At 60.8% G+C, this 57,671-nt stretch carries 43 protein-coding genes and 1 pseudogene (2 of these 44 only partly in view); 20 read left to right on the top strand and 24 right to left on the bottom strand.

What is annotated here, in order from left to right; all coding sequences use genetic code 11:
- From KBP52_RS00605 to KBP52_RS00550, 12 genes and pseudogenes are all read right to left on the bottom strand, one after another.
- On the bottom strand, positions 1–1,048 hold the 5' portion of the coding sequence (locus KBP52_RS00605; protein WP_077572466.1) for an NAD-dependent succinate-semialdehyde dehydrogenase. The gene continues 410 nt to the left of window position 1, outside the view; only the first 1,048 of its 1,458 coding nucleotides appear in the window; the start codon lies at positions 1,046–1,048; its stop codon lies off the left edge, out of view.
- A 162-nt stretch (positions 1,049–1,210) separates the two neighbouring features.
- Complete coding sequence (gene argE, locus KBP52_RS00600; RefSeq protein ID WP_212621733.1) at positions 1,211–2,368, bottom strand: acetylornithine deacetylase; 1,158 nt, start codon at positions 2,366–2,368, stop codon at positions 1,211–1,213.
- Complete coding sequence (locus KBP52_RS00595) at positions 2,365–3,519, bottom strand: FAD-binding oxidoreductase (protein ID WP_116029663.1); 1,155 nt, start codon at positions 3,517–3,519, stop codon at positions 2,365–2,367. The genes argE and KBP52_RS00595 overlap by 4 nt, the downstream gene beginning before the upstream one ends.
- A complete protein-coding gene (locus KBP52_RS00590) occupies positions 3,516–4,892 on the bottom strand; it encodes an FAD-dependent oxidoreductase (RefSeq protein WP_212621732.1) in 1,377 nt (458 codons plus the stop codon). Before KBP52_RS00590 ends, KBP52_RS00595 begins: the two co-directional genes overlap by 4 nt.
- A complete protein-coding gene (locus KBP52_RS00585) occupies positions 4,874–5,182 on the bottom strand; it encodes a (2Fe-2S)-binding protein (RefSeq protein ID WP_016987774.1) in 309 nt (102 codons plus the stop codon). The genes KBP52_RS00590 and KBP52_RS00585 overlap by 19 nt, the downstream gene beginning before the upstream one ends.
- Entirely contained in the window at positions 5,179–7,020 is a 1,842-nt protein-coding gene (locus KBP52_RS00580; protein WP_212621731.1) for an ABC transporter ATP-binding protein, read from the bottom strand. The genes KBP52_RS00585 and KBP52_RS00580 overlap by 4 nt, the downstream gene beginning before the upstream one ends.
- Before the next feature lies 1 nt (position 7,021).
- Positions 7,022–7,897: an ABC transporter permease gene (locus KBP52_RS00575; RefSeq protein ID WP_016987772.1), complete on the bottom strand. Its 876-nt coding sequence runs from the start codon at positions 7,895–7,897 to the stop codon at positions 7,022–7,024.
- Entirely contained in the window at positions 7,894–8,850 is a 957-nt protein-coding gene (locus KBP52_RS00570; RefSeq protein ID WP_077572462.1) for an ABC transporter permease, read from the bottom strand. The genes KBP52_RS00575 and KBP52_RS00570 overlap by 4 nt, the downstream gene beginning before the upstream one ends.
- Before the next feature lie 45 nt (positions 8,851–8,895).
- A complete protein-coding gene (locus KBP52_RS00565) occupies positions 8,896–10,533 on the bottom strand; it encodes an ABC transporter substrate-binding protein (RefSeq protein ID WP_212621730.1) in 1,638 nt (545 codons plus the stop codon).
- 93 nt (positions 10,534–10,626) lie between these two features.
- Entirely contained in the window at positions 10,627–11,901 is a 1,275-nt protein-coding gene (locus tag KBP52_RS00560) for an FAD-binding oxidoreductase (RefSeq protein ID WP_212621729.1), read from the bottom strand.
- 44 nt (positions 11,902–11,945) lie between these two features.
- Positions 11,946–12,614, bottom strand: coding sequence for a haloacid dehalogenase type II (locus tag KBP52_RS00555; protein WP_016987768.1), 669 nt, complete (start codon positions 12,612–12,614; stop codon positions 11,946–11,948).
- Positions 12,615–13,088: 474 nt separating this feature from the next.
- Positions 13,089–14,562, bottom strand: a pseudogene (locus KBP52_RS00550) (aldehyde dehydrogenase family protein).
- Between the two features lie 242 nt (positions 14,563–14,804).
- Here KBP52_RS00550 and KBP52_RS00545 point away from each other — a divergent pair.
- Both KBP52_RS00545 and KBP52_RS00540 read left to right on the top strand, forming a co-directional pair.
- The gene (locus KBP52_RS00545; RefSeq protein WP_212621728.1) at positions 14,805–15,662 is read left to right on the top strand and encodes a GNAT family N-acetyltransferase; all 858 of its coding nucleotides are present in this window, start codon (positions 14,805–14,807) and stop codon (positions 15,660–15,662) included.
- A 47-nt stretch (positions 15,663–15,709) separates the two neighbouring features.
- Positions 15,710–16,417, top strand: a complete 708-nt coding sequence (locus KBP52_RS00540; RefSeq protein ID WP_212621727.1) for a cupin domain-containing protein — start codon at positions 15,710–15,712, stop codon at positions 16,415–16,417.
- A gap of 122 nt (positions 16,418–16,539) precedes the next feature.
- On the opposite strand, the gene KBP52_RS00535 is transcribed toward KBP52_RS00540, so the two are convergent.
- A complete protein-coding gene (locus KBP52_RS00535; protein WP_212621726.1) occupies positions 16,540–17,550 on the bottom strand; it encodes a LacI family DNA-binding transcriptional regulator in 1,011 nt (336 codons plus the stop codon).
- A 177-nt stretch (positions 17,551–17,727) separates the two neighbouring features.
- Between KBP52_RS00535 and KBP52_RS00530 the strand changes: the two genes are divergently transcribed.
- Genes KBP52_RS00530 through KBP52_RS00520 form a run of 3 tightly spaced genes read left to right on the top strand, consistent with a single transcriptional unit; the run spans position 17,728 to position 21,271 of the window.
- Positions 17,728–18,918: a Gfo/Idh/MocA family oxidoreductase gene (locus KBP52_RS00530; protein WP_212621725.1), complete on the top strand. Its 1,191-nt coding sequence runs from the start codon at positions 17,728–17,730 to the stop codon at positions 18,916–18,918.
- The gene (locus KBP52_RS00525) at positions 18,908–19,990 is read left to right on the top strand and encodes a sugar phosphate isomerase/epimerase family protein (RefSeq protein ID WP_212621724.1); all 1,083 of its coding nucleotides are present in this window, start codon (positions 18,908–18,910) and stop codon (positions 19,988–19,990) included. Before KBP52_RS00530 ends, KBP52_RS00525 begins: the two co-directional genes overlap by 11 nt.
- Positions 19,991–20,032: 42 nt before the next feature.
- Positions 20,033–21,271, top strand: coding sequence for a nucleoside permease (locus tag KBP52_RS00520; protein ID WP_212621723.1), 1,239 nt, complete (start codon positions 20,033–20,035; stop codon positions 21,269–21,271).
- 84 nt (positions 21,272–21,355) lie between these two features.
- Here KBP52_RS00520 and ycaC (KBP52_RS00515) read toward each other — a convergent pair whose 3' ends face one another.
- Together ycaC (KBP52_RS00515) and KBP52_RS00510 are read right to left on the bottom strand one after the other, a co-directional pair.
- Complete coding sequence (gene ycaC, locus KBP52_RS00515; RefSeq protein WP_212621722.1) at positions 21,356–21,988, bottom strand: isochorismate family cysteine hydrolase YcaC; 633 nt, start codon at positions 21,986–21,988, stop codon at positions 21,356–21,358.
- A gap of 128 nt (positions 21,989–22,116) precedes the next feature.
- Positions 22,117–22,713 (bottom strand): TetR family transcriptional regulator, encoded by a 597-nt coding sequence (locus tag KBP52_RS00510; RefSeq protein ID WP_212621721.1) that lies wholly within the window; start codon positions 22,711–22,713, stop codon positions 22,117–22,119.
- A 141-nt stretch (positions 22,714–22,854) separates the two neighbouring features.
- Between KBP52_RS00510 and KBP52_RS00505 the strand changes: the two genes are divergently transcribed.
- Genes KBP52_RS00505 through KBP52_RS00490 form a run of 4 tightly spaced genes read left to right on the top strand, consistent with a single transcriptional unit; the run spans position 22,855 to position 26,697 of the window.
- Positions 22,855–23,955 carry an alkene reductase gene (locus KBP52_RS00505; protein ID WP_212621720.1) on the top strand — a complete coding sequence of 367 codons (1,101 nt, stop codon included), beginning with the start codon at positions 22,855–22,857 and terminating at the stop codon, positions 23,953–23,955.
- 60 nt (positions 23,956–24,015) lie between these two features.
- Complete coding sequence (locus KBP52_RS00500; protein WP_212621719.1) at positions 24,016–24,798, top strand: SDR family oxidoreductase; 783 nt, start codon at positions 24,016–24,018, stop codon at positions 24,796–24,798.
- A gap of 5 nt (positions 24,799–24,803) precedes the next feature.
- Entirely contained in the window at positions 24,804–25,643 is an 840-nt protein-coding gene (locus KBP52_RS00495) for an alpha/beta hydrolase (protein WP_212621718.1), read from the top strand.
- Between the two features lie 55 nt (positions 25,644–25,698).
- Positions 25,699–26,697 carry an NADP-dependent oxidoreductase gene (locus KBP52_RS00490; RefSeq protein ID WP_212621717.1) on the top strand — a complete coding sequence of 333 codons (999 nt, stop codon included), beginning with the start codon at positions 25,699–25,701 and terminating at the stop codon, positions 26,695–26,697.
- 799 nt (positions 26,698–27,496) lie between these two features.
- On the opposite strand, the gene KBP52_RS00485 is transcribed toward KBP52_RS00490, so the two are convergent.
- On the bottom strand, positions 27,497–29,623 hold the full coding sequence (locus tag KBP52_RS00485) for a TonB-dependent siderophore receptor (protein WP_212621716.1): 2,127 nt from the start codon (positions 29,621–29,623) through the stop codon (positions 27,497–27,499).
- A gap of 267 nt (positions 29,624–29,890) precedes the next feature.
- Here KBP52_RS00485 and paoC point away from each other — a divergent pair, with 267 nt between their 5' ends.
- Complete coding sequence (paoC, locus tag KBP52_RS00480; RefSeq protein ID WP_212621715.1) at positions 29,891–32,101, top strand: aldehyde oxidoreductase molybdenum-binding subunit PaoC; 2,211 nt, start codon at positions 29,891–29,893, stop codon at positions 32,099–32,101.
- Positions 32,102–32,113: 12 nt separating this feature from the next.
- Here paoC and KBP52_RS00475 read toward each other — a convergent pair whose 3' ends face one another.
- The gene (locus KBP52_RS00475; RefSeq protein WP_249122226.1) at positions 32,114–32,824 is read right to left on the bottom strand and encodes a carboxymuconolactone decarboxylase family protein; all 711 of its coding nucleotides are present in this window, start codon (positions 32,822–32,824) and stop codon (positions 32,114–32,116) included.
- A 306-nt stretch (positions 32,825–33,130) separates the two neighbouring features.
- Between KBP52_RS00475 and KBP52_RS00470 the strand changes: the two genes are divergently transcribed.
- Positions 33,131–34,078 (top strand): NAD(P)-dependent alcohol dehydrogenase, encoded by a 948-nt coding sequence (locus KBP52_RS00470; protein ID WP_212621714.1) that lies wholly within the window; start codon positions 33,131–33,133, stop codon positions 34,076–34,078.
- Positions 34,078–34,782 carry a YafY family protein gene (locus KBP52_RS00465; RefSeq protein WP_212621713.1) on the top strand — a complete coding sequence of 235 codons (705 nt, stop codon included), beginning with the start codon at positions 34,078–34,080 and terminating at the stop codon, positions 34,780–34,782. Before KBP52_RS00470 ends, KBP52_RS00465 begins: the two co-directional genes overlap by 1 nt.
- Before the next feature lie 33 nt (positions 34,783–34,815).
- On the opposite strand, the gene KBP52_RS00460 is transcribed toward KBP52_RS00465, so the two are convergent.
- On the bottom strand, positions 34,816–35,400 hold the full coding sequence (locus KBP52_RS00460; RefSeq protein WP_077572446.1) for a TetR/AcrR family transcriptional regulator: 585 nt from the start codon (positions 35,398–35,400) through the stop codon (positions 34,816–34,818).
- Positions 35,401–35,612: 212 nt separating this feature from the next.
- Here KBP52_RS00460 and KBP52_RS00455 point away from each other — a divergent pair, with 212 nt between their 5' ends.
- From KBP52_RS00455 to KBP52_RS00440, 4 genes are all read left to right on the top strand, one after another.
- On the top strand, positions 35,613–36,290 hold the full coding sequence (locus KBP52_RS00455) for a type 1 glutamine amidotransferase domain-containing protein (RefSeq protein ID WP_212621712.1): 678 nt from the start codon (positions 35,613–35,615) through the stop codon (positions 36,288–36,290).
- 103 nt (positions 36,291–36,393) lie between these two features.
- Complete coding sequence (locus KBP52_RS00450) at positions 36,394–37,518, top strand: alkene reductase (protein WP_212621711.1); 1,125 nt, start codon at positions 36,394–36,396, stop codon at positions 37,516–37,518.
- Between the two features lie 281 nt (positions 37,519–37,799).
- On the top strand, positions 37,800–39,338 hold the full coding sequence (locus KBP52_RS00445) for a cryptochrome/photolyase family protein (RefSeq protein ID WP_212621710.1): 1,539 nt from the start codon (positions 37,800–37,802) through the stop codon (positions 39,336–39,338).
- A 128-nt stretch (positions 39,339–39,466) separates the two neighbouring features.
- Positions 39,467–41,929 (top strand): PAS domain-containing protein, encoded by a 2,463-nt coding sequence (locus KBP52_RS00440; protein WP_212621709.1) that lies wholly within the window; start codon positions 39,467–39,469, stop codon positions 41,927–41,929.
- Here the strand turns inward: KBP52_RS00440 and KBP52_RS00435 are convergent.
- Positions 41,891–43,438 (bottom strand): sensor domain-containing diguanylate cyclase, encoded by a 1,548-nt coding sequence (locus tag KBP52_RS00435; protein WP_212621708.1) that lies wholly within the window; start codon positions 43,436–43,438, stop codon positions 41,891–41,893. The two genes, KBP52_RS00440 and KBP52_RS00435, sit on opposite strands and share 39 nt — an antisense overlap.
- Positions 43,439–43,703: 265 nt before the next feature.
- Here KBP52_RS00435 and KBP52_RS00430 point away from each other — a divergent pair, with 265 nt between their 5' ends.
- Together KBP52_RS00430 and KBP52_RS00425 are read left to right on the top strand one after the other, a co-directional pair.
- Positions 43,704–44,960 (top strand): MFS transporter, encoded by a 1,257-nt coding sequence (locus tag KBP52_RS00430; protein WP_212621707.1) that lies wholly within the window; start codon positions 43,704–43,706, stop codon positions 44,958–44,960.
- Positions 44,961–45,140: 180 nt separating this feature from the next.
- A complete protein-coding gene (locus tag KBP52_RS00425) occupies positions 45,141–46,163 on the top strand; it encodes an alpha/beta hydrolase (protein ID WP_077572434.1) in 1,023 nt (340 codons plus the stop codon).
- Positions 46,164–46,249: 86 nt separating this feature from the next.
- Here KBP52_RS00425 and ycaC (KBP52_RS00420) read toward each other — a convergent pair whose 3' ends face one another.
- The gene (ycaC, locus tag KBP52_RS00420; protein ID WP_007915995.1) at positions 46,250–46,882 is read right to left on the bottom strand and encodes an isochorismate family cysteine hydrolase YcaC; all 633 of its coding nucleotides are present in this window, start codon (positions 46,880–46,882) and stop codon (positions 46,250–46,252) included.
- A gap of 211 nt (positions 46,883–47,093) precedes the next feature.
- Here ycaC (KBP52_RS00420) and KBP52_RS00415 point away from each other — a divergent pair, with 211 nt between their 5' ends.
- A complete protein-coding gene (locus tag KBP52_RS00415) occupies positions 47,094–48,680 on the top strand; it encodes a sensor domain-containing diguanylate cyclase (RefSeq protein WP_212621706.1) in 1,587 nt (528 codons plus the stop codon).
- 135 nt (positions 48,681–48,815) lie between these two features.
- Positions 48,816–49,562 carry a helix-turn-helix transcriptional regulator gene (locus KBP52_RS00410; RefSeq protein ID WP_077572430.1) on the top strand — a complete coding sequence of 249 codons (747 nt, stop codon included), beginning with the start codon at positions 48,816–48,818 and terminating at the stop codon, positions 49,560–49,562.
- 330 nt (positions 49,563–49,892) lie between these two features.
- Here KBP52_RS00410 and KBP52_RS00405 read toward each other — a convergent pair whose 3' ends face one another.
- From KBP52_RS00405 to KBP52_RS00390, 4 genes are all read right to left on the bottom strand, one after another.
- Entirely contained in the window at positions 49,893–50,258 is a 366-nt protein-coding gene (locus KBP52_RS00405) for a DUF6124 family protein (RefSeq protein ID WP_123594341.1), read from the bottom strand.
- Positions 50,259–50,849: 591 nt separating this feature from the next.
- Positions 50,850–52,808, bottom strand: a complete 1,959-nt coding sequence (locus tag KBP52_RS00400; protein ID WP_127928524.1) for a MacB family efflux pump subunit — start codon at positions 52,806–52,808, stop codon at positions 50,850–50,852.
- 2 nt (positions 52,809–52,810) lie between these two features.
- Complete coding sequence (macA, locus tag KBP52_RS00395; protein WP_077572426.1) at positions 52,811–53,959, bottom strand: macrolide transporter subunit MacA; 1,149 nt, start codon at positions 53,957–53,959, stop codon at positions 52,811–52,813.
- Positions 53,960–54,025: 66 nt separating this feature from the next.
- Positions 54,026–57,671: the final stretch of a non-ribosomal peptide synthase/polyketide synthase gene (locus KBP52_RS00390; RefSeq protein WP_212621705.1), read on the bottom strand. The gene runs 14,183 nt beyond the window's last position; only the last 3,646 of its 17,829 coding nucleotides appear in the window; its start codon lies beyond the right edge, outside the window; its stop codon occupies positions 54,026–54,028.

Raw genomic sequence — 57,671 nt, 5'->3', positions numbered from 1 at the left:
CATCGTCGATGTGCCGCGCGACTTTGTTTACTGCGGCCGGGTTGATCAGCGGGCCAATCGTGACGTCAGCCTCCAGGCCATTACCGACCTTGAGCTTGCCGACCTCTTCCACCAGTCGCTGAGCGAAGCGTTCATAGATGCCGTTTTGCACAAGAATGCGGTTGGCACACACGCAAGTCTGGCCGGCATTGCGAAATTTGCTGAGCATGACCCCGGCCACGGCCTGCTCCAGATCGGCGTCATCGAAGACAATGAAGGGCGCGTTACCGCCCAACTCCAGACTCAAGCGCTTGATATGCTCGGCGCTCTGGCGCATCAGCAAACGCCCTACAGGGGTCGAGCCGGTAAAGGAAATCTTGCGAACTGTCGGGTTGCCGGTCAGCTCTTCGCCAATGCCGGCGGGCATTCCGGTCACCACATTGAACACACCGGCCGGAATACCGACACGCTCTGCCAATACCGCCAGCGCCAGCGCCGACAACGGTGTGAGATCCGACGGTTTGACAATGATCGGGCAACCCGCCGCCAGCGCCGGCGCGCATTTTCGGGTGATCATCGCATTGGGGAAGTTCCACGGCGTGATCGCCGCGCAGACGCCGACCGGTTGTTTCAAGGTCAGCAGCCGACGGTCGCCGCCAGGTGCCGGCATGGTTTCGCCGTAGACCCGGCGGGCCTCTTCAGCGAACCACTTGACGAACCCGGCACCGTAGCGGATTTCGCCTTTGGCCTCGCTCAGCGGCTTGCCCTGTTCGCAGGTCATGATCAGTGCCAGATCATCGAGGTTGTCGACCATGGCCTGATACCAACGCTCGAGCAAAGTGGCGCGCTCGGCGGCCGGGCGCGCACGCCAGGCTGGCCAGGCCTTGTCGGCGGCCTCGATGGCGCGGCGGGTCTCCGCGCCTTGCATGGCCGGCACCCGGGCAAGCAACTGACCGCTGGCCGGATCAATAACGTCAATGGTCGCGGCGTCATCGGCGCCGATCCACTGCCCGTCTACATAAGCGAGTTCTGCCAAAAGGCTGGAGTCTTTCAAACGATTCTTGAGCATGGTCGAGTCCTGATTCGAGACAGGCTCCAGTCTAGGGAGGTACTGCGGGGGAGGATGCTGAAAGCGCTTTGAGGACGGCGTCGGATGCTGAAATTTTCGCCGCAACAGCAGATCAACACAAAATCCTGTAGGCGCGAGCCGCGCTCGCACCTACAGACACCGTCATTGTTTCAGCGACCCCAGCAAACCCTGAAGAAAGCGTTCCCCGGCCTCCATCTGACTGACCTCGATAAACTCATCGGGCTTGTGCGCCTGCTCGATCGAACCCGGCCCGCACACCACCACCGGCACATCCAGACGCTGCTTGAACAAACCGCCTTCCGTGCCGAAAGACACCTTGGACACACCGGTATCCGGCGCGGCGAAGTTTTTCAGAAAGCGCACGGCTTCGACGCTCGGATGCGTGTCGAGCCCAGGATAGACGTTCAGCGTTTCGATCTCGATGGCGGCGACGCTCGACAGTAAACGCGCCTCGCGCACGATCAGCTCGGCGCGCTCCTGCATCTGCGCGAGAAACTGGTCCAGATCATCGGCCGGCAAGTTGCGCACCTCGAAGTCCAGAGTGCACAGATTGGGCACGATATTCAGGGCCCGCCCGCCACCAATCTGACCGACATGCACCGTGGTGTAAGGCACGTCGTAATCCGTATCCTGTGCGCCCTGCTCCTGCAATTGGCGCTGACTGTCGCGCAGTGCGGCGATAAAGTCGCAAGCCACGTGAATCGCATTGACCGAGCGAGGCGCCAGTGAGGAATGCGCTTCCAGGCCACGACAGTAGGTGCGATAGGAGCCCTTGCCCTTGTGCCCGAGTACGAACTGCATGTTGGTCGGCTCGCCAATCAGGCACAGAAACGGGCGCACCGGAGCCAGATGCAAAACGTCGAGCAAGCGCCGCACACCGACGCAGCCGGTTTCTTCGTCGTGGGACAATGCCAGTTGCAAAGGCCGGTTCAGCGAATGGTCGGCAGCGTCGAGCATCGCGTCGATGGCCAAGGCAATGAAACCCTTCATGTCGCAACTGCCGCGCCCGTAAATTCGCCCGTCCTGCAGCGTCGCCTGAAACGGCTCAAGCGTCCACGCCTGCCCTGCCGCCGGCACGACGTCGGTGTGCCCGGACAGCAGGATACCCGGCAAGGTTTGCGGGCCGGTGCTGGCGAACAGGTTGGCTTTCTTGCCGGTTTCGTCTTTGACGATCAGCGACTCGATGCCCTTGCTCAGCAGCAATTCGCGGACGTAGTCAATCAGGGCCATGTTCGACTGCGAAGAGACTGTGTCGAACGCCAACAAACGCTTGAGAATCTCCAGTACGCGCGGCTTCATGAGGCTTTGCTCCGTTGCTCGGTCAGGGTGGCGAACCGGCGGATGGAGAACGGTTCAATCGAAGTGCTGGTGCTGCCGGTGCTGATCAGTTCGGCCATGACGTCACCCACGCCAGGGCCAAGCTGGAAGCCGTGACCGCAGAACCCGAAGGCATAGAACAAACCGTCAACCGTGCCGCTCGGTCCCATGATCGGCAAGGAGTCCGGCAGATAACCTTCAATGCCACTCCAGACGCGGATGATGTTCAGATTGCCGACACCTGGCAGCAGGCGCCGCATCTGTGCCATCTGATTGAGCAGGCTGCGCGGCTCGAAATAGGCGCGGCGATTGAGCATGTCCGGCTTGCTGCGGTAGCCGCCACCGATGACGATGTTGCCGCGCGGAATCTGTCGAAAATAGATCACTTCCTCGGCAATTTTAGTGTAAACGCCAATCACCGTCGGCAACGCGTACGGCACCGGCTCGGTCACGGCCATTTGCGGGCCGTGGGTGTCCAGCGGCACCGGTTCGCCGAATTGTTGCGACAGCTTCTGCCCCCACGCACCGGCAGTAATCAACAACTGTGCCGCGCTGAACTGGCGGCCATCGGTGGTGCTGACGCGAAAATCGCCAGCAACCTTTTGCACTTCGGCCACTTCAGTCTGTTCCTCGATCCGCGCCCCCAGACGCCGTGCTGCCCGGGCAAATGCAGGTGCCGCCAGGCGTGGATTGGCGTGACCATCGTGCGGAGCGTAAGAGCCACCCTTGACGTCTGGGCCAAGGAAGGGAAAGCGCTCATGCAACGCTTGGCCACGGTAGATTTGCAGATCCAGTTGCGCCGCTTCCGGCGCGTTGGCATACGCCTCGAGTTCGGCAATTTCGTCGTCGCGATAACACACGCGCATGTGCCCGCTGGCGATGAACTCCAGATCGTCATCGATCAGTTCCGGCAAGCGCTTCCACAATGCCCATGAACGGTTGGCCAGTTCCAGTTGCCCCAGATAGCGGCCCTGACGACGGACATTGCCGAAGTTGACACCGCTGGCGTACTGGCCGATCTGGTCACGCTCAAGCAGGATCACCGAGTGCCCGCGACGACGCAGGAAAAACGCTGCCGCCGAGCCCATCAAGCCACCGCCGACAATCACCACATCAGCTTTTTCAACAGTCATGGCGACACCTCCTCGGTGAACATCGAAAGCGGTTTGACCGGCGCCTGGCCGCGTTGTCGACCGACCTGCTGCACGCTGACACCCGCCGCTGCCGCGATCACCTCGGCCCCGGCCTGGGAACAATAACGGCCCTGACAGCGGCCCATGCCGACCCGGCTGAACGCTTTGGCACGGTTGACCTCACAGGCGCCCTTCTCGCTGACAGTGCGGCGCAGCTCACCGGCGCTGATCATTTCGCACCGACAGACAATGGCAGCGTCCGGCAACGCCGCGGCTTGCTGCGCAGGCCAGGGAAAGGCTTGCGCCAGGCCAAGACGAAACTGTTCCATCACCACCAGCGCCTGCCGTTGTTGGTCACGCAGACCGGCGTTTACCGGTTGGTTCAAATCTTCCAGCAAGGCCATGGCCACCAGTCGCCCGGCGTGCTCAGCCGCATCGGCACCGCGAACCTTCGCGCCGTCGCCGGCAGCGTAGACACCGCTGACCGACGTGCGCCCCGCGTCGTCGACCGCCACCCACCACTGGCCGGACGCCTGGTCAAACGCCATCCGGCATCCCGCCAGATCCGCCAACTGAGTTTCCGGACGCAAGTGATAACCCAGCGCCACGGCGTCGCAATCCAGACTCAGCGTTTCACCTTTACCGGTGCGTATCCGCACGCCGCTGACGCCGCTGGCTGAATCACCCAGTACCTGCAACGGCTCGACGCCGAGATGCACCGGTATCTTTGCCCGATACAACTGCGCCAACAATTTCATCCCGGTCAACAGCACGCCCGGGCGCGCGAGCAATTTCGGCAGTGCGCCGATACGCTTGTGCAGCGGCGAGGTGTCCAGCACCGCGGCCACCGTCGCCCCGGCTTTCACATACTGACTGGCAACCAGATACAGCAACGGCCCGCTGCCCATGAACACAACGCTGCGACCAATCGACACCGCTTGCGACTTGAGCGCAATCTGCGCCCCGCCAAGGCTGTAAGTGCCCGCCAGTTGCCAGCCTTCAATCGGCATCAGCCGGTCAGTGGCCCCCGTGCAGAGCAGCAACGCGTCGTAATCCAGCGTCGAGTGCCGGCCCTGACTGACGCAGCACAATTGTCCCGGCGTGAGGTTCCACACCAGGGTGTCCGGGCGATAGTCGATCCGCTCGCGCAGGCGATCAAAGCTCTGATGCAGGTCTTGCGCCTTATGCGCTTCGCTGCCGTACAGCGTGGCGTAATTGCGGGTGAATCCCTCGGGCTGGCGACGATAGATTTGTCCGCCATCGCGGCGATTTTCATCGATCAGCGTCGGTTTGAAACCGGCCGCCACCAGCGTTTCGGCGCAACGAATGCCCGCCGGCCCGGCGCCGACAATGACTATGCGTGCAATGGCCATTTTGCCTCCGGTTGCGTGGTGACAATGTCCAGGCCTTCACGCACTTCATTGGAACAGGCGCGCAAACGCTCGCCGCTGCGCGTCCAGACCCAGCAATCCTGGCAGGCGCCCATCAGGCAGAACCCGGCGCGTCGACCTGAATCAAACTCCGATTGACGCAAGGCATTGCCGTGAGTCAGTACGGCAACCATCAACGTGTCACCCTGCAACGCTTGCACCTGCGCACCGTCCACCGTCAGGTTGACACTAGGTCGCCCCTGTTCGGCCAGCCTTACAAAACGCCCGCTCATGCATAGGCTCCCTGACTCAGATTGATGACATCGCGCTGGGTTTTCAGCAGTTCGACGCTGTCGTGGTGACAGAGAATTTCACTGCCGCCGTCAATGCTGTGACGCGGCGGCGCGCTGCGATTGCACAGTCCATCGACCCGCACCGGACAGCGGTCGAGAAACGTACACAGTTCTGGTTCGTCGGATCTGGCCCCCACCGGCGGCAGTTCCCCACACGTCGTGCCGCAATTCTCCAGCCAGCCCTGGCGCAGTTCCGGGACAGAATGAATCAGCATGTCGGTGTAGGGGTGAAACGGCGGCTGGGCAAATGCCTGACGCGTCCCGGCCTGAACTTTGTGGCCGCTGTACATCACCACAATGTCATCGCACAGCGCGCGAACGGTGGAGATGTCGTGACTGATAAACAGGTACGAAACGCCCAGCTCCTGACGCAGATCGCGCAACAGTTCGAGAATCGCCGCACCCACCACCGTGTCCAGTGCCGAGGTCACTTCATCGCACAGGATCAAATCCGGTTTTGCCGCCAGCGCACGCGCCAGGTTGACCCGTTGTTTTTGCCCGCCGGACAGTTCATTCGGGCGACGTTCGGCCAGGGTTCGGGGCAAACGCACCAGATCGAGCAGTTCGCCGATTCGTTCGTGCAACGCCGCGCCCTTGAGGCCGAAATACATTTTCAGCGGCCGACCGAGGATGGTGCTGACACTGTGCATCGGGTTAAGCGCGGTATCGGCGTTTTGAAAGACCATCTGTATCCGTCGGAACTGCTCGTCGGTGCGCTCGGACAGGCAGCCGCCAAGTGGCTGACCATCGAAGGTCAACCCGCCCAGCGCCGGACACAGCAACCCCGCCACCACCCGCGCCAGCGTCGACTTGCCGGAACCGGACTCACCGATCACGCCAATGGCCTGCCCGCGACGCACGGTCAGATCAATGTCTTCCAGTACGCGGATCGCCGGCATGCCGTGCGTGTTCTTGTTGCCGTAGCCTGCGGTCAGGCCTTTGATGGTCAGCAGCGGTTGCTCTTCGGCAATGCCGCAGGGTGGCCGGATCGAGGTGTCCGGGCGCGCGGCGGCCAACAGGCTGCGGGTGTATTCATGGGCCGGCCCCTTCAACAACGGCGCGGTAGCGCTCTGTTCGAATATCCGGCCGCCATTGAGCACCACAATCTGGTCAGCCATTTGCGCCACCACCGCCAGATCGTGGGACACGTAGACAGCGGTCGCACCCCGTTCACGAACCACCCGCTTGAAGGCACGCAACACGTCGATCTGGGTGGTCACATCGAGAGCGGTGGTCGGTTCATCGAGGACCACCAGCAGCGGATCGCTGATCAGCGCCATCGCCGCCATCACCCGTTGCAATTGCCCGCCCGACACCTGATGCGGATAACGTTGGCCAATGCGCTCAGGGTTCGGTAATGCGAGGTCGCGAAACAACGCGATGGCTTTGGCCTCGAGCACCGCACGGGTGCCCAAACCGTGAATCAATGCGCCCTCCACCACTTGATCGAGCAGTCTTTTTGCCGGATTGAACGCTGCCGCCGCGCTCTGCGCGATGTACGACACGCGGTTGCCGCGCAGCTTCTGCAGTTCTTTTTCGCTGAGGGCCAGCATGTCGTGCTCACCGACCTGCACCACGCCGCCGGACAAACGGCAGCCACGCCGGGCGTACCCGAGCAAGGCCAGGGCGATGGTGGTTTTGCCCGACCCGGACTCACCGATCAGCGCCAATACTTCGCCTTTTTCCAGGGCGAAACTCACGCCTTTGACGATTTCGCTTTCACCGCGCTCGCCACACGCGACCACCCGCAAGTCTTCGACTCGAATCAATTGGCTCATTTCAATGACCTCCCGAACGGCGACTGCGGCGAGACGACAGCCTGTCGATAAACAGATTCACGCCAATGGTCAGGGTGCCGATTGCCAGTGCCGGAATGACGATGGCCGGCGCGCCCTGATTGAGTCCACCGATATTTTCGCGCACCAGCGAACCAAGGTCGGCGTCGGGTGGCTGCACGCCCAGACCAAGGAAGCTCATGCCACTGAGCAGCAACACAATAAAGCCGAACCGCAGGCCCAGATCGGTCAGCACCGGGTTGAGCATGTTCGGCAGGATTTCCACACAGGCAATGTACAGGCGCCGTTCGCCACGGGTACGCGCCACTTGCACGTATTCCAAAGCCTCGATGTTCACGGCCATGCTGCGGGCAATGCGAAAGGCCCCGGGAGCGAAGCTCAGCACGGCGGTGCATACCAGCAACATCACCGACGAACCAAACGCCGAGACCATGATCAGCGCGAGCATCTTGCTCGGGATCGAGATGAACGCGTCCATCAGGCGACTGATCACTTCGTCCAGCCATTTTGGCGACACCACCGACAGCAGCGCGCAACTGGTGCCCAGGCCACTGGCCAATATCGCCGCAATCAACGCCAGGCCCACCGTGAAGCGGGCGCCGACGAGCACCCGGCTGAGCATGTCACGGCCCAGATAATCAGTGCCGAACGGGTACAGGGCACTGATGCTGTCGAAGACATTGTCCGACACCACTTCGCCCACCGGATGGGGTGCCAGCCACGGGCCGAACATTGCCACCAGCAACCACAGAAGGCACATCGCAGCACCGATCAGACCCAGCCAGGCCGGGCCATGGGACACCTTGCCCACCGACAGGTCGGGCGCTGAAGGCGTCGATTTCACAATGAGATTGTTCATTGGTTTCTCAGCCTCGGGTTGGACAGGATGGCACACAGGTCAGCGAGCAGCACCAGCCCCAGATACGCTGTACAGAACAACATGGTGCAGGCCTGAACCAGTGCCATGTCACGGTTGGTCACGGCATCGACCATCAGGCTGGCGATACCGGGATAGTTGAAGATGGTCTCGACGATGACCACCCCGCCCAGCAGGTAGGAGAGGCTCAGGGCGATGGCGTTGGCAATCGGCCCGATGGCGTTGGGCAAGGCGTGCCGCAGTACGATACGGATCGGGCTGACCCCTTTGAGCCGGGCCATTTCCACGTAAGGGCTGTCGAGTTGATCGATCACCGCTGCGCGGGTCATGCGGGCCATTTGCGCGACGATCACGCAACACAGGGTCATCACCGGTAAAGCGTAAGTGCGCATGAATTGCCACGGTGAAGTGATGTCGCTGGCATAGGACAGCGCCGATAACCAACCCAGGTTTACCGCGAAGATCAACACCGCCAGGGTCGCCACCAGAAACTCCGGAACGGCGACCATGGCCAGGGTGAAAAAGCTCAGCAGGCTGTCGAGTCGCCCGCCCCTACCCATCGCCGAACCGATGCCCAGAATCAGCGCCACCGGTACCGAAACCAGTGCGGTAGCGCCGGCCAGCATCAAGGTGTTGGGGACGCGCCCGGCCATCAACTCACCCACCGGCATGGCGTTGGAAACCGACAGGCCCATGTCACCACTGAGCAAGTTCATCAGCCAGTGCAAGTAGCGCAACACGCCGGGCTGATCGAGTCCCAGTTTCAGGCGCAACGCCGCGACCTGCTCCGGCGTGGCGAACTGCCCAAGCGATTGTTGCGCGGCGTCGCCCGGCAATACCGCCGTGATCGCGAACACGACCATGGACACAATCAACAACGTCACGATCGCGGCGCCCATGCGCCGGCCGATCAACCACAAGGTGTTGCTGTTCATCGCCTGTCCTCCTGCACTGTTACTGCCGCTCAAACCGACGGCTTATCAAGCGTCCAGCCAGACCTGCTCGGCGAACATGTAACCCATGAAGCCGCCCAGCGGATTGCTGCTGTAGCCTTTGATGCGCTGGTCAACGCCATCGATGTTGCTGATGAACACCGGCACGCCGATGCCGCTGTGGTCGTGCACCAGCGTTTGCATATCGGCGTACATCTTGCTGCGCTTGGCGTCGTCGGTTTCGGCGCGGGCGAGCATCAGCAGTTGGTCGAACTGATCGTTCTGCCAACCGGACTCGTTCCACGGCGCTTTCGACTGGAAGAACTGCGAGAACATCACGTCGGCGTTCGGCCGCGGGTTGATGTTGCCGAAGCTCAGCGGGTGCTTCATCCAGTGGTTGGACCAATAGCCGTCGCTCGGCAGGCGGTTGACGTCGAGTTTCAGCCCGGCCTGTTTCGCCGATTGCTGCAACAGCACCGCGATGTCCACTGAACCGGTGGCGGCCGGCGAAGCGACCAGCGGCATGCTGATGTTTTCCATCCCGGCTTTCTTCAGCAGGAACCGGGCTTTTTCCGGGTCATAGACGGTTTGTGGCAGGTCGGCGTTGTAATAGCGCGAACCCGGCGCAATCGGATGGTCGTTGCCGACCACGGCAAAGCCAAGGAATACCGCCGATTTGACCTGCTCGCGGTCGAGCAGATACTTCATCGCCTGGGTGAATTCGGCGCTTTTGCCGGGCATCTGATCCTGACGAATGATCAAATCAGTGTAGTTGCCCGACGGCGCATCAACGACCCGATGCTTGGCACTGGCCTTGATCCGGGTGGTAGAACGCGGATTGACCTCATTGATCATGTGTACGTCGCCGGAAAGCAGCGCGTTGACCCGCGACGGTTCGTCACCAATGGCGATGAACTCGATTTCGTCGAGGTACGGCAGGCCTGGTTTCCAGTAACCGGTGTTGCGCGCAGCCACCGAACGCACGCCCGGTTTGAATTCCTTGACCTTGAACGGCCCGGTGCCGATGCCCTGATTGAAGTCGGTGGTGCCCTCGGGAACGATCAGCAAGTGCGACACCGCGAGAATCGACGGCAGCTCTGCGTTGGGGGCGCTCAGACGGATCTGTACTTCGTTGGTGCCGGTAGCCTTGATCTCGACGAACTGCTCCATCAGCGGCATGACTTTCGAACCGGTGAGCGGGTCCTTGTGTCGCGACAACGAAAACACCACGTCGGCGGCGCTCAGGGTCTTGCCGTTGTGGAAGGTCACGTCTTTGCGCAGGGTGATGGTCCACACGGTGGCGTCGGTGTTGTCGATGCGCTCAGCCAGTTCCAGTTGCGGCACCAGATGCGAGTCGAATCGGGTCAGGCCGTTGTAGAACATGTAGTGGCGCACATAATCGGTGGACAACGCGCCTTTGGCCGGGTCGAGGGTGTCCGCCGTGGAACTGGACATCCCGGCGACACGAATGCGCCCGCCCGGTTTGCCTTTGCCCGGTGTTGCCGCTTCATCGGCGAACAGCTTGCCGGCGGCGCCAAACAGGCTGCCGGCGCCCGCCGCGGCGACCCCCGCGACACCGAGCATTTGCAGGGCATGACGGCGTGACATGCCACGATTGAGGCCCTCGAAAACCCGCAGGCTTTCTTCGCCGGAGATCAGGGGTGAGTCGTTCTTGTTGTCAGTCATATCAGTGCTACCTGTCGAAGATGAGAAGGCTCGAGTGTTCCGGTTGACCGGAACGTCCTGAAACGCAAACGACGGTGACGCCACAACAGCAACTCAATGCAGATAATCCTGAAAGCGGTAATACGCGCCCACGAACGGCAAAAACCAAGGCTTGCCGAAATGCCCGGGGATGGCTGGCCATTCAAGTTCGCGCCACGGATTGACCTCGACATTACCCGCCATCACCTCGGCCATGACCTGGCCCATGTGCACCGACATCTGTACACCGTGGCCGCTGTAACCCATGGAGTGAAAAACCCCGCCATGCTGACCGGCCCGAGGTAGCCGATCGGAGGTCATGTCGACCAGTCCGCCCCAGCAGTAGTCGATCTTCACCTCGGCCAATTGCGGGAACATCTGCACCATGGCGGCTTGCAGAACCTTGCCGCTCTTGGCGTCGTTGACGCTGTCGGACATGGCAAACCGCGCGCGGCCGCCAAACAGCAAACGGTTGTCCGGGGTCAGGCGAAAGTAGTTACCGATCATGCGGCTGGTGACATAGGCGCGACGACACGGCAGCAATTGTTCGATCAACGCGTCTGGCAATACCTCGGTAGCGATGACGAAACTGCCGACCGGAACGATGCGCCGCCGATACCAGCTCAAGCCGCCGTGTTGACAAGCGCCAGTGGCGAGCAGCACCTGCCCGGCGTGCAGCGAACCCTTGCTGGTATTGACCTGATAGCCGCCGGCCTTGGCCTTCCAATCCAGCACCGAAGTGCCTTGATGGATCAGAGCACCGTGCCGCGCCGCCGCTTCGGCCAAGCCGACGCCGAAGCGGCCGACGTGCATTTGCACGCCGTTGCGTTGCAGCAGAGCGCCGTGAAACTGTGCCGAATTCACTTCAGCGCGGGTCTGCTCGGCGGACAACAACTCGACATCGGCATCGACCTCACGACGAATCAGCTCACAAGTGCGCGCCAGGCCTTCGTAGTGCATGGGTTTGGCGGCCAGTTTCAGCTTGCCGTTGCGGATCAGGTCGCAGGCGATCTGCTCCTGCTCCACCAGCGAAACAACACTTTGCACTGCTCGCTCATAGGCCTGGTAATAGGTGCGCGCCTTGTCCGCACCGAGGCTGGCACTGAGGCCGGCGTAATCCTGGGCCACTCCGGTGTTGCATTGCCCACCGTTACGCCCCGAAGCTTCGCCGATCACTCGCCCGGCTTCGAGCACCACCACACTGGCACCCTTGAGCGCCAAGGCGCGGGCCGCGGCCAACCCGGTGAAACCACCCCCCACGACGGCCACATCGACCTGCGCGGGCAATGCGCCGAGTTGCCCACCGGAGAAGGCCGGCGCGGTGTCGAGCCAGTAGGATTCACTGCCCATGTCTGATTCGCCTATGCCAGAAAAAATGCCGATGCCGATGCAACTCAGAGACCGACCAGCGCCGGCAGCCCGCCGATGTCCGTGATCTGCTGATAGCCGTAAAACGCATTGCCCGGGACTTCGTGACCGCGGGCGACGAAGGCCTTGTTCTTGATCTTCATGTCGTGTGCCGGCATCAAGTCGTAACGGAAGCTGGAGGACACATGCAAGATGTCTTCCGGGCCGCAGCCAAGGTTGTCGAGCATGAACTCGAACGCCGCCAGGCGTGGCTTGTAGGCTTGTGCCTGTTCAGCGGTGAAGACCTTGTGAAACGGCGCGCCGAGTTTGTCGACGTTGGACATGATCTGGCTGTCGCTGGCGTTGGAAAAAATCACCAGCGGGATCTTGTCGGCAATTTTCGACAGACCGGCCGGCACATCCGCGTGTGGGCCCCAGGTTGGCACAGCGTCGTAGTACAGCTGACCTTCGTCGCGGTACTCGACGCCCCAACGCTTGCAGGTACGCGCCAGTGCTGTCTTGAGAATCTCGTCGTAAGGCATCCAGTCGCCCATGACCTGATCCAGGCGATAAGCCGAGAAATCCTTGACGAACTGGTCCATCTGCTCCGCTGGCACGCGATCGGCGAAGAGTTCGCGCGTCATGGTGCCCATGTGGAAATTGGTCAGCGTACCGTAGCAGTCGAACGTAATGAATTTGGGACGAAGAAAGCTCATTGGGTGCGATCCTGAAGTTCGTTGAGGTCATGGCGCGGCCAGCATTCGCTTGATTGGCAAGCGGTGATGCAACGCTGCAGCACACCGTCATTACAACACTGTGAATTCAGCAGATGGCGTTAAAAGCGACCTCTGCTCGATACAAACCACCGTTTTGGCCACCTGCCTCAGCAGACTTTGCGGCTCGCTCCAGCGTTGGGCAAACCCTGTATTTGTGCGCCCTTATGGACCTCCTTTGGCTGTGTGCGCGCTGGTTTTGCGGCATTCACCGCAGAAACTGCGCCGCGCAAAACGAAAACGGGCGCGTCCCTAAGGACGCGCCCGTTTGGCGGCTGATGCAAGCGTTACTGATGCCACTGGATGACCCGATCTCTGCGAGCGCGAACCTGCTCGCAAAGCGCTGTGTCAGGCAACATCAATGTCGCCTCAGACGCCCGCTTCGCGAGCAAACTCGCTCCCACGGTTTGATCGGCATTACTGAACAATGTCGATCAGCACACTCTTGAAGCGCAGATTGGCCTCGAACGCTTCGCGCCCCAGGTCCTTGCCGATACCGGAGCGTTTATAGCCACCTGTGGGCAGGATGTAATCGTTACTGCGCCCGTAACGGTTGACCCACACCGTCCCCGCCTCCAGTTTGCGCACCAGGCGCAAGGCGCGATTGATATCGGCGGTGTGTACGCCCGCGGCCAGACCGTAAGTGGCGTGCGCAGCCAGACTGAGTGCCTGCTCCTCGTCATCGAACGCCTGCACCGTCAGCACTGGCCCGAAGATCTCTTCGCAGACCGCCGGATTCTGATTGTCGACCCCGGTCAGCAACGTCGGTTGATAGTAAGCACCGCCCATCTCTTCAAACAGCCCGCCGCCGGTCAACACCTCGGCACCGGCCTGGCGCGAACGCTGGACGATGCCATCTATACGACTGGCCTGCAGGCGCGAAATGATCGGTGACAGCGTGCTTTGCGACGACCAGGTAGGGCCGGGACGCAGCGTCTCGAAGTAAGCCTGCAAGTGCGCCAGGAAGGGTTCCATGATCGAGCGCTCAATCAACAGCCGTGAGCCAGAGACGCACACCTGGCCAGCGTTACCGGTAATTGCCAAGGCCACGGTGCGCGCGGTTTTGGCAATGTCGGGGATATCGGCGAAGACCAATTGTGGACTTTTGCCACCGAGTTCCAGTGTGACCGGTTTGGGCCCGACCAGTGCGCACGTCGACATGATGCTCGAACCGGTTGCCGTGGAGCCGGTGAACGTCACTTTACCCACACGCGGATGCCGGCACAGCGCGTCGCCCGTCACACGACCATCCCCCTGCACGACGTTGAAGATGCCGGCCGGCAGCCCCGCGAGCAACGCCAGTTCAGCAAAGCGCAGACTGGAGAACGGCGTCAGCTCTGAAGGTTTGAGCACCACGGCATTGCCCGCAGCCAAGGCTGGCGCGACCTTCCAGGACGCCATGCTCAGCGGAAAATTCCATGGCGCAATGGCGGCGATCACCCCGTAGGGTTCAGCAATCTGCATGCCCAGGCGATCAGTCTGGGTGGCGGCGACCTGACCGCCATGCTTATCCGCCAGCTCGGCAAAAAAAACGAATGCCTTCGGCCACATAGGGAATATCCCAGGCGATCACATCTTTGTGCGGGCGGGTTGAGCCGACAGCTTCCAGAGGCGCAAGAATCTCCGCGTCCGCCTCAATCAGATCCGCCCAGCGCCGCATCACCCGCGCCCGCTCGCGCGGTGGACGGCTGGCCCAGTCGCTGCGATTGAAGGCCTGCCAGGCATTATTGACGGCTTCGTCCACCAGGTCGGCATCCGCCACCGGCAGTTCGGCATAAACCTGGCCGTCGGAGGGGCGAACCACTTCCAGCCCTGAATGCGCATCGCGGTATTGACCGTCAATGAAGTGGGCGCTGCGAACAGCGATAAGGCGGGGATCGAAGCTATTCATGGAGCACTCCAGAAGAGGGGCCGGCGAGTCATTACTCAGGCCTCCATCGTAGAAAAAAAGCCCAAGCATTTGCTGCCGACCTTGCCGTGCAAATAAGTAGTAAGTGTGGTCTTGCGGGCATCGTCTCGCCGAATCTGCCGAATGCGCGATCGCCCCTTGTCAGCGCTGCACACAGATGGGATACAGGCACCATCGCGCCGCAAAACCGGGCGCTCGCGCACATTGTTCAACGGAGACTCGCCATGTCCGCCTCACACCCGTCCGCTTATGTTTATCGCCCGATGACCGCCGCCGATCTCTGCGCCGCCCATGCCTTGTCCGTTCAGTTGAAATGGCCGCATCGACTGGACGACTGGGCGATGCTGCAACGGGTCAGTGCCGGTTTCGTCGTGCTTGATGGCGAACGGTTGATCGGTACGGCATTCGCCTGCCCGCAAGGTGATTTCGCCACCATCGGGCTGGTCATCGTCAGCGACGACTACCAGGGCAAAGGCATCGGACGCCAGTTGATGGAGCAAGCCCTCGATGCCTGCCAGGCGCGAACGCCCATGTTGAATGCGACCCTCGCCGGTGCGCCGCTGTATGCCAGTCAGGGCTTTGTCGAGTTTGGCAGGATCCAGCAACATCAGGGCCAGGCGCACGCACCGGCGCTGACCGCGCTGGCCGAGGGCGAAGCATGTCGTGCGCTGACGGCTGCGGATCAGCAACAACTGGTGACGCTGGCGAACGCTGCCAGCGGTCTGGATCGGCGCGCGGTGCTGGACGACCTGGCGCCGGTGGTGGAACAGTCCGTCGGCATTCACCGCGACGGCCAGTTACGCGCCTTCGCGCTGATGCGCCCGTTCGGACGCGGCCGCTGCATAGGCCCGGTGGTTGCTGAAAACCTCGAACAAGCAGAGTACTTGATCGGCACATTGTTGAACCAAGTGCTGGACGCCTTTGTGCGCATCGACATTCCGGCCGATTGTGGCCTCGCCGAATGGCTGGAAACAGCCGGACTCAAGCAGATCGACACCGTCGCGCAAATGGCCCGGGGCACGCCTCCTGCGGCCGCCAATGGGATGCGCCAGTTTGCTCTGGTTACCCAAGCCATCGGTTGATTGCGCTGTTGCAATGCCTCAACGTTTTCTAATGGAGTGTTCTTCGTATGTCGCAACCTACTGTTCTGCTGTTGGCTCGCGCCGACGGTGGCCGCATCGCTACGTCTTTCGAACAGATGGCGTTGAGCGCCAGAGATCCTTTTGCCGCCGGCCGACGCGTCGCTTGGCACGGTGCTGACGGCATCAGTGCAGGCATCGTTGAGGTTGGCGAGTCGATGGAAATCGAGGACTTTGCGCACACCGAAACTATTGTCGTGCATGCCGGGCACGTGCGGCTGAAAGCCGGCGAACAGACATTGGCATTGACTGTCGGCAGCAGCGCAGTGATCGGCCGTGGCACCTCGCTGCGAATAGAGGCTCAGGTCGGAACGCAATGGGCTTTCTGTGCGATGACCACTGACACCCCGACACCCGGCCTCACCGGCCTCGATCCGTTGGCGATGCTATCGCCGTCGGCGGCGCCACCAGAACAGATTCTGATTGGCGCGACACCACAATGCCGCTCCCGCAATGCCTTCGAAGATCCGGTAACCGATCTGCGTGTCGGTGTGTGGGATTCGACGCCCTACGAACGCCGCGGCCGAGCACACCCACTCAATGAGTTGATGCACCTGATCGAGGGCAGCGTGGCATTACTCGCGCCGGACGGATCGAGCGTTATGGTCGATACCGGCGACAGCGTGTTCGTACCGCGCGGCGCATTCTGCGCGTGGAAGAGTACGCGCTATGTGCGCAAGGTTTACGCGGTTCGATAGTCGCCTGTTTTTTTCAGAGCTATTAGGATCCACCATGACTGTGGCGAGGGAGCAAGCGCCCTCGCCACAGGTTTTTTTTGCTCGTGCTATCGCTTGGTTGCGTCGGCTTGGAATTCAGTGGTTCAGCTACCCGCTTGATCAACCCGCGCCGTGCTGTCGCGCTTGGTTAATGCGAACGGCAATACCACATGCCGTTGCGGCAACGGCTGTTTCTCGATCAGCGCAATCAGCATTTCCACGGCTTTCTCGCCGAACATTTCGGCGGGTTGGGCAATGGTCGTCAGCGGTGGATCGCAGTACGCGGCCATTGGAATATCGTCGAATCCGGCGAGAGAAATATCCTCCGGCACGCGCAGCCCCTGCTCTTTGATGCGCTTGAGCGCGCCGATGGCCATTTCGTCATTTTCACAAAATAGCGCGCTCGGTCGGCTGTCGAGCGCGAGCAGTTTGCCGGCACCCGAATAGCCCGCGTCGAGCGTGAAATCGCCGTGACAGATAAGCGTGTGATCCAGCGCGAGACCGGCATCGCGCAGGGCCGCCTCATACCCCGCCAGACGATCACGCGTGAGCGGGCTGCCTTTGGGTCCTTTGATCAGTCCGATACGCTGATGCCCCATCGCGATCAGGTACTCGGTCATGGCTTTCGCCGCCGCAACGTTATCCAGACTGATCGTTGGATGCCGTCCGTGCCGGATGACTTCGCAGGCATTGACGATCGGGGCCAGTGCAGGCTCGGCGGCAGATTCTTCGAAGGGATCATAGGCGCGCAACTGAATGACGCCATCGGCTTGATGGGCGTGCACCAGATCAGCGAACTGGCGCTCAAGCGATGCCTGGCCCTGGGTGTCGCACAACAGCAACCGGTAACCGGCGGCCTGCGCGGCTTTTTGTGCGCCGCTGATCACTCTGGCGAAAAAGGTGTTGGCAATGGTCGGGACCAGAATCACCAGGTTTCCCGTTCTACGCGAGCGAAACTGCACCGCCATCAAATTCGGTCGATAGCCGGTTTGCTGGACGGCGGCCATGACCCGCTCGCGGGTATCGGGCAGCACCCGCTCGGGGGACTTCAATGTTCTCGACACCGTTGCCACCGAGACACCCGCCAGCCGTGCCACTTCGCGGATATTGGACAAGACTGCCTCGCTCTTTCAATCAAATTGGCCGTCGAGCTTACCGCACAGCGTCACGCGCCGAAACGTTGGCATTCGTCAGACACGGTTTGACACTCGCTGATTTCAGGCCTAGATTTCGCCGACGATGTAACCGGTTACATCATCAATGTTCCGCATGAATTCACTGAGACAATTGCCATGATTGCTGCAGGTCGAAAAATAAGAATGGGCTTCGTCGGCGGTGGTGAAGGCGCCTTCATCGCCCAGGCACACCGGCAAGCCGCCGGCCTCGATGGACGCTTCGAACTGGTCTGCGGTGCGTTCAGCCGCGACGCCCACAACAATCAACGCAGTGGTGCGGCGCTTGGGCTGCCTGCGCAACGCTGCTATGACGCCTGGCAAGACATGCTGGCCGCCGAACACGCACTGCCGACCGATCAGCGCATGGAACTGCTGGTGATCGTCACGCCCAATCACCTGCACGCCCCTATCGCCAGTGCAGCACTGAGTGCGGGTTTCCATGTGTTCAGTGAAAAGCCTGCAGCGCTCAATCTGGCGCAAGTGCAGGACTTGGCCCGCGTGGTCAACAACAGCCAGCGGATCTACGCCTTGGCACATACCTACCTGGGGTACGCGATGGTCTGGCAGGCACGCGAGATGGTCGCCAGCGGTGAAATCGGGCGGCTGCGCAAAGTCCTCGTCGAATACCCGCAAGGCTGGCTCAGCAGCGATGTGGCTGGCGAAGGCAACAAACAGGCGGGCTGGCGCGACAATCCTGAACAATCCGGCATCGGTGGCTGCATCGGTGACATCGGCACGCACGCGTTTTCCCTCGCGGAGTTTGTCGCCGGTCAACCCATCCAGTTCATCAGCGCGATGCTCGGGTCACATTTGAGCAGTCGCCAACTGGATGACGACGCCTCGATGCTGTTCAAAATGGCCGACGGCGCCAGCGGCGTATTGATCGCCAGCCAAGTGTGCGCCGGCGAAGAAAACCCGCTGAAGATTCGTCTGTATGGCGACAAGGGCGGGCTGGAATGGCGTCAGGAAGAGCCTGCCAGTCTGATCCATCGACCCTTGAATGAACCGATGCGCGTGCTGCGCTCGGGCCTTGGTCAACCTTGGCTGTGCGCAAACGCCACGCGGCGCATGCGCTTGCCCGCCGGACACCCGGAAGGCTACCTCGAGGCCATGGCCAATCTCTACGGTGACCTCGCGCAGGCCATTTTCAACGGTGCGAGCGGTCCTGACGCACCGGGCGTTCCCGGTATAGCCACTGGGCTGCGTGGCATGGCCTTCATCGAGACCGCCATCGCCAATCATTGTGGCGAAGCCAAATGGACTGCAATACCTGACCTTGCCAATGGAGCAACCGCCAATGAACGTTAACCAACAACGCCCGAGCGGGATGCGCGGGCCCGGCATCTTTCTCGCCCAATTCATCGCCGACGAAGCGCCTTTCGATACCTTGGCCAACATCGCGCAATGGGCCGCTTCTCAAGGCTACAAAGCCATTCAGTTGCCAACCCTCGGCACGCGCTTCATCGACCTTGAACGCGCCGCCGACAGTCAGGATTACTGCGACGAACTCATCGCCGTATGCGCCAAGGCCGGCGTGGTGATCAGCGAGCTGTCGACACACCTGCAAGGCCAACTGGTCGCGGTGCATCCGGCGTTCGACGCGCTTTTCGACGACTTTGCCCCGGCAGCGCTGCGTGGCAATCCGCAAGCACGCACCGAATGGGCGATCAACCAGTTGAAACTCGCGGCACGCGCCAGTCAGCGCTTGGGGCTGACCGCCCACGCGACCTTTTCCGGCGCCCTGCTCTGGCCGTACGTCTACCCGTGGCCGCAGCGTCCTGCGGGTCTGGTGGAACAGGGCTTTGCCGAATTGGCAAAACGCTGGTTGCCGATCCTCGAGTGCTTCGATGAGGCCGGTGTCGACCTCTGCTACGAGATCCACCCTGGCGAAGACTTGCACGATGGCGCCTCTTTCGAGCAATTCCTCGAAGCGGTGAATCATCATCCACGCGCGGCGATTCTGTATGACCCGAGTCATCTGTTGCTGCAGCAAATGGACTACCTGGGCTTCATCGATCGCTACCACGCGCGCATCCGCATGTTCCACGTCAAGGACGCGGAGTTTCACGCCGACGCGCGATCCGGCGTCTACGGCGGCTATCAGGGTTGGGTTGATCGCCCGGGCCGGTTTCGTTCACTGGGCGATGGCCAGATCGACTTCAAGGCGATCTTCAGCAAACTGACTCAATACGACTTCAACGGCTGGGCCGTGCTGGAGTGGGAATGCTGCCTGAAAGACGCGGCACAAGGCGCTGCCGAAGGGGCGGCCTTCATCGAACGACACATAATCACCCGAACCCGCAAGGCATTCGACGATTTCGCCGGTGTGAGCGCTGACGAGCAATCCAACCGGCGTCTGCTGGGCCTTGGCGAACGCTGATTACCACGCTGTTACCGACATAAAAATAATACGGTGATTGAAATGAACGTAATGAATGCGCGACTCAGCGTCATGATGTTTCTGCAGTTTTTTATCTGGGGCGGCTGGTTCGTCACCCTCGGCACCTTTCTCACCACGACACTTGCAGCAAGCGGCGGCCAGGTGGGTATGGCGTTCTCCACGCAGTCGTGGGGCGCGATCATTGCGCCGTTTGTCGTTGGGCTTGTTGCAGATCGATTTTTCAATGCCGAACGCATTCTGGCGGTGTTGCACCTGCTGGGCGCGGTGCTGCTCTTTCAGCTTTATCGGGCAACTGATTTCAGCGCGTTTTATCCCTATGTGCTGGCCTACATGCTGGTCTACATGCCGACACTGGCCTTGGTAAACGCGGTAGCCTTCCGACAGATCAAAGACCCGGCCCGGGAGTTTTCCCGCATCCGCGTGTGGGGCACCGTTGGCTGGATCGTCGCCGGCATCGTGATCAGCTTCGGCTTTGCCTGGGACGCTCAACAGGCGATCGCCGCCGGCGGTTTGCGCAACACATTCCTCATGTCTGCCGTGGCCTCGCTGGTGTTGGGGCTCTACAGCTTCAGCCTGCCGAAAACCGCACCGTTGAAATCCACCGCCGATGCGCCAGGCATCAAACAGATGCTGGGGGCGGACGCGTTGGGCCTGCTCAAGGATCGCAGCTATCTGGTGTTCTTTCTCGCGTCCATCCTGATCTGCATTCCTCTGGCGTTCTATTACCAGAATGCCAATCCGTTTCTGGCTGAAATCGGTGTCACCAACCCCACTGCGAAGATGGCCCTCGGTCAGGTCTCCGAAGTGCTGTTCATGCTTCTGCTACCCCTGTTCATCCAGCGTTTCGGCATCAAGATTGCCTTACTGGTCGGCATGCTGGCCTGGGCCTTGCGCTATGTGTTGTTCGCCTACGGCAACAATGGTGACCAAGCGTTCATGCTGCTGATCGGTATTGCGCTGCATGGCGTGTGTTATGACTTTTTCTTCGTCTGTGGGCAGATCTACACCGATGCCAAAGCGCCCGAGCGCTTCCGCAGCTCGGCTCAGGGCCTGATCACCTTGGCGACTTATGGGGTGGGCATGCTCATCGGATTCTGGGTGGCGGGTCAGATCACTGACCACTTCACCGCGCAAAACGGCCACGACTGGAGAAGTATATGGCTGTTCCCGGCAGGATTTTCGGTGGTGGTTCTGCTGTGTTTCGCACTGGCGTTCAAAGGCCGAGGCGGCGAAAAGGAAGGGATGCCGTCGACCGTCTAGAAACGCCGTTCTGATAGGCGCAGCGGCAGAAAAACGCAAAAAGCCTGCTTTTCAGGGCAGGCTTTTCGTTTACATCGCGCTGGCTTACTTCTGCGGAGCCGTCAGCGCCGAGTAGCTGTTCATCAGATTGCGGTAGTTGGGGATTCGCTGCGACAGCAAGTTACCCAGCCCTTCAATGTCGTTGCGCCAGTCGCGGTGCAGCTCACACGCCACCGAGAACCAGTTCATCATCTGCGCACCGGCCTGAGTCATACGGCTCCACGCGGCTTGTTGCACGGTGGTGTTGAAGGTGCCGGAAGCGTCGGTCACCACAAACACATCAAACCCTTCCGCCAGCGCCGACAAGGTCGGGAACGCTACGCAGACATCCGTGACCACACCGGCAATGATGATCTGCTTGCGCCCGGTTGCTTTGATCGCTTTGACGAAGTCTTCGTTGTCCCAGGCGTTGATCTGACCTGGACGAGCGATGTACGGCGCGTCCGGGAACATCTCTTTCAGTTCCGGTACCAGCGGGCCGTTCGGGCCTTGTTCGAAACTGGTGGTGAGGATGGTCGGCAGTTCGAAGAACTTGGCCAGATCGGCCAGGGCCAGCACGTTGTTCTTGAACTCGTTCGGCGAGAAGTCCTGCACCAGGGAAATCAGGCCGGTCTGGTGATCAACCAGCAGCACGATGGCGTCGTCTTTGTTCAGGCGGTTGTAGGTTGGAGTGGTCATGGTCTGCGTCCCTTTTGAGTTTTTGAAGTTGTTGTTGCGTTCAAGTTGGGTACAGATTACTGACGCACAGGGACGGGATAAATCGGCTGAAAAGCGTTTCACCGTCAACTCAAAAAGGACAATACCAATCAACCAGTCACTTCTGCTCTGTCGGCAGATATCAGCAATGACGCGGTCATTTCAGCGTGGCATACCGCAAGTATTTCATCGGCCAGCGCTGAGTCATCCGGGCAGGCACGCGAGAGAATAATCGCGCCCACCGCACGCGCCAGCATGTCGATCATTTTCACTCGCCCCTCACCAGATGCCGCGTCGGGCCCTGTCGGGTACTTGTCGCCAAGCGTCTGCAGCGTGCGCTCGATGCCGTCGGAAAATGCCGTTTTCACTTCGTCAGACTGACGCGCAGCGTCGCCGCACAAAGCGGCCATGGTGCAACCGCTACCTCGTCCATCCCGATGTTCTTTCGACACATAAGCGTCGATGAAGCCTTGAACATCGAGCATTTCGGCACTGGCCAACGAGCGCGCAAGGCTGTTGGCCGAGGCTTCGGACATCAGGTCGGCCTTCGAGCCGAAGTGCTTGTAGAAACCGCCATGGGTGAATCCGGCCGCCGCCATCAGGTCCGCGACGCCGACACCGTCGAAACCGCGCTCACGAAACAACACCGAAGCGGTCTCGACGATGTGCTCGCGGTTTGCCTGCGCCTGGGCTTTGGTGACTCTCACGTGCAATACCTCCGCTGAAAAATCATGCGCAGATGATACATAGATGTCAGCCATAATCAAAACCGTTGACAGTTTAGATTTCGATCATCATCCTAATTGCAGAAGTTATCGCTGCTCACTCACAGGCACGGATCAACCCCCATGACCGATCAAAATCTGTTCACGCCGTACACGCTTGGCTCCCTGACGCTGGCGAATCGAATCGTTCTCGCCCCGCTGACCCGCAATCGAGCGGGCGAAGGCTTCGTGCCCAGTGAATTCGCGGCCACCTATTACAGTCAGCGCGCCTCCGCTGGCCTGCTGATCTCCGAGGCCACGCAGATCTCCCGACAGGGCCAGGGCTATCAGGACACCCCGGGGATTTACACGCAGGCGCAGATCGATGGCTGGCGCAAGGTCACCGCTGCGGTGCACGAAAAAGGCGCGAAGATCTTCCTGCAACTGTGGCATGTCGGTCGTGTTTCACACGTTGATCTTCAAGAAAACGGCGCCGCACCTGTCGCCCCCTCGGCGATACGCCCGACGACCAAAGTGTTCGTCAACAACCGCTTTGAAGACGTTTCCGCGCCACGAGCACTGGAGATCAGCGAACTCCCGGGGATCGTCAACGATTTCCGCCAGGCAGCGGTCAACGCTATCGCCGCTGGGTTCGATGGTGTGGAAATCCACGGTGCCAACGGCTATTTGCTCGATCAATTCATCAAGGACGGCGCCAACTTGCGCACTGATGCCTACGGCGGCTCGATTGAAAATCGTGCGCGCTTGTTGCTGGAGGTGACGGCAGCGGTCGTCGCCGAGATCGGCGCAGATCGCACCGGCATTCGCCTCTCGCCGGTGTCGCCGGCCAACGGGGTGTCGAGCAGCGACCCGCAAGGGCAATTCGAATACATCGTCGAGCAACTCGACGCGCTGGGCATCGTTTATCTGCACGTGGTCGAAGGCGCAACCGGCGGGCCGCGCGATGTCGCGCCGTTCGATTTCGGCGCTCTGCGCCAGCGTTTCAAAAACACCTACATCGCCAACAACGGCTATGACCTCGACTTGGCGAACACGCGGATTGCCGAAGACCAGACCGATCTGATCGCCTTCGGTCGCCCGTTCATTGGCAATCCCGATCTGGTCGAGCGCCTGGCGGCCGGTGCGCCGTTGGCCGGTTTCAACCCCGCCACCCTGTATGGCGGTGGTGCGGAAGGCTACATCGACTACCCGACCCTGGCGGAATGGAGCGCTGCTGCTCAGTAAGCCGAGCCCCAGCGCATTTACTGCCTCTCCTTAATCGTTTTTGTGAAAAGAGATGACCCTATGAACGCCCACCCTACTGTTCTGATCACTGGCGCCTCGACCGGCATCGGCGCGGTTTACGCCGAACGTTTCGCCCAACGCGGGCATGACCTGGTGCTGGTCGCCCGCGACCTGGTGCGTCTGGAAACACTCGCCGCGAAACTGCGCAGCGAGCACAGCGTCAACATTGATGTGCTTCAGGCCGACCTGACCCAACTCAAAGACCTGGCCACCGTCGAAACGCGCCTGCGCGACGATGCGCGCATTGGCATCCTCGTCAATAACGCCGGAGCTGCGCAGTCCGGCAACTTCATTGAGCAGAGCACCGACAAAGTGGCCAATCTGGTCGCCCTCAACACCACGGCACTGGTGCGGCTCGCCAGCGCCATCGCTCCCCGTCTGGCGAAGGCCGGTGACGGCGCGATTATCAACATCGGCTCGGTGGTCGGTCTGGCCCCGGAGTTCGGCATGTCGGTCTATGGCGCGACCAAGGCATTTGTTCTGTTCCTGTCTCAGGGGTTGAGCCTGGAACTGTCGCCGTTGGGCGTCTACGTGCAAGCCGTGCTGCCGGCCGCGACGCGTACCGAGATCTGGGATCGCGCGGGCATCGACATCAACACCTTGAGCGAGATCATGGAAGTCAGCGACCTGGTCGATGCGGCGCTGGTCGGTTTTGATCGTCGCGAGCCGGTGACCATTCCGCCGCTGCATGAAGGTGAGCGCTGGGATACCTTGCAGACCGCGCGGCAGGGCCTGCTGGCACAGATCCGCCAGTCGGCAGTCGCGCAGCGCTATCTGGCGTGAAACCAATGGAACAAATGCCGTTCATCAACGCCGCCAACCAATCGATTTTGGTTGGCGGCACGGCCTTCGCCTTTCGCGACCTCGGCCCCAAATCGGCGGTGCCGCTGATCCTGCTCAATCATTGGGGCGCAGCACTTGACGACTTCGACCCGCGAATCGTCGATGGTCTGGCGCGAACCCGGCGCGTGCTCGCCATTGACTATCGCGGTGTCGGTGGCTCAGGCGGCACCGCGCCACTGACCGTCGCGCAGATGGCCGACGACGTTATCAACTTGATCGCTGCGCTGGAATTCACCAGCGTCGATCTGCTGGGTTTTTCCCTCGGCGGATTCGTTGCTCAGGACATCGCGCTGAAAAAACCTGTCTTGGTGCGGCGCCTGATTCTGACCGGCACCGGACCTGCTGGCGGAGTCGGTATCGCCAAGGTCGGTGCGGTTTCCTGGCCACTGATGTTCAAGGGTTTGTTGACCCTGCGCGATCCCAAGTTCCATCTGTTTTTCACCACAACTGCCAACGGACGGCGGGCCGCGACCGACTTTCTGCAACGTTTGAAAGAACGCCGCAAAGATCGCGACAAGCGTCCGACACCCAGCGCTTTTCTACGGCAGTTGAGAGCCATCAAGGCATGGGGAAAACAGACGCCACAGAACCTTGGCGGCCTGCAAATCCCGACGCTGGTGGTCAACGGTGACAGCGACATCATGGTGCCCACGGTCAACTCGATTGACCTGGCGAAGCGGATTCCCTACGCGCAATTGATCATTTATGAAGACGCCGGACACGGCGCGATATTCCAGAACTACGCTGACTTTGTCAGCAAGGCGCAGGCGTTTCTCGACAGCTGAGCCAATCTGCTCAGGCAGCGCCGCCTCCCCCAAAACCGTGAGAGCCGCCCCCACCATGAAAGCTTATTTTATCGATCGCTACGGCAAGCAGAACGGGCGTATTGGCGACGTGCCCGAGCCACTGCCGGGCGCCCATGACGTGCTGATTGAAGTCCATGCGGCCAGCGTCAACGTACTCGATTCAAAGATTCGCAGCGGCGAATTCAAACTGATTCTGCCGTACTCATTCCCCTTGGTGCTGGGCAACGATTGTGCCGGCGTGGTGATTGCGGTTGGCGCAGCGGTCAAGGGTTTCAAGCCCGGCGACGCGGTGTATGCGCGCGTGCCCGAACAGCGGATCGGCACGTTCGCCGAGCGAATCGCCGTCGAGCAAAACGCCGTGGCGTTGAAGCCCGCCAACCTCAGTATGGAGCAAGCCGCCGGCATTCCCTTGGTTGCCCTGACAGCCTGGCAAGCGCTGGTCGACATCGCCCGTTTGCAAAAGGGTCAGAAGGTCTTGATTCACGCCGGTTCCGGCGGTGTCGGCACCATCGCCATTCAACTGGCCAAGCACCTCGGCGCTGTTGTCGCGACCACCACCAGCACCGCGAATGTCGAATGGGTAAAAGCGTTGGGCGCAGACGTGGTGATTGATTACAAACAGCAGCACTTCGAGGAGGAACTGCGCGACTACGACGTGGTGCTGAACAGCCTCGGCACCGACGTTCTGGAAAACTCGCTGAAGGTACTCAAACCGGGTGGTCAGCTGATTTCCATCTCAGGCCCGCCAACTGCCGAGTTCGCCAAAGCGCAGGGCCTGGCCTGGCCGCTACGGCAAGTCATGCGCTTGCTGAGCCTGAGTATTCGGCGCAAGGCGCGCAAGCAGGATGTTCGTTACAGCTTCCTGTTTATGCGGGCCAACGGCGCACAACTGCAAGAAATCACCACCCTGATTGAAGCCGGCGAAATAAAGCCTGTGCTGGATCGCACCTTCGCCTTCGAGTCAGCGGGCGAAGCCCTGACTTACGTCGAACAGGGCCGTGCAAAAGGCAAGGTAATCGTGCAGATCAAATAGTTGCCTGCCTGTAATCATCTGGCGAAAGACCCATGGATAACGTTGCCTGCGACATCGAAAAGCCCCCCGCTGACGAACTGCAAGACACGGAGAAAAAACACTCACCTGAACCCGCGAGCCACGAAACGCACGACCTTAAGCAGCACAACGCAATACTTGTTGTTGCTCCGATCGTCTGGCGGCCCCTGATGCTTGAGCCCTAGGCGTTCAACGCGCATGAGTTTGCTGGAAAAACACCGGAAGGTAGTGTCACTGGCTAAGTGGCGGGTGCCGAAACAGCTGCCCTCACACTAGCCCTCTCCCCCAGGAGAGGGAACCGATTGGGGGATATTGGCGATGGACGCCGACGTGCAATAGCGGCAGTGAATCCATGACAGCCAAGCGTTGCGGATCGACGCGATCCGTCAGGTCGATGCATAAGGTTCCCTCTCCCGCAGGGAAAGGAACCGATTGGGGGATATTGGCGATGGACGCCGACGTGCAATAGCGCCTGTGAATCCATGACCGCCAAGCATTGCGGATGAACCCGTAATCGACGCGATCTGTCAGGTCGACGCATTACCCAAGACACCTCGGTCGACTCCCTCTCCCGCAGGGAAAGGGACCAATTGGGGGATATTGGCGATGAGCGCCGATGTGCAATAACGGCTGTGAATCCAATACCGCCAAGCATTGCGGACGCACCCATAATCGACGCGATCTGTCAGGTCGATGCATAGCGCAAGACACCTCGGTCGGCCCCCTCTCCCTCAGGGAGAGGGCTGGGGTGAGGGGCCGCCGTTGCAGCGTCGAGCGCGGCTTACAAGGTGTAGGAAATCCCCACCTGCACGGTTCTTGGCGCACCCGGATAGGCGTAGACATTACCGAACGCGCCCTCTTCATAATCCCGGTCAAACAGATTCTTCACGTCAAGATTGAGCCGCACTTTCTCGTTGACCTTGTAGAAGCCGAGCAAATCGACAACGGTGTAGCTGTCCATCGAGAACGCAGTATTGGCGGTTTGCCCAGCACGCTCGTCGACGTACTTGAGTCCGGTACCCAGGCCCAAACCTTTAAGCGCTCCGTCCTGAAACTCGTAAACGTTGAGCAGGCTGAAGCTGTTTTGCGGAATGTTCATCAGCCGCGTGCCCGAGCGGATCACGTTGTCCTTGGTCACTTCGGCATCCACGTAGGCGTAGCCGCCGATGACGCGCCATTCGGGGGTCAGGTTGCCGGCGACGTTCAGGTCGAAACCACGGCTGCGCACTTCCCCGGCCGCGACGTTGAAGGTCGAGTCCACCGGGTCGGTGGTCAGCACGTTGCGCTTTTCGATCTGATAGATCGCCGCGTCGACGCTCAACTGATGATCCAGCGCTTCCCACTTGACGCCCATTTCGTAGGACTTGCCTTTCTCCGGTGCAAAGCCTCCGCCCACGCGGCTCGAGCCGGTATTGGGCTTGAACGAGCGCGCGGTGTCGGCATAGACCGCCAGCGTCTCGGTCAGATCGTAGGTCACGCCGAGGCGTGGAGTCACCGCGTTGTCGCTGGCCTGCCAGTTTTTGCCGCCCGGCACATAGGTTTCATAGTCGTGTTCGAATCGCTCGAAACGCGCCCCGGCCAGGACCTTCAGACGCTCGGTCAACGCCACCTGATCCTGCACGAACGCGGCATAGGTCTTGAGGTTTTCCTTGTCGTGAGTCGGCGTGCGAGTCAGCGCCGGACGCGGCTGGCCGTAGACCGGATCAAAGATGTCGATCGGGTAAGCGCCGACCGCGCCGCTGGAGCGCTGAATGATCGACTTGTAGTCGTAATCTTCATACTCGATGCCGGTCAGCAAGGTGTGCTGCAAGCCACCGGTGCTGAAATGCCCGGTCAGATTGAGCTGAGTGTCCTTGTCGGTCCACTCCAGTTTGCGGTAGTTGAAGTTACGCCCCAGGGTTCGACCGTCATCGGCAATGCCGTTGGCCTCGATCGCGTTGCCCTCAAGCGAGCCGTCGAGCCACTGGAAACCACCGCCCAGCGTCCAGTCATCATTGAGCAGATGTTCGAAACGCAGTTGCGCCATGTTGTTGTCGTTGTGCAATTTGCCGGCGTCTTTCTCGCCGAAGAACGTGTCCCGCGAGGCGGTGCCGATCTGTTTGGCGTAACGCGTCACGCCGCGATCCAGTGGATGATTGTTGCGCATGAAATCACCCTCGAAGATCACTCGGGTGGTATCGCTGGCCTGCCAGGTCAGCACTGGCGTGATGCCGTAACGCTCGGTCTCGACGTGATCGCGGAAGGTATCGCCGCCCTCACCCACCACGTTCAATCGATAGGCCAGACGACCCTCTTCATCCAGCGGGCCGGAAGCGTCCAGCGTGCCGCGCTTCATGCCTTGATCATTCAACTGACTGCCCAGCGTGACCGTGCGCTCGGCCAACGGCTGCTTGGACACAACGTTGAAGGTGCCGCCCGGATCGCCCCGGCCGTAGAGCATTGTCGCCGGCCCGCGCAGCACTTCCAGACGCTCGATGGTGTTGGCGTCGGGCATGTTCGGGTAGCCGCGATTGATCGGGAAACCGTTGCGGTAGAACTCGCCGGTAGTAAAGCCGCGCACGGTGAATGTGGTCAGCCCCTGCCCGCCGAAATTGTTTGCGCGGCCGACGCCGCCGGCATAGTCCAGTGCATCTTGCAGACGCGTGGCGCCGAGGTCTTCGACTGCATCCTTGGTCACTACGCTGATCGATTGTGGGGTTTCATGGATCGAGGTGTCGGTGCGCGTGGCGCTGGCGGAACGTGTCGCGCGGTAACCCTGCACCGGGCCGTCGGCCCGTTCGTAATCCGCTGTACCGACCACGTCGGTTGCGTCCAGCTCTAGCGCTGAGGATGTTGAATCGGCCTGTTCGGCCCACGAGGAAGAAGACAACGCCTGCAGCACGCAAATGGAAAGCAGAGTACGACGCATGAAATGAAAACCTTGTGAATAGGCCAGAACGAAGGGTGAAACCGCCAGAACAGCGGCGCGGATGGTATACCAGAGATCGTGTAATTGAAACTTATTCTTATTTGTCATGTTGGTCAGGATTCGTGAGCCGGACTCATGACTCCATCCTGGCAAGGCGCATTATCAGATGCGGTTCAATGGCCTAGGCTCGTAGGCGATATGGCCTGCAAACGCTGGCGCTGAGGCGCCCGGCGGTGGCCGACAGCCCGCCCGAAGAGGAACTCAGCGATGAAATTCGACACACCGGCCGGCACTAATCCGATCGATCAATTGAACGTCATCGGCAAGCCCGCCGACCGCATCGATGGCAAGTTGAAAACCACCGGGACCGCGCCCTACGCGTATGAACAACATGCCGCAGTGCCCAATCCGGCCTATGGGTATATCGTCGGCGCCGGGATCGGCAAGGGACGAATTGCCTCGATCGACTCGACGCAGGCGAGCAACAGTTCCGGGGTGATCGCGATCGTCACCTACGAGAATGCCGGGCCTTTGGCCAAGGGCGAGTTCTATGTCGCGCGCGCCTTGGCCGGCCCGCAGGTGGACCACTATCACCAGGCTGTCGCGATCGTCGTCGCGCAGACATTTGAAGAGGCTCGCAGCGCCGCCCACCTGCTGGAAATCACCTATGTGGCCGAACCCGGCGCGTTCGATCTGGCGGCCGCCAAGGATTCGGCCACACCGCCCCCACCCGCCGGTTTCGGTCCACCGCCGCAGACGCAGACCGGAGATTTCGAAGGCGCCTTCAACGCCGCACCGATCCAGATCGACCAGCACTACAGCACGCCGGATCAGGCGCACGCGATGATGGAACCCCACGCCACCATCGCCCAGTGGAACGGCAATTCGCTGACGTTGTGGACGTCGATACAGCAGATCAACTGGGGCGTGCGCGATCTGGCCAGGACACTCGGTATACGCAAAGAAGATATTCGTTTGATATCGCCCTACATCGGCGGCGGTTTCGGCGGCAAAGGTACGATCCTGTGTGACGCGGTGCTGGCGTCGCTGGCGGCACGCCACGCCGGGCGCCCGGTGAAAGTCGCGCTGCCGCGTCCGCTGATGTTCAACAATTTGACCCATCGCCCCGCGACGCTCCAACGCATTCGCATCGGTGCCAGCCGCGAGGGTTTGATCACGGCCATCGGCCATGAGAGTTGGTCAGGCAACCTGCCCGGGGGCCGGCCCGAAGCCGCGACAGCCTCGACGCGTTTGCTCTACGCTGGCGCCAACCGCATGACCCGCTTGAATCTTGCCGTGCTGGACCTGGCCGAAGGCTCGGCCATGCGCGCGCCGGGGGAAGCACCGGGGATGATGGCGCTGGAAATTGCCATGGATGAACTGGCGGAAAAACTCGGCATCGACCCACTGCAGTTGCGCCTGCTCAACGACACCCAGGTCGACCCCGAACAGCCATCGCGCCCGTTCTCCACGCGGCAACTCGTCGAGTGCTTACAAATCGGCGCCGAGCAATTCGGCTGGCACCAGCGCAACGCAAGCGCCGGCCAACGTCTGGAGAATGGCTGGCTGATCGGCATCGGTCTGGCGTCCGCCATACGTGGCGCGCCAACCACCGCATCGGCGGCCCGTGTACGCCTTGATCGGCACGGCACAATCACTGTCGAAACCGACATGACTGACATCGGCACTGGCAGTTACACGATCATTGCGCAGACCGCCGCCGAGATGATAGGTGTGGAACTGGACCGGGTCGAAGTGCGCCTTGGCGACTCGCGCTTTCCGGAGTCGTCGGGATCGGGCGGGCAATGGGGGGCGGCGTCGTCAACCGCCGGGGTCTATGCCGCTTGCGTCAAGTTGCGCGAAGCCGCTGCCCGCGCCGTCGGGCTTGATCCGCAAACGGCCGAATTTGCCCACGGCGAGGTGCACGATGGCACGCGGCATTTTCCTTTGGCTCACGCGGCGGCCGCAGGCGATCTCGTTGGCGAAGACCGCATGGAATTCGGCGATCTGGCCCAGCGCTTTGCCCAGCAGACCTTTGGCGCACATTTCGCCGAAGTCGCGGTCAACGCGGCGACCGGCGAGATTCGTCTGCGTCGCCAATTGGCGGTCTGCGCAGCAGGGCGGATTCTCAATCCGAAGACCGCGCGCAGCCAGATCATCGGCGGCATGACCATGGGCGCCGGGGCCGCACTGATGGAAGAACTGCAGGTCGACAAGCGCCGTGGTTTTTTCGTCAACCATGACCTCGCCGGTTACGAAGTGCCGGTGCACGCCGACATTCCTCATCAGCAGGTGATTTTTCTCGATGAGATCGACCCCTACGCCACGCCGCTCAAGGCCAAAGGTGTCGGCGAGTTGGGCATCAGTGGCGCCGCAGCGGCCATTGCCAATGCGATTTACAACGCCACCGGCGTGCGCGTGCGCGATTATCCGATCACGCTGGACAAACTTATCGCGCACTTGCCGGAGCAGATTTGACGCCCTGTTCAGTCAGCCCGGCGCGCGCTGGCTGAACACTTCCTTGAACACCGGCACGGCGGAAAACGCATTCGGCCATCCGGCATAGAACGCCAGTTGGGTAATCATTTCCGCCGCTTCGGTCTGGCTCAAACCGTTGTCCATCGCCCGACCCAGGTGATAGCCGACCTGGCCGGTCTGCCCGTTGGCCACCAACGAACTGACCGTGATCAGGCTGCGATCGCGAGGCGCCAGACCTGGCCGCAACCACAGATCGCGGAACAGCGCTTTGGTGGTGAACTCGACCAGCCCCGGCGCCACTGATCCCACCGCCGCATTCACGCGCTCCACGCGGTCAGTTTCGCGAGCCTGGTCCAGCGGCAGCAACGACGGCGCAACCGGTGCCAATTGCTCAGCATCGATGTTGCGCGCGGAGAACACCTCGGCGGCGATAGGCAGAGCCGCTGACGCATTGCCCCAACCGGAATAAAACGCCAGGTGATTGAGCGTTTCGGACAGCTCAAGCGGCGTGACACCGTTGTCCAGCGCAAGGTTGAATTGCGCGGCCATCTCGGCGGTTTGCCCGCGTGCAATCAACACCGCAACCGTCACCAGACTGCGGTCACGCGGTGACAATCCCGGGCGTTTCCATACTTCGCCAAACAACATGGCATCGGTGTTATGAGCCAGTGCCGGGGACACGGCAGCCGCGGCATCGGAGGTCATTGCAGGTGAACGTTTCATGGAGGTCGAACCTTTTTCAGTTGAAGCACAGGCTGTCAGCAACAGTGCGATGGCCGTTAACAGAAGTCGGCTGGAGTGGGTCACGCTACGAACCGGGAGTGCTGCCATCGTTAAGTTCCTGCTGACGGGATAATCAGCCGCTACGGTAAACCGACGAGGATCTTGCGACTATCTGCGCTCAGCTTCATGAAGTCATGAACACCGCTCATCAATCTGCCTCCTCCATAGAAAGCGAATGGTGCCAAAAACTGGCACTGCCCCGTTATAGAGTCGGTGTCATGTCCACTCTCGGAAGGCGAACCCAACATGTCAGCAGGCTATAAACGTATTCAGTACTCGTGCTACGGCGGTCCGGAAGTGATGCGCGTCGAAGCATTCCAGTTGCCAGCACCCGGCAAGGATGAAGTGCTCGTGCAGGTCAGATTTGCAGCGATCAACCCCATTGACTGGAAGTTGCGTCAGGGCCGGATGAAGCTGATCACCGGCAGAACATTTCCGCGCGCGATGGGTATGGATTTCTCTGGCGTGGTTCTTGCGGTTGGGGCGAGTGTCAGACGCTTCCAGGTCGGCGACGCGGTTTTCGGGCTATCCCGCTTCAAAGAAAGTGGCGCATTGGGTGAAGCCGTCGTGACCAGAGAGGACTTTCTGGCGAGCAAACCGGATACTCTTTCCTTCGCCGATGCGGCGTGCCTCGGCACACCGGGCATTACCGCGTGGAACGGGCTGATCGACAAGGCCAGACTGCAAGCCGGTCAGCAGGTTTTCATCAATGGTTGCGCGGGGGCAGTCGGCGAAGCGGCGGTGCAGATCACCCTGATGTCGGGGGCCACGGTATCGGGCAGTTGCAGCGCGTCGGATGTTGCCCGGGCACAGGCGCTGGGGGTATCGACCGTCTACGACTACCGGTTAACGGACCTGACAAGACTGCCGGCGCGCTTCGATGTGGTGTATGACACGGCCGCGACGATGACGGTCTCGACCGGTATCGGATTGCTGCGTCCAGGCGGCTGTTTGCTTGATCTCAATCCGGGTCCGGGTAAATTCCTGCGCGGCCTGATTGATCGGCGACTGAAACTGGTCATCGGCACACCGCGACACGAAATCCTCGAAACACTGGCCAGTGCCGCCATTGAGGCACGCTTGAAGATTCGGCTAGGAGAAGTGGTGCCGCTGGACGGCGCCATACAACTGATCCGCGAGCTCGAACAGGGCCGCAAACTCGGCGGCAAAGGTGTCGTCGCCATGGAGCGTTAATGGCCAGAAGTCATCGTCTGTTTGAGCTGATGCAAGCGCTGCGGCGTCATCGTCGTACGGTGTCCGGCAAAGCCTTGGCGGCTGAATTGGGCGTGTCGTTGCGCACCATTCGCCGCGACATCGTCACGCTGCAAGGCATGGGGGCCGAGATCGACGGCGAGCCGGGCCTTGGGTATGTGCTCAAGCCCGGCTTTGTCCTGCCGCCGTTATCGTTCAGCGCCGAGGAAATACAGGCCTTGGTCATCGGCGCGCAATGGGTCAGCCGGCAGACCGACAGCCAACTCGCGGATGCCGTCAACAATGCCCTGGCGAAAATCAGTGCCGTGCTGCCCGCGCAGATGCGGCCGATCTTCGAAGACGAAACCTTTTACGTGGCCAAGCCGCAAAAGCCCGGCACAACCATCGACCTCAGCGAGATTCGTCGGGCGCTGCGCGAGCAGAACAAGCTGCGCATCGCGCTAGCGCTCGAACATGCGGACGCCGCCGAACACATCATCTGGCCGATCATGTTGGGTTTTATCGAGGGCAAGCGCTGCATCGCGGCGTGGTGCGAAGGCGACAGCCGGTTTCGCGTGATCGATATGGCTGACCTTGCGACGGTGCAGGTGCTCGTCGAACACTACGCGCCTGACCGCCGGCGCTTGATCAAACAATGGCGTGCCGAGGATGTGCGGCCCTGCAACAGTCAGGGCGAGGTGTGTTGAGCCATGTAACCTGGGCCACAACGGCCCCGCCGCTCACACCGCCAGCAGTTGTCGGGTCATCGCCATCGAGGTCTGCAGCGACTGCCCGGTACGCTGCAATTTGTTCAGCAAACTGGCGCCCAACCACAGCTGATACAAGGTTTCCGCCAGATGCCGGGCATCGCCCTGGGGCAGGCTGTTTTCGGCCTGGCCCTGTTCGATGCACAGAGTGATGCGCGCCACCACTTGCTCGGCGCCATCGCGCAAGGTCAGGCGCATCGACTCCGACAGGTCGGCGACTTCGGCGCTGAGCTTCACCACCAGACATTCGTCGCCGTGGCCTTCGAGGGTGCAGCGGTTCTGCCAGCCCTGCCAGTAATCCATCAACCGCTCATAGGCGCTCAAGCCTGGCAGCGTCAGGCGCCGCTCCATGTCGGCGAGATAGCCGACGAAGTAATCCGCGAGCAGCGCCTGGCCGTACAACTCTTTGGATTTGAAGTAGTGATAGAACGAACCCTTGGGCACACCGGCGGTTTGCAGGATTTCGTTGAGGCCGACACTGGTGAAGCCCTTCTCGGCCATCATCCGGTGGCCGGTGTCGAGCAAGTGTTGGCGGGTGTCGTCGTAGGTCGCTTTCATCGGGCGCACATTACCAGGCAATAGACCAGTCGTATATTTCGAGGAACGGAAGTTTGCCATACCTGTCGATGAAAAACCGCAGGATAAAAAATTACTAGACGACTGGTCTAATTGGAATCTATGCTGCGCCCCGACAAACGTTTTCTGACCGGTGTGGCCGATGGGCGAATCCTTCGCTCAATCGAAGACACCTGATCGACTCAAGGTGCTCTATGAAAATCCTGATGGTTTTGACTTCCCACGATCAACTCGGCAACACCGGCAAGAAAACCGGCTTCTGGCTGGAAGAGTTCGCCGCGCCCTACTACGCCTTCAAGGACGCTGGCGTCGACGTCACCCTGGTCTCGCCGGCCGGTGGCCAGCCGCCGCTGGACCCGAAAAGCGATGAGCCTGATGCGCAGACTGCCGAGACTGATCGCTTCCGCAAAGACTCCGCCGCGCAACAGGCACTGGCCAACACCGGGCGCTTGGCCGACGTCAGCGCTGAGGATTTCGATGCGGTGTTTTACCCGGGCGGCCACGGCCCACTGTGGGACCTGGCCGAAGACAAACAGTCGATCGCGTTGATCGAAGCGTTTGACCGCGCCAACAAACCCCACGGTTTTGTCTGCCATGCGCCGGGGGTATTGCGTCACGCCCTCACCGCTGACGGCAAACCGCTGGTCCAGCATCGCCAGGTCACCGGTTTCACCAATGCCGAAGAAGAGGCCGTTGGCCTGACGGACGTGGTGCCGTTCCTGATCGAGGACGAGTTCCAGCGCCTCGGCGGTCATTACTCGAAAGTCGCTGACTGGCAGGTTCATGTGGTCGCCGACGGGCAACTGGTCACTGGCCAGAACCCGGCCAGCTCCGCCGCCGTCGCGAAAAAACTGCTGGAGATGCTGGGCTAAACCCTCGCTTCCAACCTTCCTAACGCCGGGTGCGTCTTGCCCGGCGTTATTTTTTCACCCAATCAATAGACGACTGGTCTAATAAGTCGCCAAAAGGTCATCCATGAACAACAGCCGTTTCTTCACCCCCGCCAAACTCGGCCATCACACCCTGAAAAACCGCATCGTTCTGCCGCCCCTCACCCGCCAGCGCAGCACTCAACCGGGCAACATCGCCAATGAACTGATGGCCGAGTATTACCAACAGCGCGCCGGCGCCGGTTTGCTGGTCACCGAAGGCACACAGATCGAACCGCGCGGCCAGGGTTATGCGTGGACGCCAGGGATTCATACGCCTGAGCAAATCGCCGGTTGGCGCAAAGTCACCGAGGCCGTGCATGCCGTGGGCGGGGTGATTTTCGCGCAGCTGTGGCACGTCGGCCGTGTCTCCCACACCGCGTTGCAACCCGACGGTGCTGCCCCGGTTTCCGCTTCCGCCGTAGCCACCGACCGGGTCAGCGTGTTTATCGAAACCGCCCCCGGCGCCGGTAAACTGGTGCCACCGTCGGCACCTCGCGCGCTGAGCACCGATGAAGTGCAGGAACTGGTTCAGCTGTACATCCAGGCCGCACGCAACGCCATGGACGCCGGCTTCGACGGCATCGAGTTGCACTGCGCCAACGGTTATCTGGTGAACCAGTTCATCTCCGCCCACAGCAATTTGCGCGACGACCAGTACGGTGGCTCGCTGCACAACCGCCTGCGCTTTCTCAAGGAAGTGGTCGCCGGCGTCGCCGAGTGCATCGGCAAGGAAAAAGTCGGCGTACGTTTCGCCCCGCTATTTACCACCACCGATGAAGCGCGCACTTACCTGGGCATGGTCGAGGAAGATCCGCACACCACTTACATCGAAGCGATCACAGTGCTGGAGGACGTGGGCATTGCCTATCTGTCCATTGCCGAAGCCGACTGGGACAACGCCCCGGCGATGCCACAAACGTTCCGTCAGGCCGTGCGCGACACCTTCAGCGGCGCGATCATTTATGCCGGGCGCTACACCGCCGAATCCGGCGCGCAACTGCTCGATTCCGGGCTGGCAGACTTGGTCGCTTTTGGCCGTCCGTTCATGGCCAATCCCGATCTGCCGGCGCGCATTGCCAATGACTGGCCGTTGAATGCACTGAATCCGGCGACGGTGTATGGCGGCAACGCCGAGGGCTATACCGACTACCCCGTTTATCCCGGCTAAGCCTGTCCACGCGGCGTCAAGCGCTCCCGCAACAGCGGGAACGTTCATCCGAGTCGGAGTGCAAACCCTTGTGGGAGCGAGCCTGCTCGCGAAAGCGGCATGTCAGTCAGGCAAAATGTTGAATGTGACGACGCCTTCGCGAGCAGGCTCGCTCCCACAGGGGGGATGTGAATATTCACCGCACAAAAACCTATACAACGACTACAATCTGTACAACTATCTGGACTTAACATTTAAACGTCCACTCGGCAGCCTGCTGCCCATTACGCTGAATTCGTGAAATGAACAAAACCCGTCGGCTGTGCCTGGTTCTGGGTGACCAGCTCTCTTTTGATCTGGCGTCATTGGCCGGTCTGGATGGCAAACGAGACCGGGTACTGCTGGTCGAGGTCATGGAAGAAGCCAGCCATGTTGCCCATCATCCGCAGAAGATTGCCCTGATCTTCAGCGCCATGCGTCACTTCGCTAAGGCGTTGGAAAACCAAGGCTTCCAAGTGCAGTACGTGACCCTCGACGACCCGCAGAACAGCGGCTCGGTACCCGGCGAATTAAAGCGCTGGCAGGCGCTGCTGCAGGCCAACGAATTGCACATGACCGAATGCGGCGACTGGCGTCTGGAGCAATCACTGAAGGAATGTGGCTTGCCGATCCACTGGCATGCCGACAACCGCTTCCTCTGCAGCCGCGACGAATTCCGCGCGTGGGCCGCTGGCAAAAAGCAGTTGCGCATGGAGTTCTTCTACCGCGAGATGCGCCGCAAAAGTCGTCTGCTGCTCAACGGCGATGGCACGCCAGTCGGCGGCGCCTGGAACTTTGATGCTGACAATCGCAAAGCCCTGCCCAAAACGGTAAAGGCGCCCTACCCGGCGGGTTTTACCAACGATGCAATCACCCTCGAAGTGCTCGCACTGGTCAAGGATCGTTTCGCCAGTCACTACGGCAGCCTCGATGATTTCAACTATCCGGTGACCCACGCCGATGCCCAGGCACTGTGGGCCTGGTTTCTCGATTACGGCCTGGCCGGGTTCGGCGATTATCAGGACGCCATGGCCAGCGACGAACCGTTTCTGTTCCATGCGCGCATCAGCGCTGCACTGAACATTGGCTTGCTCGATCTGCGTCAACTCTGCAGTGACGTGGAGTCGGCCTACTGGTCCGGCAGCATCGCGCTGAATGCCGCCGAAGGCTTCATCCGCCAACTGATCGGCTGGCGCGAATATGTGCGGGGCGTTTACTGGCTGCACATGCCGGAATACGCCGAGGGCAATGCCTTCGGTAACACGCGGCGCCTGCCAGAGTTTTACTGGACCGGCGAAACGCAGATGAACTGCATGCGCCAGGCCATCGGCCAAAGCCTCAAACACGCCTACGCCCATCACATCCAGCGCCTGATGGTCACCGGCAATTTCGCCCTGCTCGCCGGCATCGCGCCGAGCCAGATCTGTGAATGGTATCTGGCGATTTATATGGACGCTTTCGACTGGGTCGAACTGCCCAACACCCTCGGCATGGTCATGCACGCCGACGGCGGTTACCTCGGTTCCAAGCCTTATTGCGCCAGCGGCCAGTACATCAACCGGATGTCCGACTACTGTCGCGACTGTGCGTACTCGGTGCGTGAAACCACAACCGACAACGCCTGCCCGTTCAATGCCTTGTACTGGCATTTCCTGATGCGCCACGGCGACCTTCTGCGCGGCAATCAGCGCATGGGCATGATGTACAAAAACCTCGATCGCATGCCGCTGGAAAAACAGCAGGCTTTGTGGCAACGCGGGCAGAGTCTGCTCGACAGACTGGATCGCGGCGAATCGCTATGAAAACGCGTGTGCCTTTGGCCCGTGTGCAACTTAAACATGGGGCCCCGGGTCAATGGCTGACAGAGCTTGCGAAGCCGATGGTTTGAAACACGCCAATTGAACGCAAGCCAACCATCAACGCATGAAGGGTGAACATCCTGAAACAGCTTACTCGCGAGGAGCTTGAGTCTGAGGTCACGCGCCTGCGTCTGGCCGTCAAGGCGACCTGCGACGCCGTCTGGGACTGGGATCTGAAAACCAATCAGGTCATCTGGAACGACTCGCTGCAACAGGCGTATGGCTACGCGTCAGCAGCCATCGAGCCGACGTGTGACTGGCGATTTGCGCAGATTCACACGCAGGATCGCGCGCGCGTGACAACCTCGATTCGCTCGGCCATTGACGGCTCCGGGACGACCTGGAGCGCTGAGTACCGCTTCCTCTGCCACGATGGTTCATACGCCGAAGTGCTGGATCGCGGCCATCTGATCCGCAATGCCGATGGCCAGGCCGAACGCATGATCGGTGCGATGCTCGACCTGACCCGTTCGCGCAGTGCCGAAACCGCACTGCGCCAGAGTGAAGAGCGCTTCAGCACCATTCTGGAAACCATCGAGGCGGCGTTCGCCATCGTCAAAGTCAAATTCGACGCCGACGACCACCCCATCGACTATTACTTCGTCGAGGCCAACCCGGCGTTCGAACGTCAGGCCGGGGTCAACCTGCGGGGCAAGTGGGTCACCGAGTTTGCGCCCAACCTAGAGAAATTCTGGTTCGAGACCTACGGCCATGTGGCCAAAACTGGCGAGCCAGCAAACTTCGAGAACTACGCCAACACCTTCGAGCGCTGGTTCGATGTGCGCGCCGTGCGTGTCGGCGACCCGGCCGATCGGCAGATTGCGATCTTCTTCAGCGATGTCACCGAGCGCCGCGACGCGCAAGAGCGTTTACGCATCAGCGAAGCGGTCGCTCGGGAAAACGTCGAACGCGTGCAACTGGCCCTTGCCGCTGGCGCCATCATCGGCACCTGGCACTGGCACTTGCCCAGCGATCGCTTCAGCGTCGATGAGGCCTTCGCGCGGGTGTTCGACCTCGACCCGGCCTGGGGTCTCGACGGTCTGAGCCTGGAACAAGTGGTGATGACCGTGCACCCGGACGACAGGGAAGGACTCACCACCGCGATCAACGAGGTCATTGCCCGTGGAGGTGCCTATTCGCACCAATACCGAGTGCGCGGCGCGGATGGCAAATACACCTGGATTGAAGCGAACGGCCGCGTCGAGTGTGCCGAAGACGGCACACCTTTGCGCTTTCCCGGCGTGCTGATCGATGTCGAGGACCGGCGCAACGTCGAAGCCGAGCGCGACCGGGTCACCGCCGCATTGAAAGCCCTCAACGACACACTGGAACAACGGGTCTCGGCGCGCACCGCCGACCTGATGCAGGCCGAAGAAAAGTTGCGCCAATCGCAGAAAATGGAAGCGGTCGGGCAACTCACCGGAGGTCTGGCCCATGACTTCAACAACCTGCTGGCGGGCATCTGCGCCTCCCTTGAGCTGATGGACAAACGCATCGCCCAGGGTCGCCTGAACGACATCGACAAATACATGCAGATCGCCCAGGACGCCGCCAAACGCGCCACCGCCCTGACCCACCGTCTGCTCGCCTTCTCCCGCCGCCAGACCCTCGATCCACGGCCGACTGAAGTCAACGCACTGATTGCCGGCATGAGCGAACTGATCCAGCGCACCGTCGGCCCGAGCATTCGCCTGAAGACGGTCGCCGCCGCCGATCTGTGGCCAGCACTGGTGGATGCCAGTCAACTGGAAAACGCCCTGCTCAACCTGTGCATCAACGCTCGTGATGCGATGCCCGATGGTGGCAGCATCATCGTCGAGACCGCCAATCGAACCCTGGATGCTGAATCAGCGCGCGTACGGGAAATGCCCGAAGGCCAATACCTGTGCCTGTCGGTCGCCGACACCGGTACCGGCATGAGTGCGGAAGTGATCGCCAAGGCCTTCGACCCGTTTTTCACCACTAAACCGCTGGGCCAGGGCACCGGTCTCGGGCTGTCGATGATCTACGGTTTCACCAAGCAATCCGGCGGGCAGGTACGGGTGCAATCGACCGTGGGTCAAGGCACGACCATGTGCATTTACCTGCCGCGCTACGTCGGCGAAACGCAGCGCAATCAGGATGACGCGCAAAGCTCGGCAACCCTGCAGGCAAAGACTGGCGAGACCATCCTGATTGTCGACGACGAACCCACCGTCCGCATGCTGCTCAAGGATGTGCTGAACGATCTCGGCTACAACCTGCTCGAAGCGGCCGACAGCGTTGAGGGACTGGAAGTATTGCGTTCCAGCGCGCACATCGACCTGCTCATTACCGATGTCGGTTTGCCCGGCGGCATGAACGGCCGGCAGATGGCCGATGCGGGCAGGCAAATCAGGCCGAAGCTGAAGACCTTGTTCATTACCGGGTATGCGGAAAACTCAGTGATTGGTAACGGTCAACTCGGCCCGGGCATGCAGGTGCTGACCAAACCGTTCGCCGTCGACACGTTGGTATCACGGGTCAGTGGCCTGCTGACCATCGACTTCGATTGAAGGTTGCGCAGCGAACCTCATGAATCTGTTGCGCCCTGCCGTTTTCGCTTGATACAGCGCTTGATCGGCGCACTCGATCAGAGCGCTCACCGGATCCAGGCGCGGACCGCGCGCAGCGGCAATGCCGATGCTCAGGCTCACGCAGGCCACGGGACTGTCAGGGTGGGCAATGTTGGCGTACTGCAAGCGCTCGATTATCAGCTGCGCCACCACCTCGGCACCGTCAATATCGGTGTCGGGCATGATCACCGCGAACTCTTCACCACCATAGCGCGCTACCAGATCCGACGGCCGCCGCACACACGCATCCAGCACGCTACCGACGGTTTGCAGACAGGCGTCGCCGGCAACGTGCCCGAGCGCATCATTGAACCGCTTGAAATAATCGATATCGATCATCAGCAACGCCAGCGACGAGTTGTTGCGCTGTGCCCGCCGCGCCTCTGTGGCCAGGGTCTGGTCAAAGCAGCGCCGATTCGCCAGACCGGTCAGCGCATCCTTCATGGCCAACAGTTCCAGCTGCCGATTGGAACCGAGCAACTGCTGCTGAGCGATGCGCAGTTCGCCTTCAATCTGGGTCCGGCGACGGATGTCGAGGATCAAGAACCAGCCGATCAGACCTGTAAGCCCCAACAGCCCCGCCACCACCACCGCCGACAGCAGTGCCTCGGTTCGCCACGCCGTGAGCGCTTCACGCTTGCCGATGGCGACCGTGGTGATCAGCGGCAATTTCTCGCTTTTGCGGAAGGCGTAGAGGCGTTCGACGCCATCCAGGCTGGAGGTATACGACGCGGTACCGACCGATTGATCAACCAGGTATTTGGCGTAGATCGGCGACTTGGAAAAGTTGCGGCCCATGTCCTGTTCGCGGAACGGATAGCGAACCAGCAACGTGCCGTCGGTATACGACAAACCGATAGCACCTTCCTGCCCGACGTCGAGTTTGCCGAACAGGCGCAGGAAGTTTTCCACGCCCAGGGTCACGGCCACCACCCCGGCAAACTCGCCACGATCATCGTTGAAACGGCGGCTGACGGTGATCACCCACTCCTGATTGGAGCGGCTGCGGATGGGTGGCCCGATAAAGGGTTCGCGGCTCGGGTCGTCGCGGTGATGAATGAAGTAGGCCCGATCACTGCTGTTGGCCCCCGCCGGGATCGGCCGGTTCGACGACATCAGCCAATGGCCCTGACGGTCATAGATGGTGATCCCGCTCATTTGTGGCATCAACGGCTGCTGGCGGTTGATCAGCGCACCCAAGCGCTGGATCTGCGCGGGGCCACTGCCTTCGGTTTCCAGGCGTTCGACCAGCCCGAGCAACAGCAGCGAACTTTGCCGGACAATGCCCTCGGAATAGGTCTCGAGTGCCTGGGTCAGGTTCAACCCGTGCACGTTGACTTCCTCCAGCGCGCGATCGCGCGAGGACAGCACTTTCCAGATGGTCAGCGACGCCAGGGAGCAGCCGATGACCAGCAGCAAGAGGATGACGAGGTGGGTATCACGCTTCACGAAAGTACCTAATGGAAAGTCCGGTTTCCGGTTCCGGCCGTTACTGATTCAAGGCAATAACAGCGGTCGTATGTCCTCGACCGGCGCAAGGATACAAGTAGCGCGTCGAACGTGCAGCAACCGTATGACGGAACGTCGTTTTCAACCCCTTGGCGTTGTTTCGCAACGACACGGCGGCGGCCTGCAACTTATGTTCGTGGCCGCAGGTCATTAGGCTTGCTGAGGTTGAATCCATCCGCAAACCTCAAATATTGAAGACACTGCCGTGGCCGCTGACCTCGATCGCCGCAACAACCTGTCACTGGACAGCCTGAACTTTTTCCTCGCCGACGTGCGCGACGGTCTCGGCCCCTATCTGGCCATTTACCTGTTGGCGGTGCATCACTGGGAGCCGGCGAGCATTGGCCTGGTGATGACCATCGCCGGGGTCGCCGCGCTGATCACCCAGACGCCGGCCGGCGCCTGGGTCGACAACAGCCGGCGCAAACGAGCGTTGATTGCGATCGCCGCGCTGCTGGTAACCAGCAGTTGCCTGCTGCTGCCGTTCGTGACGTCGTTCACGTGGGTGGCGTTGACGCAAACCCTGAGTGCAATGGCCGCTTCGATATTCGCCCCGGCCATTTGCGCGATTACCCTGGGCATGACCGGGCCACGAGCGTTTACGCGCCGAACCGGGCGCAATGAAACCTTCAATCATGCCGGCAATGCCTGCGCCGCCCTCCTCGCCGGCGTATTCGCGTATCTGTTCGGCCCGGTGGCGGTGTTCTATCTGATGGCGGCCATGGCCCTGGCCAGTGTCATCGCCATTGCCTGCGTGTCGCCAGCCGCCATCGACCATGATCTGGCCCGTGGACTCGATCCGGCCGACGCCGGGCATCGCCAGCCTTCCGGATTGTCGGTGCTGCTGAGCAACCGGCCGCTGTTGCTGTTCGCCATTTGCTGTGCGCTGTTCCACCTCGCCAACGCGGCGATGTTGCCGTTGGTGAGCCAAAAACTTGCGCAAGCCAATTTGCAGATGGCCACCCCGCTGACCTCCGCCTGCATCGTCGCCGCGCAATTGGTGATGGTGCCGGCGGCATTACTGGTCGGGGCGAAAGCCGATCTGTGGGGGCGCAAGCCGCTGCTACTGGCCGGATTTCTGATCCTGCCATTGCGCGGTGTGCTCTATACGCTGTCGGACGATGCTTACTGGCTGGTCGCGGTGCAACTGCTCGACGGTGTCGGCGCCGGTCTGTTTGGCGCCTTGTTTCCAATCATGGTCAAAGACCTTACGCAAGGCACTGGCCACTTCAACGTCAGCCTCGGCGCACTGACAACGGCCTTCGGACTGGGCGCGGCATTGAGCAATGGCCTCGCCGGGTTCGTTGTGCAGGAGGCTGGTTACAGCGCGGCGTTTCTGACCCTGGCCGCTATTGCGGCAGTGGCAGTTGTGTTGCTTGGGGTCGGGGTTCCGGAAACCCAGCGCAGCGGTCATCAGGCTGAAAGCGGATTGGTCGAGGCCAGCACCGAATCCTCTGCGTAATCCATATCCCTTCCCTGCCCTCTCATTGCCGCCATCTCGTGTCTGCGCGGCGTTGAAAATCCAGATTCAGTGGATCAGGCAAGCAATCCAGAGGAATGCACTTCGGCGCCGAGGCGCTGATCGAGAGAATGTTCGGGCACAGGCTCAGACGAATAAACCCTCAATCGCAAGGACATTCCAGTGAAAGGTTTTTGCTTGGCCTTCGGGCTGCTCTTCAGTACTTTTTCAGCCATGGGAGCCGATATGTCGAACGGCGCAGACAACTTCTACACCAGCGATAAAGTGACCGTGGAAAAGGTCACCTTCAAGAACCAGTACGGGATGAAGGTCGCAGGCAATCTGTTCAGCCTGAAAAACCTCGACCCACAGTCAAAAAATGCCGCAATCATCGTCGGCCACCCGATGGGCGCAGTGAAGGAGCAAAGTGCCAATCTCTACGCGACCAAAATGGCCGAACAAGGCTTCGTCACGCTGTCGTTCGACTTGTCCTTCTGGGGCGAGAGCGAGGGCCTGCCACGCCAGTCGGTTGCGCCGGACATTTACGCCGAAGACTTCAGCGCGGCGGTGGACTTTCTCGGCACTCGCCCACTGGTCGATCGCGAGCGTATCGGCGTCATCGGTATTTGCGGCAGCGGCAGCTTCGCCATCAGTGCCGCCAAGATCGACCCACGTTTGAAGGCGATTGCCACTGTCAGCATGTACGACATGGGCGCCGCCAACCGTAACGGCCTCAAGCATTCGCTCACGCCAGCACAACGCCAATCCATCATTGAACAGGCAGCGCAGCAGCGTAACGCGCAGTTCTGGGGCGGCCCGATCCGCTACACCGGCGGCACACCGCTCAAACTCACCGGCAACGCGGTGGGTGACGAGTTCTACGACTTCTACCGCACACCGCGTGGTCAGGTCACGCCAGCCGGCGCTTCACCGCAGACCACGACCATGCCGACGTTGATCAGCAATGTGAAGTTCATGAACTTCTACCCGTTCAATGACATCGAGAGCATCTCCCCGCGTCCGCTGCTGTTCATTGCCGGTGCTCAGGCGCACTCCCGCGAATTCAGTGAAGACGCGTACCAGCGCGCGGCCGAGCCCAAAGAGCTGCTGATCATTCCAGGGGCCGGCCATGTCGACTTGTACGACCGGGTCAATCTGATTCCCTTCGCCAAATTGACCGAGTTCTTCAGCCATAACCTGAAGTAACACCATCGCGGCGCTGCCAGCGCTTTAAAGCGCAGACACGACAAAAGCCTGCTTTCAGGGCAGGCTTTTGTTTGAATCGCGCAGGCTTACTTCTGCTGAGCGGTCAGCGCCGAGTAGCTGTTCATCAGATTGCGGTAGTTGGGGATGCGCTGCGACAGCAGATTACCCAGCCCTTCAATATCGTTGCGCCAGTCGCGGTGCAGTTCACAGGCCACCGAGAACCAGTTCATCATCTGTGCGCCAGCCTGGGTCATGCGGCTCCACGCGGCTTGTTGCACGGTGGTGTTGAAGGTGCCGGAAGCATCGGTCACCACAAACACCTCAAACCCTTCCGCCAGCGCCGACAAGGTCGGGAACGCTACACACACATCAGTCACTACACCGGCAATGATGATCTGCTTGCGGCCGGTGGCCTTGATCGCCTTGACGAAGTCTTCGTTGTCCCAGGCGTTTATCTGACCTGGGCGAGCGATGTACGGCGCGTCCGGGAACATCTCTTTCAGCTCTGGCACCAGCGGGCCGTTCGGGCCTTGTTCGAAACTGGTGGTGAGGATGGTTGGCAGTTCGAAGAACTTGGCCAGATCGGCCAGGGCCAGCACGTTGTTCTTGAATTCGTTGGGCGAGAAGTCCTGCACCAGGGAAATCAGGCCGGTCTGGTGGTCGACCAGCAGCACGATGGCGTCGTCTTTGTTCAGGCGGTTGTAGGTTGGAGTGGTCATGGTGGGCGTCCCTTTTGAGTTTTTGAAGTTGTTGTTGCGTTCAAGTTGGGTACAGATTACTGACGCACAGGGACGGGATAAATCGGCTGAAAAGCGTTTCACCGTCAACTCAAAAAGGACAATTCAACGACGGCGCGCGCTCTGTTCCGAACTTTTTGGCGATCCTTGTCATACTGTTGTGATGCATTACGTATGAGAAAAGGAGATGTTCATGCTCGGACGCCGTCCGCCAGAGCCGAACACCGAAGACCCGGGCAGAGCCGCCTCTGCCCGCAACGCCGTGCGCGCCGGCTCGACATTCCGCCTTACGGTCAGCTTTATGCTGGTGGTGGTACTGGCCTTTTTGACGGTCGAGAGCTGGCGCACCTGGCGCGACTATCGCGCTGCATTCGCCTCCGCGCGCGATTCGGTGACCAACCTGGCCCGCGCCACTGCACAGCATGCCGAAGACACCATTCGGCAAATGGATGTGCTGACCGCCGCCCTGAGTGAACGTATCGAAGGCGATGGCCTGCAGAACCTCGACGTGCCGCGTATTCACAAACTGCTGGTGCAGCAATCGAAAATCATGCCGCAGCTGCATGGCTTGTTCATCTACGGCGCGGATGGGCAGTGGATCGTCACCGACAAGGAAGTCACGCCCGAGACCGCCAACAACGCCGATCGCGATTACTTTCAATACCACCGCAGCCATGATGATCGGCAGGTGCGCATCGGTGATGTGGTGGAAAGCCGATCGACCCATGACCTGATCATTCCCGTCTCCCGTCGTCTGAACAATCCCGACGGCTCGTTCGCCGGGGTGCTGCTGGGCACGGTCAAGGTCAGCTACTTTGTCGACTATTACGGCGACTTCAGAATCGATGACAAAGGCGCACTGGTGCTGGCCAGACGCGACGGTACCATCCTCGTACGCCGGCCGTTCATCGCCTCGGTGATCGGCAAAAGCCTGGCCAACAGCGAGATTTTCAAGGTCTACCTGCCCAACGCCAACGCCGGCATTGCGCAAGTCCGCGCGGTGGTCGACGACACTGAGCGGTTGTATGGCTATCGCGCGCTCACCACCTATCCGCTGGTGGTCGAGGCCGGGCTTTCACGGGATTCGATCATCGAACCGTGGCAGCAGGATTTACTGAAAAACGGCTTCGTGCTGGTGTTTCTGATTTTGGTGCTCAGCGGTTTCGGCCTGGTCGTGCTGCACCAGTTGCGCCAGCGCATGGCCATGGAGCGGGAAATTCGCTACGCGCACCAGACCATGCGTGACATGGCGCTGACTGACAGCCTCACCGGACTGGGCAACCGCCGACGTCTGGACAATGCGCTGGCGGACGAAATCCGTCTGGCGCGGCGACAAGGTTCGGCGCTGTCATTGATCATGCTCGATGTCGACCACTTCAAACGCTACAACGACCAGTATGGCCATGCGGCGGGCGATGATTGCCTGAGCGCTGTCGGGCAGGCGATCCAGCAAGCGGTCAAACGACCGAGCGACCTCGCGGTGCGCTACGGCGGCGAAGAGTTCACCGTGCTGCTGCCCAACACCGACAATGCCGGCGCCATTCAAGTTACCGAAGACATACTGCAGGCCATCCGTGCACTGAAACTGGAGCACGCCGGGCATCCATTGGGCTATGTCACCGCCAGCGCCGGGATTACCACTTGGCATCCAGTCGATGACACGGTAACCCCAGCGACCCTGTTGAAAGCAGCCGATACCTGCCTGTATCAAGCCAAGCAGCAAGGCCGCAACCGCTGGTGCTCACAGGGCAAGCAACCCGACATCGCGGTTATGAGCTAATAACACCTTCATTAAACCGTCGCTCAAACGTTGTACTAGGATAGGATCCAAGTCTGCGGTATTTCGTCGACCAAGGAGATCGTCGACAGTGCTGCAGACGTTTTTGAATTAACGCTTCTCAGGGATGACACGCATATGAACTCACACTTGTTCCCCCACATCGGCAAGGTCATTGCCAGCACAGGCAGCCGGCACTTTCCGCGCATGCTGCATGACCTGATCCTGACGCAACTGGCGGTAGACGCCACGCACATCCGGCAGATGCGTGTCGAACCGCTGGGCCGCGCGTCGAGCCGCAGCGAGCCGGAGCCGCTAAAAGAGCCGGCCCTGCTCGCCGAAACGGTGTTTTCCGAACACAGTGCAGCGGCCCACCATTTACAGAATCCGCCGGCCGCGACCAGCGCGGACGCCTCGCAACTGCACCTGACCCGGCGCAAGGACGGCTACCGCTACGTGATTTCGGTGTATCGCAACGACGAGTCGCAGCGCTTTTCCGCGCAGGAACGCAGCCTGTTGCAGGACATCTCCCCGGTGCTGCTGCCGATGGTGGAAAAACACATCAACGCCCTGCAACCGGCCACTCCTGATCCGCAGACCACGTCCGAAGCAGCCGAAGGCAACGGCCTGGAAACCTTGCGCCTGCGCTTTGACGAGCGTCTGGAGCAACTGGGGCTGAGTCTATCGAACCGCGAAACCGAAGTGTGTGTCGGCCTGCTCGCCGGCCGCACGGCGCCGGAACTGGCGGAACAATTGGCGTTGAAGGTCAACACCGTCGAGAGCTATCTGAAACGTGCGGCGATCAAGTTGGGGATCAGCGGGCGGCATTCGTTGATGCGCTGGATGTATTCGCCGTTGGAGGCGTTGGCGTCGAGTGCGGCTTGATACACCGGGATTAGTGAAGGCTTGGCTTTTTTGGTTGTGTCAGTGAGATTCCCCCCCTCACCCCAGCCCTCTCCCCCCACGGGGGGCGAGGGGGAAAGGGAGCCGATCTTGGTTGGGTTCGAGCCTGGGTTTGGCTTGGGAGCCGATCTTTGTGCTTTTCAAAACCAGAGTTCGACGTGGTATTTCAGGTCGGCGTACCTCGAAAGAACACCGCGGTCAGTCCCCTCTCCCTCTGGGAGAGGGTTAGGGTGAGGGCAATCCCGCGACGTGCTCCAATGCCTGATTCACCGGCAATTCCCCAGCATCACCACTCGCGCGACAGTTTCGCAATTAGTTGGGCAAGCGCTGATTGTCGAGGACGCGACTCACCACCAATTCACTCAACATGATCACCTGCTGCAGGATCAGCATTTTCTTGCGGTGAGGGCTGTCGACCGAGTCAGCAAGGTCGCGGGCCATGTCACTGGCCGAGGACAGCGATTCGTAGGCTTCAACGAGCAGGGTTTCGTCGTCAACGGAGGGGTCGATCAGGTAGATCTTGCCGGTTTTGCGGGTGGGTTTTGAGGTTTTGAGCGCGGAAGGGTTTAAGTAGAAATTGATCGCCCGTTCTGTGGCCTCTTTGATGTTTTGAGGTTCGAGCGCGGCGTCGTAGGGGATCGGATCGGTATCTGGTGGGTTGGGTGTGGCTTTGAACATAGATAAAGTCTCGTATCGAAATTAACCGGAGCCATCACTTTCGCTACCAAACGAAGGTGGCGGCCATGCGCGGGTTGGTAGACCGGTCGATACGGAAACCCGGCGCTCATGAATGAGCCCCACGCATGTCCACCATATAAAACGCAGCCGCAAAAAGAGACTGCATAAGGTGGCGCCATACGGCGGTACCGAAGCGGGCTACCAAACCCGATCACTGATTTGCAGTGACAGGCGAACGATATATCCCGACCCATAGCCGCGTAAGCCGGCGGATTCTGGCGTACGCGTAGGTAACGACGCAAGGTGTTGTAGGCGGTATGACGTAACGGGTCGTGTAATTTAAACGGGCAATCGACGTTGTGTTTATTGATGGAAAAACTGGATGGTGGTGGTTCGAGGTTTTGCGGTGTGTCAGTGGGATCTACCCCCTCACCCCAGCCCTCTCCCCCAAGGGGCGAGGGGGAAAGGGAGCCGATCTTTGTGCTTTTCAAAACCTGAGTTCGACTCGGTAGTTCACGTCGGTGCATCTTCAACAAACACCGCGGTCAGTCCCCTCTCCCTCTGGGAGAGGGCTAGGGTGAGGGTCAGCCCTTAATCCCGCGCCAACGCCTCGATCGGATCAAGCCGCGAAGCATTCCGCGCCGGCACAAAGCCAAACACAATCCCGATCAACGTCGAACACACCACCGCCGTCAGCACCGACGCCAGTGAAAACACCATCTCCCATTCCTTGATAAACACCGAAAACAGATGCCCGATGGCATACGACAGGGAAATCCCGATCGCCCCGCCCAACAAACACACCATCACCGCCTCCACCAGAAACTGCTGACGAATGTCCGACTGCCGCGCGCCCACCGCCATGCGAATACCGATCTCCCGTGTACGCTCGGTCACCGACACCAGCATGATGTTCATCACGCCGATACCGCCCACCACCAACGAAATCACCGCAATCAGCGACAGCAGCAGCGCCAGCGAGCGGCTGGTTTTCTGCACGGTCTGCAAGACGCTGTCGAGGTTGTTGGTGAAGAAATCCTTGGTGCCGTGGCGTTGCAGCAGCAGTTGGGTGACGTGCTCTTCCACCACTTTGCTCGGCTGGCCGTCCTTCATGCGCACGCTGATGCTGTCCAGATAACGCTGACCCAACACCCGCCCGGCGGCGGTTTCGTAAGGCACCCAGACGTTGAGAGTCTTGCCCGAGGCGAACAGGCTTTTATCCTGTGCGGCCACACCGATCACCGTGCACGGCAGGTTGCCGATCAGGATCACTTGGCCCAACGGATCGACGTCTTGCCCGAACAGGCGCTGCCGGGTGTTGTGATCGATGACCACCACTTGCGCCTGGCGCCGTGCATCGCTTTCGCTGAACGGAATTCCCGCGGCCATCTTGATCCCGCGCACTTTGAAGTACTGGTCGCTGACGCCGTTGACCTGCGCATCCAGGTCGATATTGCGGTAGCGCAGCAACAGGCTGCGGCCGATCATCGGCGTGGCACTGTCGACGTAATACAACTGATTCAGCGCGGTGACATCGGCCGGTGTCAGGGTTTCGATGGCGGCGGCACGTTTGTCGCCGTAACTGCTGCCGGGATAGACATCGATGGTGTTGCTGCCAATCGCGGCGATGTCCTTGAGCACATAGTTCTTCGCGCCCTCCCCAACCGCCGAGATCGACACCACCGAGGTGATGCCAATGACGATGCCGAGCATAGTCAGCAAGGTGCGCATGCGATGGGAGATCAACGCCACCCACGCCATGGCGAACGCCTCTTTGAACAACCCGAGACTGGCAACAAGACGTCGAGAGGCGGTGGCTTTCGGTGCCACCGGTTCATCGCTGAGCAGGTGCGTGGTGTCGCGTTCGTTGGCGCGGTCGCTGAGGATTTCGCCGTCGCTGACTTCAATGATGCGCTCGGCGTTGGCCGCGACTTTCGGGTCATGGGTGACCAGAATCACCGTATGCCCCGCCGCGTGCAACTCCAGGAGGATGCGCATCACCTCCTTGCCGCTGGCCGTGTCGAGGGCGCCCGTCGGCTCGTCGGCGAGAATCACCTCGCCGCCGTTCATCAAGGCCCGGGCGATACTCACCCGCTGCTGCTGACCGCCAGAGAGCTGGCTCGGCCGATGCGTCAAATGCCCTTCCAGACCCAGCCGCGCCAACAATTCGCGGGCGCGGGCATGACGCTGAAGCTGCGGCGTGCCGGCGTAAATCGCCGGCATCTCGACGTTGTGCATCGCGCTCAAATGCGGCAGCAAGTGATAACGCTGGAAGATGAAGCCGAAGTAGTCACGACGCAGTTCGGCCAGGGCCTGATTGTCCAGGTCGCGGGTTTCCTGGCCGTTGATTTTGTAGCTGCCGGCAGTGGCGTAATCGAGGCAACCGAGGATGTTCATCAGCGTCGATTTGCCCGAGCCCGAGGCGCCAATGATCGCGACCATTTCCCCGGCGTTGATTGTCAGGTTAATGTTTTTCAGCGCCAGAAATTCGCGGTCGCCGGCAGTGAAACTGCGGGTGATGCCGGTGAGCTGTAGCAGTGGCTCAGTCATGCTCAGGCCCCCGCCACATTCGTCAGCGGATCACCGATGACCACGCGATCACCTTCAGCCAGACCGCCATTGATCTGCACTTTGACGTTGTTGTTGATCCCGGTCTGCACATTGCGCGACTGCGCGTGGCCCTTGGCGTCGAGCACGCGCACGGGGAAGCTGCCATCGGCATTGCGCGGGCCGAGCGCCGCCACCGGCACGGTCAGCACTGCCTTGGCGGTGTCGAGGATAATGCGCACCTGCGCGGTCATCGAAATGCGCAAACGATGGTCGGGGTTCGGCACCTCGAACAAGGCGTTGTAGAACACCGCGCTGCTTTGCTTCGGCGTACCGGCGGGCGGCGTTTCAAGAAAATTCTGTGGCGCCGGGTCGGTGCCGCGCAATTTCGCGTAGTAGCGTTTGTCCTCGCCAAGAATGGTGAAATACACCTCTTGCCCCGGCGCGATATGAATCACATCCGCTTCGGATACCTGCGCCTTGACCGTCATGGTGTCCAGATCCGCCAGTTTCAGCAGGACCGGCGCCAGTTGGCTGGCGATCACCGTCTGACCTTCCTGAGTGACCACGCCGACCACGTCGCCATCAATCGGCGCAACAATCCGCGTGTACGCCAGATTGACCTTGGCCGTGTCGATCTGGATGTGCGCGCTTTTGATCTGCGCGTCCAGCGACATCAGATTGGCCTGTTGTACCTGATAGTTCGACTCGGCGTTTTCGAAATCCTGGCGCGAGATCGACGCGTCGTCCTGCAAGTTCTTATAGCGCTCGTAAATCGCTTTGGTCTGCCTCAGTTGAGCCTGAGTGGCGCGTTTTTGCGCTTGCAGGTTTTCCTCATCGACCTGGGCCTGACGCAGGGTGTTCTGCAATACCAACGGGTCGATTTCCGCCAGCCACTGGCCCTTCTTCACCTTGTCGCCGACCTTGACCTTGAGCGACTTCAATTGCCCGGACACTTGCGCGCCGACGTCCACTTGCTTGATGCCTTCGAGCAACCCGGTGGCGAGCACCGCGTTTTCGATGTCACTGCGTTCAACCGGCGCGGTCAGGTATTGCGGCGCCTCGGCCGGTGCCTGCACCGCGTAGAACGCCAATCCCGCCACTGCCACCAACGCCAAACCCATACCGACTTTGCGCAACTTCGACTTTTCCATAAATAACCACAAGTCCGTTCAGGGGTGAGCCCGGCCAGCGGCCGGGCTCTGGTAGATAAACAACAATCAGGACAGCACTTGCCCGGCCGGCACTTTCAGGCCGTCATGCCACCACGCCGCGAGACTGAAGACGTTGGGCGCCTTGAGAATCGTGAAGTGGTTGCCCGGCCCGTACCACACCGCCAGATCCGCAACCTGGCGCTGCCAGCCTTCAACCATCGCCGCTTGCTCGCGCTGATTGCCCCACGCATCCAGCGTCGGGTCATCGACCAGCGCCAACCGCACCGGGCCGGTGTAGGCCAGTGACGGTTGATAGACCGTGCGCAAAGCTGTGGCGAAGGTGCGGACCGGGCCGTACATCGCATCGGGCGCGGCGCGCTCCGACAGCACACCGGCGTGCACCATCCCGGCATGCAGCAAGCGCATTTGCGTGGCGTCATCAGCGTCGGCAAACACCTGCGGATCGATCTCCAGGGACTTGCCACTGGACAGTTGCAGGGTGTCGATCAAACGTTCCAGCGCCGCCGTACCGGTGTACGGCTTGCCTGCCGTGCCGTTGCCGCCCGGCGCTTCGCTGTCGATCAACGTCAACGATGCCACCTCGCGCCCGGTCGCTTGCAGCTGCGCCGCCATGGCATGCGCCACCCAACCGCCGAAGGAATGGCCGATCAAATGCACCGGGCCTTTTGGGTAAGCCTGCGCGATCGCCTGCAGATAAAACGCGGCAGCGGCCTCGACCTGACTGTGCGGCACACTGCTGCCGTCCAGCCCGCGCGGTTGCAGGCCGATGATCGGCCACTCCGGGCCGATCGCTTCGGTCAGATGAATGAACCCGGTGACGCTGTCACCTGCCCCCGGCACGCAGAAAATCGGTGCATGCCCCAGGTGCCCGCTCTGGATCGTCAGCAGCGGCTGATACACCGCCGTGGCGGGCGCGATTACCGCCTCAAGTGCCTGAGTGATGGCCTGCCCCAACGCCTGAATATGCGGATTTTTCATCATGCTGCGGTGATCGCCGGGGATATCGATGCACTGCAACAGACGACTGTCGAAGCGCTCCTCCCAACCGCGTGTCGGGCTTGGCACAGACTGCCCGTCCATCAACGCCTGCGCGCGGAACAGATGAATCGTCTGGCTCGCCGGGCTGACCCGGTAATGCGCCAAGGCCAGGCGATGCGCCGCCTCGCGATCGAAGTAATGCCAGGCATCGGCCGCGCTGACCGTGGCCAGTTCCGGATCGGTCAGTTGCTGCACCTGGCAACGCTGGAACAGCGCGTGGAAATCCAACTGCTCCATTTCGGCTTCCAGAGCCTCGACCGACGCCAACGCGGCGGCGCCATCGGCACCGAGCATCAGCGCACGCCCCCGGCAATGCCCGAGCAACTGGCGCTTGTCGAGATCCTTGCCGCTCCACATCGCCTTGTCCTGGGCCAGTGAGTTGGGCGCGTAACTGTCGAGCATACCGATGAACTCCACCGGTTGATCCTGGCCAAGCAATTGTTGAGCGACCTCATGGGCCAGCACCCCGCCGAACGACCAGCCCGCCAGACGATACGGCCCGTGTGGCTGCACCGCACGGATGATCCCGGCCATCCGCGTGGCCATGCATTCGATTGTGCGCAACTGTGGCTGACCCAGCGGCACGCCGGGCAGGCCATAAATCGCAAACTCGCCGCCAATGTGCTGCGCCAGCGTCGGGAAATACACGTCGCGGCCGCTGAATTCATGCACCAGGAACAGCGGCGTACCGGTATTCCCGGCTCGCACCACGACCAGCCCTTCCGGCAGTCCGGCCATTTCATCCTGAGCGAGCAACGCTGCCGCCGACTCGATGCTCGGGTGCTGGAACAATTCGGCCAGTGACACCTGCAATCCGCCGCGTTGCAGCAGATTGACCAGCCGCACCGCGAGCAACGAATGCCCGCCCAACTCGAAGAAGTTGTCGTGACGACCGACCTGCTCGACGTTGAGCACTTCGGCCCAGATACGCGCCATCGCGGTTTCCACTTCGCCTTGCGGCGCCACATATGGACGGTTGATTACCGCGTCTGCGCCCGGCTCCGGCAAGGCCTTGCGATCGACCTTGTCGTTGGGGGTCAGCGGCAATGCGTCGAGTAGCACATAGGCGCCGGGCACCATGTACTCCGGCAAACGCTCCAGCACATGGGCACGCAAGACCTCCAGGTTTGGCGTTTCGATCCCTGCACGCAACGTGTACCAGGCCACCAGACGTTCATCGCGCACCATCACCACCGCTTCGCGAATGGCCGGATGTTCGATCAGCCGCGCTTCGATTTCACCCGGCTCCAGACGCAAGCCGCGCAGCTTGATCTGGAAGTCGTTGCGCCCGAGGAATTCCAGATCACCGTCGTTGTTGTAGCGCGCCAGATCGCCGGTGCGGTACAGCCGATCACCGGCCACGAACGGGCTGTCGATGAAACGCTCGGCCTGCATCTCCGGCAATCGGTGATAACCGCGCGCCACACCCACGCCGCCAATGTGCAACTGGCCGCTGACACCCTGCGGCACCGGTTGATCGTAAGCATCGAGCACGTACAAGCGCGTGTTGCTCAGCGCCTGGCCGATCGGCACCGTGTTGTGTGGCACCGGCTGATCCGGTTCAAGCGTCCAGCCGGTGCTGTCGACCGTGGTTTCGGTCGGGCCGTAAACGTTGTGCAAACGCACCCACGGCAGGCGATCGCGTACCTGCCGCGCCAGCGCGGCAGTGAGTTCGCCGCCACCATTGAGTACATCGGTGAGGCTGGTGCACTGGCTGACATCGGCCTGCTCAATGAAATCCTGCAGCAGCGCCGGTACGAACTTGACCACCGACACTTGGTGCTCGCGAATCGCTTGCACCACATACGCCGAATCGCGGTTGCCATCGGGCCGTGCCAGCACCAGACGCAGGCCGGAACACAGCGGCCAGAAAATCTCCCACACCGAACTGTCGAAGCTGAACGGGGCCTTTTGCAGCAACGCACCATGCTCGGTTGGCGCACTGATCTGCGAGCCCCAATGCACCATGTTGCAGGCGCTGCGATGTTCGATCATCACGCCTTTCGGCAGGCCGGTGGAGCCGGAGGTGTAGATCATGTAGGCCAGGTTCGACTCGCCCAGGCCGGGCACCTGCGGATCATGATCAGGCAACTGTTGCCAATGACCTTGATCGAGGTCGATCAAGGTCATTGCAGGCGCGGCGAACAGCGAACGCGTCGCTGCTTGCACCAACACCGCGACCGGCGCGCTGTCCTCGAGCATGTAGGCCAGACGTTCCGCCGGATACCCCGGATCCAGCGGCACATACGCCCCGCCCGCTTTGAGAATGCCGAGCAGACCGACCACCAGATCCAGCCCGCGCTCGACGCAAATCGCCACGCGTGAATCCGGCTGCACGCCCTGTTCGCGCAAGTGATGAGCCAGTTGATTGGCCCGCGCATTGAGTTCCCGATAGGAAAGCCGACCAGCTTCGGACTGCACGGCGATGGCCTCGGGCTTAATCCGCACCTGCGCTTCAAACAAGCAGTGCAACGGCTGTTCGAGTGGGCAATCGACTTCGCTGGCGTTGAAGTCGTGCAACAGGCGCTGACGTTCGTCCTGCGCCAGCAACGGCACCTGCTCCAGCAGCGTTTGTTCATCACTGACCAACGCCGCCAGCAAGCGCTGGAAGTAACCGACAAAACGCCGCACCGTCGACTCATCGAACAACCCC

It is taken from the genome of Pseudomonas sp. SCA2728.1_7, from assembly GCF_018138145.1.
GTDB classification, from domain to species: domain Bacteria; phylum Pseudomonadota; class Gammaproteobacteria; order Pseudomonadales; family Pseudomonadaceae; genus Aquipseudomonas; species Aquipseudomonas koreensis_A.
The sequence above is the reverse complement of the archived record's forward strand: the minus strand, read 5'-3'. Positions and strand labels throughout refer to the sequence as shown.

Excerpts from the sequence above, each read along its gene's own strand:
- argE (WP_212621733.1), bottom strand. The coding sequence starts at position 2,368 with ATGAAGCCGCGCGTACTGGAGATTCTCAAGCGTTTGTTGGCGTTCGAC.
- KBP52_RS00595 (WP_116029663.1), bottom strand. The coding sequence starts at position 3,519 with ATGACTGTTGAAAAAGCTGATGTGGTGATTGTCGGCGGTGGCTTGATG.
- KBP52_RS00590 (WP_212621732.1), bottom strand. The coding sequence starts at position 4,892 with ATGGCCATTGCACGCATAGTCATTGTCGGCGCCGGGCCGGCGGGCATT.
- KBP52_RS00585 (WP_016987774.1), bottom strand. The coding sequence starts at position 5,182 with ATGAGCGGGCGTTTTGTAAGGCTGGCCGAACAGGGGCGACCTAGTGTC.
- KBP52_RS00580 (WP_212621731.1), bottom strand. The coding sequence starts at position 7,020 with ATGAGCCAATTGATTCGAGTCGAAGACTTGCGGGTGGTCGCGTGTGGC.
- KBP52_RS00575 (WP_016987772.1), bottom strand. The coding sequence starts at position 7,897 with ATGAACAATCTCATTGTGAAATCGACGCCTTCAGCGCCCGACCTGTCG.
- KBP52_RS00570 (WP_077572462.1), bottom strand. The coding sequence starts at position 8,850 with ATGAACAGCAACACCTTGTGGTTGATCGGCCGGCGCATGGGCGCCGCG.
- KBP52_RS00565 (WP_212621730.1), bottom strand. The coding sequence starts at position 10,533 with ATGACTGACAACAAGAACGACTCACCCCTGATCTCCGGCGAAGAAAGC.
- KBP52_RS00560 (WP_212621729.1), bottom strand. The coding sequence starts at position 11,901 with ATGGGCAGTGAATCCTACTGGCTCGACACCGCGCCGGCCTTCTCCGGT.
- KBP52_RS00555 (WP_016987768.1), bottom strand. The coding sequence starts at position 12,614 with ATGAGCTTTCTTCGTCCCAAATTCATTACGTTCGACTGCTACGGTACG.
- KBP52_RS00545 (WP_212621728.1), top strand. The coding sequence starts at position 14,805 with ATGTCCGCCTCACACCCGTCCGCTTATGTTTATCGCCCGATGACCGCC.
- KBP52_RS00540 (WP_212621727.1), top strand. The coding sequence starts at position 15,710 with ATGTCGCAACCTACTGTTCTGCTGTTGGCTCGCGCCGACGGTGGCCGC.
- KBP52_RS00530 (WP_212621725.1), top strand. The coding sequence starts at position 17,728 with ATGATTGCTGCAGGTCGAAAAATAAGAATGGGCTTCGTCGGCGGTGGT.
- KBP52_RS00525 (WP_212621724.1), top strand. The coding sequence starts at position 18,908 with ATGAACGTTAACCAACAACGCCCGAGCGGGATGCGCGGGCCCGGCATC.
- KBP52_RS00520 (WP_212621723.1), top strand. The coding sequence starts at position 20,033 with ATGAACGTAATGAATGCGCGACTCAGCGTCATGATGTTTCTGCAGTTT.
- ycaC (WP_212621722.1), bottom strand. The coding sequence starts at position 21,988 with ATGACCACTCCAACCTACAACCGCCTGAACAAAGACGACGCCATCGTG.
- KBP52_RS00505 (WP_212621720.1), top strand. The coding sequence starts at position 22,855 with ATGACCGATCAAAATCTGTTCACGCCGTACACGCTTGGCTCCCTGACG.
- KBP52_RS00500 (WP_212621719.1), top strand. The coding sequence starts at position 24,016 with ATGAACGCCCACCCTACTGTTCTGATCACTGGCGCCTCGACCGGCATC.
- KBP52_RS00495 (WP_212621718.1), top strand. The coding sequence starts at position 24,804 with ATGGAACAAATGCCGTTCATCAACGCCGCCAACCAATCGATTTTGGTT.
- KBP52_RS00490 (WP_212621717.1), top strand. The coding sequence starts at position 25,699 with ATGAAAGCTTATTTTATCGATCGCTACGGCAAGCAGAACGGGCGTATT.
- KBP52_RS00485 (WP_212621716.1), bottom strand. The coding sequence starts at position 29,623 with ATGCGTCGTACTCTGCTTTCCATTTGCGTGCTGCAGGCGTTGTCTTCT.
- paoC (WP_212621715.1), top strand. The coding sequence starts at position 29,891 with ATGAAATTCGACACACCGGCCGGCACTAATCCGATCGATCAATTGAAC.
- KBP52_RS00475 (WP_249122226.1), bottom strand. The coding sequence starts at position 32,824 with ATGAAACGTTCACCTGCAATGACCTCCGATGCCGCGGCTGCCGTGTCC.
- KBP52_RS00470 (WP_212621714.1), top strand. The coding sequence starts at position 33,131 with ATGTCAGCAGGCTATAAACGTATTCAGTACTCGTGCTACGGCGGTCCG.
- KBP52_RS00465 (WP_212621713.1), top strand. The coding sequence starts at position 34,078 with ATGGCCAGAAGTCATCGTCTGTTTGAGCTGATGCAAGCGCTGCGGCGT.
- KBP52_RS00460 (WP_077572446.1), bottom strand. The coding sequence starts at position 35,400 with ATGAAAGCGACCTACGACGACACCCGCCAACACTTGCTCGACACCGGC.
- KBP52_RS00455 (WP_212621712.1), top strand. The coding sequence starts at position 35,613 with ATGAAAATCCTGATGGTTTTGACTTCCCACGATCAACTCGGCAACACC.
- KBP52_RS00450 (WP_212621711.1), top strand. The coding sequence starts at position 36,394 with ATGAACAACAGCCGTTTCTTCACCCCCGCCAAACTCGGCCATCACACC.
- KBP52_RS00445 (WP_212621710.1), top strand. The coding sequence starts at position 37,800 with ATGAACAAAACCCGTCGGCTGTGCCTGGTTCTGGGTGACCAGCTCTCT.
- ycaC (WP_007915995.1), bottom strand. The coding sequence starts at position 46,882 with ATGACCACTCCAACCTACAACCGCCTGAACAAAGACGACGCCATCGTG.
- KBP52_RS00415 (WP_212621706.1), top strand. The coding sequence starts at position 47,094 with ATGCTCGGACGCCGTCCGCCAGAGCCGAACACCGAAGACCCGGGCAGA.
- KBP52_RS00410 (WP_077572430.1), top strand. The coding sequence starts at position 48,816 with ATGAACTCACACTTGTTCCCCCACATCGGCAAGGTCATTGCCAGCACA.
- KBP52_RS00405 (WP_123594341.1), bottom strand. The coding sequence starts at position 50,258 with ATGTTCAAAGCCACACCCAACCCACCAGATACCGATCCGATCCCCTAC.
- KBP52_RS00400 (WP_127928524.1), bottom strand. The coding sequence starts at position 52,808 with ATGACTGAGCCACTGCTACAGCTCACCGGCATCACCCGCAGTTTCACT.
- macA (WP_077572426.1), bottom strand. The coding sequence starts at position 53,959 with ATGGAAAAGTCGAAGTTGCGCAAAGTCGGTATGGGTTTGGCGTTGGTG.